This window comes from Nostoc mirabile CHAB5784 (assembly GCF_020829645.1).
Classification (GTDB): domain Bacteria; phylum Cyanobacteriota; class Cyanobacteriia; order Cyanobacteriales; family Nostocaceae; genus Nostoc; species Nostoc mirabile.
On record NZ_JAIVFS010000065.1, the window covers coordinates 1 to 47,765 of the forward strand.

A 47,765-nucleotide genomic window follows, 5' to 3' on the forward strand; every position below is an offset into this window, starting at 1 on the left:
TAAGTAAAGATATTTACTCACTAGCGGATAAAAACACTTATCAGCAACTAAGAGCATGGGCAAAACGCCGTCACCCAATGAAAAATAAACATTGGGTAATTAATCGTTATTGGCTCATTAATAAAGGCGAAGGATGGTTTTTCGGCTTCCAAAAAGAAGAAAAAACCGTAAAACTATTAAAACATTCCGAAACTCCTATCGTGAGACATACGAAAGTAAAAGGGAATCGAACTCCCTATGACGGCGATTTAGTTTATTGGTGTACAAGAATGGGACAACATCCCCAAGCCAATAAAGTAACAGCAACATTACTCAAGCGGCAAAAAGGAAAGTGTACCCACTGCGGAATGTTTTTTAGAGATGAAGATGTAATGGAAGTTGATCACATTATTCCTAAATCCAAAGGAGGAAAAGAAAACAAATACGACAACCTCCAATTACTTCATCGACATTGCCATGATGAAAAAACAGGAATGGATAATTTTCAGCAGGTTTGCTGTCAAGAATTAGAGGAAGAATACTTAAATGATAATCCTTTCTAACTTCTCAAACCGCAAAGTAAACGAGGTACGTATGACAAACGCCAAGTTATTGAGGAGCCGTGTGAGGTTAAAGTCTCATGCACGGTTCTGAAGACGAGTCAGTGGGGTGACTCACTGGCTTAGTTTAACTTTGTTGACTTGCCCACAGAGCCGGAGCGTGTACAGATTCTAGGGATTCATCTACAACGTTTTGGCATTCACCTGGAATCCGAATATCTCGAAGCGATCGCTGCCAACACCGCGAAATTTTCCGGTGCTGAATTGGAAACGCTAGCATCTGAAGCTGCTTTGCTGGCATTCGATGAGGGTAGACCACAACAGGTAACGCTTGCTGACCTCGAAGCTTGTTGTCAAACCATCACCCCGCTTGCGATTCAGGACGCTGCGGCAGTTGAGCGTATGCAATTCTGGGCATCCACCGCACGACGGGCTAGTAGCCCTGTGGTTGCAGCGAAAACTCAGTCTTTGCGTGCTGCTAAGTTTCGGAATATGAACTGATGAGAAAGCGATTGTCTCCTGATTCTATGGGGGCAATCACTCTTTTTTTTAGTAATTGAGAGCAACCAATTAACATAGTTAATAAGGCGAATAAACATGACGACAGACTTAGTTACTTATTACGGGCAGACTCCAACTATTGACCAACTGCTTGATAAATATGGTGTGTATTTAGAGAAGTTGGACAGAGAAACTAAGCTTATGCTCCGAATGGCATTAGCAACTTACATTTTTACGTTAGAAAAAGACAGTTCTACTAAGCATACTGTTGCTGAGGCACTTGAGGATGCATTGTCTAATCTGGGCTTATTAGTTTCATATCCATTGTATAAAAACTTGTTTGAGGATGTCTGCTCTGTTTTAAATGGACTAACAACTCTGGAAGCCGAAACGATACTTGAAGCTTTACAACATCAAATTCGATGGGGCAATGCCCAGAAATTAGCGAATTGATTGGGTAAAAAATATGGAAATCTATTTAGTCTTTGTTGATGCTATCCAGAACAGCAATAAATTCTGGGCGGCCATTGTCGAAGATGGTAATTTAACAGTGCAGTGGGGCAGAGTCGGTTATCAAGCGCAGACTAAAGTTCACACATTAGGCAATCATCAAAGAGCAGTTAGCAAATTCAACAATCTGGTAGCCGAAAAGATGATGAAAGGCTACAGAAGAAGTCAGTCACAAATCGATAGTAATTGTGAAGTTTCTGAAATCAACAGAGCGATTGAATTACTAGAGATTATTCGTCCTTATGTAGAGCAGAGAAATTTTTCAGTTGCTTATATCAATGCCCTAAATCAATATCTTTTGATTGTCCCAACACCTTTGGGTATGCAAATTGAACCATACAGGGTATATCGCTCAGTAGAAGATGTTGATTATCAAATGGGATTACTCAATTCTCTGTTAGCGACTCCTGCACCACAAGTTGCTGCGGTGGCTATTCGTCATGCCCCTGAAGCAACAACAGAAACGGCAGTTGCCAGTCTCAAGACTATCAGTAAGAACTTCTGGCGACATTTGTAAATCAGCTTGGCGGAAAATATTGTGAGAAAATTCCAGAATTCAACAAGGAATAAAGCTATGGCAAAGATAATTGTTAGCTCTTGGGAGTCGGAGGGGTATGGGCACTCTACCCACAGGGAGCAGGAAATAGATTCTCAATACCAAAAAATAAGAGAAATATCTGACCAGCTAGGAATTGATATCCCAGACTTAGATATACATGTTGGATCAGTTAGCACAAGGACAGAGATTGTTGCTGATGAATCTGTATTGGAACATGTAGATCCTATTTATTATTCTGAGGCAGATTGATAATATTCCCCAGTGCAGTATGTGCTGGGGGATATTTCTAACTGACTTTCAGCTTAACCACTTGTTTGTCCTTTTGGTTGTTTCGTATGACATCGCTTAACCATTAGAATTATTTTTTCTGAATATGGAAATTTTATGTAAATTTAACCACCTTGACCCAATATCTTTGTTGGTGATGTAAACTTTAGCAACCAGAGCATCATTAGGAACAATTTTGAGAATTGGTTCGCTGGATGTCACCACAAACCCTGGTGTATGTGCCTTGAGTTCAAATACTGTACCATTAACTGGGGAACTAATTGACTGATATTGAAGATTCATTTGAGTTTGACTCAACTGAGAGTCATTTTCGGCAATCTTCTTATTATTTTCGACTATGGCTTTAGTCAACTGAGAATCAATTTCAGCAATTTTTTTGTTATTATCTGCAATTTGGGTAAGCCAATCTTTACGAGAAATAGCTACAGTTGATTGCAACTTAGCTTGTGCCTGATTAATAGCAGATTGTAAACGCAAGCCTTCTTGTTTAAGTTGGTCAATTTCAGATTGAGCGTTTCTAACTTCCTCTTGTTGCTTGAAATATTGAATCTTAGAAATTGCCCCATCATTCATTAACGGGGTAATATTGTCGAGAATACCTTGGTTCATTATCAAGGTATCTTTCGTAGCAGCCAGCTTAATCTCAGTTTGTTTGAGTTGGCGACTTAATTGGTCAACTTCCAGCTTTGCAGTAGTCACACGCGCATCTAATTCTGAAGAAGTAGATACTAGACGCTCTTTTTGTTCTATAGAAAGTCCACTACTAGAACCTGTACCATCTAGTTGAGCGCGATATAATCGGTTTTCTGCTACTATTGCTGCCCGACTTTTAGTCAGGTCAAGCATTTCATTTGTCACCTTTACATTTGTGGGACTGATTGTAGCCGCACTTTTCATTTGAGATTGATAAAATTGATTTTCTTGAACTAGAGATAAGCGAATTTTTTTGAAAGAATCAAGTTGAGCATTAGCAGTAGTCGGATCAAGACTGAGCAGTTGTTCACCAAGTTTTACCTGCTGTCCATCTTCAACGTAAATTTCTTTAACCACGCCCCCAACAGGAGCCTGTATTTCTTTAGCAGTACCTGTTGGCTCTAACTTACCAGTAGCGGAAACTGCTTCTTCAATTTTGGCAAAGTTTGCCCAGATAATTGTACCAGTTGTAATAGCCATTAGACCCCAAAGGATAGCTCTTGACCATTTGCGAGATTGCCGGAGAATTACAGGCTGGTCAAATTTAGTCAGATAACGTGGAGCAGTATTAGCTGGTTTTGGCTGAATATCAGATGTCTCTGTTGATAACTGTTCCAATTTTTGAACAGAAGTTATTGCTGCCTTTGGAGAACTACCATTGCCATTGTTTAAGTGCTGACCATTCCCATTCTGATTATTACTATTATTAATACTCATAATTATTTAGCTGTTAGCGATTAGCTTTTTATAAATAGTAGTTAGTGATAAGTTTTAGCTATTGTTAGTTCGCAAAATATATTCTTCTCCTCATTCACTCAAACTTGAGTCTCCTGTTGTTGGTACAGGCAGTAATAAAGCCCTGTTAAATCCATGAGTTCTGAATGAGTCCCCTGTTCAGCAATTCGTCCTTGGCTCATCATCAAAATCACATCGGCATTTTGAATTGTTCCTAGCCTGTGGGTAATGAAAAATACTGTCCTTCCCTTAAATACTTGGGCTAAATTCAAGCACACCTGACGTTCAGTAGCATAGTCGAGTGCGCTGGTAGCTTCATCCAGGATCAACAGTGGTGGGTTTTGTAATACAGTCCGAGCGATCGCAATTCGTTGTCTTTGTCCACCAGATAAAGCCGAACCTCTTTCTCCAACACGAGTTTCATAGCCGTTGGGCAGATTCATAATAAAGTCATGGGCGCAAGCAATCTTAGCCGCCTCCACAATTTCTTCTGCTGTGGCATCAGGCATTGTTAGAGCAATATTTTCTTGTACTGTAGTGTCAAATAACAGAGTGTCTTGTAAAACCATGCCAATTTGTTGACGTAGGGAGTAGAGTTCTACCTTATTAATGTCATAGCCATCAATTTTGATCCGACCGGAGTCTAGTTCGTAGAGGCGGGGCAAAAGTTTGGTTAATGTACTTTTACCAGCACCACTTTGACCCACAACTCCAACAAACATACCAGCTTCGATATCAAGGTGAACATTATTAAGTTGCGGATTGGGGCTTTTAGCAAAGCTGAAAGTAACACTTTCATATTGAACTGTGCCAACAATTGCTGGCATCGGGATGTTATTACGCCCAGCAATTTCTGTTTCTTGGGGAGTATCGAGAATATCAGCCAAGCGTTCTAGAGATAAAGCAGTTTCTTGAAAATTCTGCCACAGTTGAATTAATCTTAACAAAGGACTTGTAACATAACCTGCGATAATGCGGAAAGCAATTAACTGTCCTAAAGTCAGTTTTTGCTGCAATACTAAATATGCACCTACCCAAAGTAGAAGTAAGCTCGAAAGTTTATTCAAAAAGTTAGATAAAGAACTAGCAGTATTAGAAGTCAGAACATTTTCAAAGCTAGCACTAATATATTTCCCATAACGAGATTGCCATTGCCAGCGAGAATTCAGTTCAATATTTTGGGCTTTGACTGTTTGAATCCCAGAAACCACTTCAACTAAATACGATTGAGTTTCGGCATTACGTTCGGCTTTAGTTCTAGTTTGGCTGCGAATAATAGGTGCAAATATAAAGGTTAATAAAGCAAAGAGAGGTACTGTTGCTAGTGCTACGATTGTTAGCAGCCAGCTATAAAAAATCATTACTACAATATAAATAACAGAGAAGATAGCATCTAGAACAACAGTCAGGGCAGTACCAGTGAGGAAAGAGCGAATGTTTTCTAATTCATTGATCCGGCTGGATATTTCCCCAACAGGGCGCTTCTCAAAATAACGTAGTGGTAAGCGTAATAGGTGGTCGATTACTTCCGAACCCAAACTTAAATCGATCCGATTGGTGGTATCTACAAACAAGTTAGTACGTAGCCAAGTAATAATTCCCTCGACTACAGCCATTGCTATGAGCAGAAAGCCCAGAACGTTGAGAGTATTAATTCCGTTTTGAATAATAACTTTATCAATAATTACTTGGGTAATTAAGGGATTTGCTAGCCCCAATAGTTGAACGAATAGTGAAGCGATGAAGACTTCAATTAAAACAGTACGATGCTTTTTGATGGCGGGGAGAAACCAGGATAAACCAAATCGCTTTTGAGGAGTTTCTTTAGTGGGTTGCAGCAGAAGTACTTGCCCCTCTTCCCCCCAAGTTTCAGCAAAATCGGCTGGCTTTTTACGGACAATGCCTTGTTCTGGAATGCCAAGAACTAGTTCTTTTTCAGTGGCTTTGTAAAGAATTGCATAACTATCTTGCCAGGGAATCAAAACTGGTGTGGGTAGTTTAGAGATAGCGACGGCAGGAACATTCACCAGTTGTGAGGTTAATCCCATCAATTCTGCCAAAGCACCACATAATTGAATGGAAATGCTGCCTGTACGCTGTTTATTACTAACTAACGCACGGCGCAAGACATCGCGGCGAAACGGCATTTTTAAGTGTTGCGCTAGCATTTGAAAACAAGCAAGAGTTCCATCTACAGGCCCACGACCCGATATGTGCGGGTATTTGATTTGCGATCGCTCAATTTCTTCTAGTTCTTCTGGGCGCTCTGGAGCGAATGGGGCGTTTGCCCAAATTCCAGTATCTGACAATGAGGCGATGTTAACGTCAGATTCAGTCATCGGGAGTGTCGGATCGGTAAAACCAACTAAGCGAACTTCTCCAGTAATGTTAGCTCGATCTGAGCCAAGATTTAGGCAAGATCCCACAGCATAGTTCGACCCTTTACTGCTAACTAACCACAGTAAATTAGGGTCTAATTGCTGAAGTGGTGTTGTGCCTGGAGGCAAGTTAAGGATAGTAGACTGTTTTGTTAAAGCAGTAGCGAGTTCTTTAAGATTGTCTGGAATCTTACCTCGACGTTCTAGTTCTGCACCCAACAGGTCAAAAACTTCAACTAAGCTGCAATAGTTACGAAAGGCGTTGGCAATGATAGGTTCAAGTTCTAGTAAACTTAAGAAATCCGACGCTTTGAGCGTTAGGCAAAGAGTTTCAACAGAGGCGATCGCAGTTTCACACGGTACACCACGCAGCAAACTTGTCCAACCGATGATTGATCCTGGTTTTAGTAGTTGCAGGGTATCAGGGGCAGAAGCACCAGGGGCATATCCCAATAAACGGGCTTGCCCCTGGTAAAGAATGCCTACTCTAGCTGGGAGGGTTTCTCTGACCAAAATTGCTTGCCCCATACGGTAACGTAAAGGTTCAAGTTTTGCTGCAATCCGCTCAACACTGGTTATAGAAAGCTGATTAAATGGGTAGATGCTGGCGAGGAATTCTTGAATTGTGGTGGTGCTTTCTATCATTTTGTTACCAGGGCTGGGGAACTAGGAGTGTGGGAGTGAGCGAGTGTAGGAGGGTGGGAAATTTCACATTCCCTCGCTCCTTCTCTTCCTCCTTCCTCCTCATGTATGGTTAATTGCGCTTTATTCGTTTCTTCAGCTAACCAAGTCTCAAACAGATGATTTAAAAGTGTAGAGCGCATTGCATCATCTAATTGAGCCGGAATCAGCTTTTCGAGTCGCACAATCACAAACCACTCATCCAATTTCATCGGCGGCCATAACTGTCCTGGTTGGGAAATACTAAGTTTCTGTGCTATTGCTGGATGCGGTTGACTTATGGGAACAGGGCCTAACATTCCTCCTGTTTGAGCTTCTTGCCCTTGTGAATACAGCGAGGCACAATCAGCAAATGTCTGTTCTTGGGCTTTGATGCGGAAATAGAGTTCTTGGGCCACCTCTGCATCGTTTGTGCGAATTAGGGAATAAATTACTTTGTCTAGCTGAGACTTACATTGCAAAAAATAAGATTCTAGCTTTGTCCCCCAAGTGGCTTGCTTGAACTTCTCAATCTTCAGTTCTCGCATGGCAACAGCTTCTAGTTGCTCAAGACTCATGCTGTAATGCTTTAAAGCTTTTGCTATAGCTTCTGGTGTTGTCAGCTGATTGTTTTGGCAGTATTGCTCAATAACACACTGTTTTTCGGATGGAGTGAGTTCAAATGGAGCGCTCGCTCTTTCAATCACCAACAAACGGCACAATTGCGGTAGCATTTGGAAACCAGCCAGCAGATGCGGAATTTTTGCTTCGGTAATTATCTGGTTGCCAATTAAGAGGTGAGCCATAGGGTGCAAGTCACAGCCAGGATAGGAGAATGTATTGTTATACTTTCTCCCTTGGATCATGTATCACAGGTTCTATTTATGACAATGATAGGTACACCTATATTGGATAAAAGGATAACTGCTAAATACTTAAATATACTGAGTTGAAGAAGGTAGAAGGCAGTTTAAGAGTGAGGGCAGATCCTATCTCTAGCTATTTACCTTGACTTTTGGGTACACTCACTTCTGTAGTTGAGTAAGTAACGTTACCAGCGCTATCGGTAGCACTATAAGTTAGGGTATAAATACGCCCGTTGCCATTGCCAGAACGTTCTGCCCGCAGGAAAATCCGTCCATCTGAGCGAATTTCAATATCACCAGCAGTATCGCCATCACCCAAACCATTGTCGGGTTCGTTACTGGTTATCGATACTAATTTGACAGTGGGGTTAGCATCGAAATCATCGCTAACTTTGATATTGACCTTGACTTCAACCATCTTATGGTTAGGTGGCCATAGTTGACCAGGTACACTAGTAACAGTCAGTGTAGGCGAAGAATCATCATCAATGATCGTGCCAATTGCTTGGGCGTCAACAATATTGGCGTTGATTGCTTGAGAGAGGTTAATAAAGAAATTCTCGTTTTGTTCGTCCAATCTGTCGCCAATTATCTGTACTGATACTGTTTTAGTAGTTTCTCCAGGGGCGAAGGTAATTATCCCGCTTGTTGCTGTATAGTCACTTCCAGCTATTGCTGTACCGTTGGCTGTGTCATATTTGACGCTAATTGCTTTTTGGGAAGCTGTACTGAGGCTAACAGTAAAATTGAGTATTTGTGTTCCGTTATGTCCTTCTGTAATTGTTCTGTCGCCGATGCTCATAACTGGCGGTGCGTCGTTATCGATGATCGTAGTTACAGCTTGGTTGTTGGTAATAGTTGCGTTACTAGCATTGCTAAGGTTAAGGAAGAAGTTTTCATCAAATTCATCTATGGTGTCACCCAGAACTTGAACGGTAATTGTTTTGCTTGTTTCGCCAGAGGCAAAGGAAAGGATGCCACTCGTTGCGATATAATCCTTACCCGCAGTTGCTGTTCCGTCTGCGGTAGTATAGTCCACTGTGATTGGCTTGCCACTAGCAGCATTCAGGCTAACGGTGTAGGTTACAGCCATCATACCGTTATCTGCCTCGGTAATAGTGCGATCGCCAATTGTTATACTTGCTGGTGCGTCATTGTCCAGAATTGTTCCTGCACCTTGGGCATCACCTATAGTAGCGTTGGTAGCGTTACTCAAGTTGAGGAAGAAGGTTTCATCAAATTCGTCAATGGTGTAGCCAAGTACCTGTACTGAGATAGTTTTGCTGGTTTCCCCTGGTGCAAAGTTGATTGTACCAAGATTAGCAGTATAGTCGCTGCCAGAGATCGCAGTGCCGTCAAGGGTGGCATAATTTACCGCGATTGCTTTAGCGCTGGCTGCCGAAAGGTTAACTGTGAAGGTGACAATGGCAGTACCGTTGTCTCCCTCAGTAATGGTTCTATCATTGATGGTGAATACAGGTGGTGCATCATTGTCAACAATTGTACTTAGAGCTTGGTTCTTGGTAATTGTAGCGTTTGTGGCATCGCTCAAGTTGAGGAAGAAGGTTTCGTCAAATTCATCAATGGTATCGCCCAGAATTTGGACTGTAACAGTTTTGGTGGTTTCACCGGGAGCAAAGTTGATTGTACCGTTGGTGGCGGTGTAGTCACTAAGAGCAGTTGCTGTGCCATCTGCTGTTGCATATTTGACGCTGATGGGTTTGGCGCTAGGTGTGGAGAGGTTAACTGTGTAGGTGATGGTTGCTGTACCGTTGTCTCCCTCAGTGATGCTTCTGTCGCCTATTGTAATGCTTGGCGGTGCATCGTTATCAACGATTGTACTTACAGCTTGGTTCTTGCTAATTGTAGCGTTTGTGGCATCGCTCAAGTTGAGGAAGAAGGTTTCGTCGAATTCATCAATGGTGTCGCCAAGTACCTGGACTGTAACAGTTTTGGTGGTTTCCCCTGGTGCAAAGTTGATTGTACCATTGGTGGCGGTATAGTCATTACCCGCATTTGCTGTGCCATCTGCTGTGGCGTATTTGACGCTGATGGGTTTACCACTGGGTGCGTCGAGGCTGATAGTGTAAATGAGTGCGATCGCGCCGTTATCTGTTTCGGTAATTGTTCTGTCGCCAATCGTTATACTTGGCGGTGCGTCGTTATCAAGGATGGTGGTTACGGCTTGGTTCTTGGTAATTGTGGCGTTTGTGGCATCGCTCAAGTTGAGGAAGAAGGTTTCGTCGAATTCATTGATCGCATCTCCTAAAACTTCTACTGTAATGGTTTTGCTGGTTTCACCGGGAGCAAAGGAAACTATTCCGTTGGTGGCAGTGTAGTCAGTACCCGCAGTTGCCGTACCGTCAGCTGTTGTGTAATTAACGCTAACGGGTTTGCCGCTTGGAGTGTTGAGGTTGATGGTGTAGGTGACGTTGAGTGTACCGTTGTCGCCTTCGATGATGCTTCTGTCGCCTATCGTCAGGGTTGGGGCTGCGTCATCGTCGAGGATGGTGGCTGTGGCTTGGTTGGTAAGAATTGTGGCGTTGGTGGCATCGCTGAGGTTGACGAAGAAGGTTTCATCAAATTCGTCCAGGGTGTCGCCAATTAGTTGGACGGTAATGGTTTTACTGATTTCTCCAGAGGCGAAGCTAATTGTACCGTTGGCGGCTGTGTAATCACTACCTTCGGTTGCTGTACAGTCGGTGGTGGAGTAGTTAGCGGTGATGGTTCTTTGGCTGGCTTCGCTCAAGTTGGCGGTAAAGACAGCGTACTTATTACCGTTGTCACCTTCGATAATTGAGATATCGCTGACGGACATTGTGGGTGGTTTCTTCACCGTCACAGTCATGGTATCGTTGGAGACTGCGCCCGAATTGTCGGTGATGGTGAGGGTGACGGTGTATTCGCCCGGAAGAATGTAGATATGGTTGGGGTTGAGAACGCTTGTTACGGTGTTACCATCACCGAAATTCCACTCGATTGTGTGGGTATCTAATATACCGGGGTCGTGAAATTGTCCGTCGAAGATGACGGGTTCGTTTTGGTACATGGTTTGGTCTGTACCTGCGTTGACAGTGGCAGCGACGTTGTTGACTTTTGTCAGTAGGGTTTGGGATGTAGAAGCGCCGTCAGAGTCGCTGACTGTGAGGGTGACGGTGTAAATTCCATTGTTACCGAAGGTGTGGCTAATATCAAATCCTTGTACGGGGGCAGAACCATCGCCAAAGTTCCAGGTGTAGGTGAGGGTATCGTTCCCAGGGTCGATGGCTGTGGCGGTGAAGTTGGCTGGTGTGCCTTCTGCTACTTCTGTTGTACCTGTGAGTTGAGTGATAGTTGGTACTACGTTGTTGACGATGACAGTTAAGGTGTCGCTGCTTACACCTCCGTCTTTATCAGTAATGGTAAGTTTGGCAGTATAAGTGCCGTTGTTGGCATAAATGTGAGTGGGACTGAGTGTGCCATTTACGGTATCACCGTCGCCGAAATCCCAAGTATAAGTGTGGGTGTCAAGAATGCCGGGGTCGATGAAATTGCCGTTGAAGATAACAGATTGTCCTTCGTTTATGCTTTGGTCTGCGCCTGCATTAGCTTTTGGTGCGGCGTTGTTGACTGTGATTTCTAGAGACTGAAAGCTATTTACTCTTTGGCTATCTACTACGGTAAGGGTGGCGATGTATATGCCGTTGTCGGCGTAGGCGTGGGTGACATTTTGACCTTCTAGTAGCTGGGAACCGTCGCCGAAGTTCCAGAGGTAGGTAAGTTCATCACCTGGGTCAACTGCTGTGGCGGTAAAGTTGGCTGTTGTGCCTTCGGTTGTGGTGGTGTCGCCTGTAATTACCGTAATGACTGGGGCAATATTGTTGACTGTGATGTTGACAGTGGCGGTGTTAGATGTTAAGCCGTCTGTGTCGGTGATGGTGTAGGTGAAGGTGTCTGTGCCGACAAAGGTGGGGTTGGGGGTGTAAGTAACTGTACCATCAAGGTTGAGTGCGATCGCACCGTTGCTAGGATTGGTTTGGATGGTCAGGGTTGAGGGGTTGATGCTGCTGTCTGCATCGCTGTCATTAGCTAGGAGGTTGATTGTGACGGGTTGGGTTTGGTTGGTGGCGGCGGTGTCGTTGTTGGCGACTGGTGCTACAAAATCGTTGTCTAGCAATATTACATTGTCGAAGATGACTTTGGCATCTCTTGCACCGAAGCCTAGTAGGTCGAAGTAGAGGGTGGCGGCGGTTCCTGCTTGAATACCTTTGAGGTCTACTTTGAAGGTAAGTGGTTGGTTGAGGGTAAGGGTACTGTTGGGTGTCGTATTTACTAAGGTGACTTTGTTGCTGGTGTAGTACGTGCCGTCGTTTTGGATGTTGAGTAGGGAGTCGGTTTGGCTGAGTCCTTGGCTGGTGTTGACTAAGGATTGTTTGGTGTTGGCGTTGAGTAATGCTACCTCGAATGCGTCGCCTGGGGCTGTTGGAGTGTTTGCTCCCAAGGTGGTGTTTTTCAGGGTGAACTGGAGGTATTTGGCTCCTTCTGGGATGATGAAGGACTGAGAGAAATTGCTCAGTAAGGGTGAGTCTTCAGTAAGGACTGCTTCTTGATTGAGGATGGTGGCTGCACCACGAGTTGTCCAGCCGTATTCGAGTTTGGTAGTGTCGGTTTCGTTGAAGTTACCGTTGGTGATATCTGCAAGGAGTATTGCGGTTAGCGGTGCTGTTAGTTGTGTTGTACTGCTTGGTGCTAGCGTGGTGTTACGGATAGCATTGAGCATTTGCAGGTTGAGCCATGATGGTAGCTTACGCACCCCTGGAGCTAGGGTGTTATTCATCAGGTCGTAGGGGTGTACCTTGGAGTCAAGGTGGCTACCATCTGGGGTGAGGGTGGCAGTGAAGTTGTTGCCTATGAAGGTTTTTGTACCGTTGATGGTTTGGATGTATTGGTCAAAGCCTGGGTTGCCGTTGATTATACCTAGTAGGTGTCCGGTTTCGTGGAAGATGGTGGTGAGGAGGTCGTATTTACCGAATGCGTCGCCTGTGGTGGCGCGGTAGGCTGTGTCAGTAAGAATGGTGGTGAATTCGCTGTTGTCGAAGGGGGTGGGGTCGATGAACCAGCCTGCGCCGTTAGCGTCGTCGTCGATGAGGATGGTGCCACCGTTGGGGCGACCGAAGGAGTCGAATTTGGTGATTTGGGCTTCGGCTAGTTGTCCGGTGGGGAGGTCGGTGATTTGGAAGTTGATGTTAAAGGTGGGGTCGAAGAGGTTAACTGAGCTATCTTTGTATGTGTTAATTAATGCAAAAGGCGAATTATGAACGGTAAAGAATTGCTGAGACGTTACGCTGCTGGGGAGAAAGATTTTAGCGGGGTCGATCTCAAAGGAGCTAATCTTAGTGGAGTCAGTGTTAATTTTGACGTTGGGGCTTATGACGAACCCTACCGCCAGGGAATTACTTCCAATTTGAGCAGTATTAATCTCAGTGGTGCCGATTTGACTGAGGCTAATTTGAGGGGGGTCAATTTGGAAGGAGCCAACTTGAGCAATGCCAACTTGACCCGTGCTAATTTGAACCAGAGCAATCTCACTAATACCGACCTGAGTGGAGCCAACTTGACCGAAGCCTTTCTGGAGTGTGCCGAGTTGGAGGGTACTAATATGAGAGGGGCTAACTTGTTTCGTGCTGAAATCAGAGTTGGCGATGTATTTAGTCCCGACCTGACTGGAGCTAAGAATGTAGATACCGTCAATTTCACTGGTGGGATTATACATTTGACTTTGGAAGACGGAACTGTTATCGACACCACTGACAACGATTGGTAAATTAGCTGTTTCTTGAGGCTCAACTAATAGAGGAGCTTGCAATGATAAACCAGAAGAATTATTATCCTCTCCTCCATCATCTGGCAAATCAGGAAACAATGGGAAATCGGTGATTGGTCGTAAATTTGACTCTGACAAGTTAGTAATTTTTCTTTCTAAGGCTTTTTCGATTTCATCGGGAAGCTCTGAGAAAAAGTCGAGACCTGTTTCTTCTTCAATCATGTCTATAGAAACTTGCCAAGTCTGCCAATTTCTCCACTCATCTCGATTAATCGAACGGCTAGGATAAAGAGGATGTATTACTTTTTGAGAGGGATTACCAAAGGGAGGATAAAATCTTTCTGGCTCTGCTATGTTTGGAGTCATTACAGCGATAAGTGGTGTATCGACTGTTACATATTCTACTCCTTGACCTGGTTGCAAAGCTAAGACAATTTTCCAAGTCCATTCAGGGATATCAATACCAGCTGCTAACAAATTACTTGGTCTTGTTTTTCTCTCGGTTTCACCTTTTCCATAATTCACAGTAGCTCTACTGGCAACTTCTCCATCCCACTGCTCATCATCAAACTTGTTACCAATTCCTCCTGCAAAGTTGTAAAGTTCATAACCTAATTCAGAAACCATTTTATTAGATTCAAATTTCTCAAGATTAGCCCATGCAGAGGCTCCATCCCTAAAGTAACGATTATTATCTATAGATTGAGGCAAAATATTGGTGAGGATAAAAGTTTCTACGTTATCTTTGATAGAACTAAGTCGGTGAGATGAGGCAATTAAATGTCCTCTATCATATTCAGTACCTACATAAGTATCATGATTTGGTTGATTTTCAAAAGAAGTAGGTAAAGTATAGTCTGTTTTAAATCTTCCATTATATCTGCTAGTAAGACCTAAATCTGCTCTATTTAACTGCCAAGCCACCCAATTAGATATCTTATTATCATTATTGTAAGAAACACTATACTGTGCTTTTTCAATTAAATAATTATCTGCTTGACTTTCGTCGAATCTAGCTTCTTGTCCATTCAAAGTTGGATTACCAAATTTGAGAGATTCGCTTTTAAAGAAAATATTATCTAAATAAACTTCCTTCGTACCACCATCTAACGTAAATTTAAGAGTTGCAATCTTACCGCGTAACTCGTCAGGTATATTTAGATGGAATGTCTCAAAACCCGGTACATCAAAATACGAATATTGACCAGCAGGCACTTCAATATTTCCATCTCTATATTTTGCCCTACCAAGCTGGTTAACTTTATCTTGATGATCCGGATCTTCTGAAGACCGTAAATCTACGCCAAAAAGTTCTTCTACCCCTGCAACACCTTTTTTATTACTAAAAATACTTAAGCGTTGCCATTGCGAACCAGGTTCCTCTCCTTTAATCCAGACATTAAGCTCACCACCTCTGGCATCTGGAACATGAAGATCAAAACGTAATGTTCCCCAATCAGGTACGACAAACCGATTGTGAATGAGTTCTTGATTGGAAGTTAACTCAAGCGCATAATTTTTATAGTTAGGATCATTTTTATCAATGTCCAATAATTGTAAGTAACTTGCAATCAGTGGGGTTCCATCTGGATTATCTTTGGATGGTTTGCTAGCCCATCCAATTACTTTAGGTTGTGATAAAGAGGGAATCTTTGTCCAATTAATTAACGATTCTTGTGATATGTTGTTTTTGTTATCGTAAATAGACCAACCAGGAATGAGTTGACCAACCATGATGTTAGAGATCGCATCAAAATTCCCATTAAACAGGGTCGGAACAGCGTAATCACCGCCCAATCGAGGATCAGCAGTATTATCTAGAGAAACTGAAGTACGATTGCGCTCAAAGTATGCAGTATCTAGTTGCTGTTGACCAAGTTTATCGCTGGTATCTCCATAAGGGCGATAATTAAATCCACCTCCTAATACAGAAGTAAACCAGCCAGTACCGATACCTTCCCATGCAGCATCTTCATCTCCGTGTTTTAAATTTGCTTGTGTATGATTTGGGGTGTACCAAGTTTTTTCGTAATCTTCAATACCACTTGATAGTAAGTCACCCAAACGACGGTAACGATTTGTGCCAAATCCTTGAGTCAAATTAGCTGTTCCAGTGTACCAATTTAATGATGTTTTGTGAGGTGTGAATGTACCATTATTTTGATCAAAACCAGCAAAATCACTCAGATCAGTCTCCCAATCAGACTGAGGTAACGTTGGGAATGGATTTTCTCCAGCATTATTCTGGAAATAAGTATCAGCATAAGTTACATTCTGCCAAGTAGTAATTCTTGGATCGAGGATATTCCGCAATTCTGGATCGAAAGAAGATTGACCATAAACAATAGGATCAATAACAGTGAGCTGTAAATCACGTTTAGAACTATCGCTGCCTCCAGCATTTGGGAAAAAGGTTCCCAAACGTTGTACAATTTCGGAATTGACTACTGCCCCCTGACCGTAACCAATAAAATGCAATGGAGAATTGAGTAGCGAACCTTGAGTGCGATTGAGTTTACCAGAATTGTCATAACCTCCAACGCTTCCACCAAGTTCTTGATCCAGTTTTACAAGTGAAGCAAAGAAACTATCGGCAGCGGCTTCTGCAAAGCCGGAATTATAAAGCTTTGACTGTTCGATATCTCTTGTCCAATCTGCTAAAAGAACTAAAGGTCTACCTTTTGAAGATTCTTTTGGATTATCTGCTTGTTGCTGTTGTTGGTCAAGTTCTGTTGTTGGAAAGAAATAACGTACAGGTTGCCATTCTCCAGTATTTGCAATATACCGAAATACATCCCCACCATTTGCAGCTATTTTTCTAGCGATATTTTCTAAACTAGCACTCGCAAATTCTTGTGCATCTATCTCAATTCCTGGTGTAAGAATTGTAACGCTGCTAAAAGTATCTATTGGAGGTTGGGTAGGCAGTTGCGAAATAGGTACTTTATAAACATCTGTAAATGTTTTTGTGAATGCTTCGGTTCCTTTACGTCCCTTGAATACCATCGCCAAGTAGTAAGTTTGTCCTGCTGTTAACATTCGGTCAGCAGGCAAAGTAAATTCATCATAAGAACGAGTCTCAGTAACTTCTATACCTTGGCTATCTTTCCACGTCCATTTCCCCTTAGACCATTTAGCAGAAATAATACGGTTGGGATTATAATCTTTGCCACTTTTTAAGGGTACAGGAGTCCAATCTTTTGGAATTAACCCTTCATTCTCTGGGAAAGTACTGAGGAAAAATTCAATCTCATCAATCTGAGTTTGTTTTTCCGTTTGTGGATCAGGATTTGGTTCAAGGTTAGGATCTGGGATGATTATAGGACCAGGGTTTGGAAATATTATGGGTTCTCCAAACTGAGGCGGTTTTGGTCTGATTAAAGGCTCAAATCCTGGTCTGACTAAAGGTACTGGTCTAATTAAAGGTACTGGCTCTAATATTAGTGCTTGGGCTGGTTCCCCAAAAATTGTTTCTGCAATTGCTTCAACAAATGGTTTTGCGGATGCGTATGTTTGTTCTAGCGGACTAAATATGGGATCAACTCCAAACTTAAACCGAATTTTCCGAAGCGCTTCTTCTCCTTCAGGAATATATTCAGTTTCCGGCTTAACAGTAATTATTTGAGGGTCTTTAGCATGTGAAGTTGTACCCCAAGAGGCTCCCGCACCAATTGGTCGATTTTTATCTGAACCACCTTGACCAATATTTGTAGCTATTCCCACAAGTGGATTGATATCATCAAGGGGTTTTGACTTTAACTGTTCTCTGTTTTTAGCAGCTTCTACAGTTTTGATAATCTGGTTTACATCATAAACAAAGGTGGCATTAACGCCTGGGTTTGCTACATAAAGGTAGGAATTATCATCCGATAGTGTCAAAGAACTGGTTAACCCCATCGAAATTGGTCGGGTAGCAGCAACAAGTTCAGGTGCTTGACCCGGAGCAATGCGAACAATACCAACATTGCTTCCTGCGCCTTGCCCATCAATACTTTCAATTCCGCTACCGAACTGACGCCCGTTGCGTCCTGCAACAAAAGCATATTCAATTCCAGTCTTTTGGTCGCGTAACATTGTTACAGCAATGGCTTCATTAACATCGAAATAATCAAATACGCTGCCAAGATTCAATTTGGCGGTCACAATTTCAGAAGAGACGCTACCTTTTAAATCTCGTTTAACAGTTAGTTGACCAAATCCTTGTACATCCTGATAACGGTTAGTAAAGAACATTACATCAGGATTTTCTGTTGCAGAGATTCCTGTAACACCAGCCTCCGTCTTCACAGTTTCGATGATTCGATTATATTTTTGAACATTTTGTGAACGGTCGCCGGCATTGATATTGATAACTGTAATCTCACCTTTGTTCGATGTTGTATTTGGACTCGTCGCAAACAGTAAAGTACCGTCACTGTTGATAGCTAGTTGGTAAATACCTTTCGACTCTGGAACTTGGATTGTACCAATGTGTTTATTGTAATTTGATGAATTAGGATTGACATCAAGCACATATATTGCACCCAAATTGCGATCGCCAATGTATGCGTAGTATTTATCAGAACTAAAAACAATTGCAGAAGGGCTAGAACCAGCAGGTAGATAAATTCGGTCGATTTGTGGTGTTTCAGGATTGATATCTAATTCTCGCAAGCCTAAAGCATCCAAAACAGCAACCGAACGATCTCCCTCCAGAGGAACGTAGATTCTATCATCCAAAGCAGCCGAATAGCGCGGTCGCGTTTGTTGACCCAAAGGAATAGTTGCTAACAAGAGATTCTGACTACCAAACTCCGCAACAACGCCTGGGGCGTTCTTCGCATTCATGATTTGGACATTGCCCGATAATGGATTAGTCGCAATAACACGGTCAAACTGACTGAATATTGCTGAAAGCGTCTGGCTTTTGATCTCTTGTGGCGGGCCAATCACAGGATTTACCTGTCGAATAGCAGTGATTCTGAGGTCTTCGCTAACAGGAATATAGTTTGGTAAGCGGAAAGTAAACACTTGCTCACTACTATTATTACTATCGGCAGGTTTGACTTCAGTTTGTCGATATATTTTGCCACCATACTCTAAGTCAAAAACTAACTTATCAGTCGGTTGTTGATTATCCTGATTTGGCTCCGTGTTTCTTGGATATGATTGTAAATTTTGTCCAGTAACTCGTATAAAAGCTCCTTCTTCATCATCAAAATCTACCTCTAATTTTTCGATAGTCGGTATTGAAGACGAAGGGGATTGTGAGGTAGGTCTTTTTACTTGAGCAAGTGGAACTCCTGACTGAGACGACAATTGACCAAGGTTTAAAGCAACACCAGTTTTAGTTCTGTAGGGCAAGCCAATAACTGGAAATGTTACAACATCGACTGTATTAGTAAGCTCTGTCTCTGACTCGAACCTATCTAGGAAAATGAAAGGACTTGCAAGTATTCCGAGACCTCCCCCTATAGTTGCACCCGCAATTAAAGCAGAACCCCCAGCAATTGCAATATATGCACCTCCTACCGCTAAAGCTATACCTGCTATACGAAAATCACTTATCCAATCTGCTGGAATTTGTGCATTAACAACACGATATGAAAACTTCGGTACCATTATCGTGTAAGTTTTGGATTCTACAACTCCGTTCCAAGGTGGTGATTGAGTGCGAATTAGTCCGTCTGCACCAACAATTCCTGATTCTTCTATAAACCAAGCTGGCTGTAGTACACCATTTTCATCAGGTAATTGCCCTTGACTCATAAAAAAGACTTCTTTGCCAACCTCTACTCCAAACGTATTTGGAATTGTTAGTTGTACAGGTACGTTAAGAGAGTCTTTGCCAACATCTAATTTAAATGCCCCAGCAAAGCTATAGTTTTCTTCTAAAGTTGATAGTGGAAGTTGGTTTTTGCTGACGCTCTCAATATTTACTTTGGTCTTCTCACTTAATGCGCCTGGAGCAACCATAACTGTCGCACCACTAATTACATCTCTTACTGCACCACCTTTTTTGCTAATCTCTGCTCCATTCACACCTGGATGCTCAATGCGGACAGGAAGTACATATTCAGCAGCACCATTGATGACTGTAATATTTGCAATACCTTCATCCACTAGGGCGGTAATTAAACCATCGGGAGTAACACTCAAGATATTGTTGGAGTTGCTGACAAAGTAGCGTGTGCCAGAAGTTGCGGTCTTTAAATCTGGTGAATCAATTACTCTATTAATACCTACAAGAATTTTACGTGTTCCATTTTGAACGAGAGTAACCGCTTTCGGATACACATTTAGCCCGTTAGTTTCAGCCAGTGCCAGATTAAACTCAACTTGATTTGTAGGCGTACCCAGTTTTCCTACTCTCAGCGCCGTCACAGCAGAGATCCCATTCCGCGAAGCACTCAGCACCGACACCCCATCACTGAACCCCGTTACCCTACCCGCAGACACCACCGCCACCGCCGCATTATCCGACGCCAACTGCAAGTAGTCATAAGGGAGAATCACATCTTGTTGGTCAGCAAAATCCCCAACCACCACCAACTCAGTACTTCCACCCACATCCAACCGCAGCCCGCGCCGTGCAAAATCAAGATTCACCAACGCTGCATTACTGACATTCACCGTCACTGTTGCAGGTGCAGAACTACTAAACCCATCATCAGCAACAACATCAAAACTCGCCATTCCCGAATAACCAGCAGTCGGCACAAACAAAGCAGAATGACCATCAGGAGTAAACTTCACCGCCCCATTCACCGGATTAATAATCCGGTAGAAAATTGCATCCCCTTCCGGGTCAGTAGCTAATTTATCCAGTGCAACGCTAGTTGATAAATCAGAATGAGTCAGCACAGATGTAGAAGTGACAACAGGCGCACGATTGGCGGTAAACCCATAATTACTACCTAAAATCTGCACATCAGTAGCATTGATGACACCATCTCTGTTGAAGTCATAGCTAGCATTATAATTGCCAGAAGCGATCGCCCCCTCTAATAATCCATTATCAACGCCATCAACCAACCCATCACGGTTAACATCACCAGCTATGAAGAGAGAGAGGGAGTGAGGGAGTGAGGGAGTGGGGGAGGTATTGGTGAGTGAGATTAAGTTTAAGCCAGCACGATTAACTGCAAATAATGCGTAACTACCACTAGCATCTTGGTGCGTGGCAACAGGAGTTAAACCAAGCAGTGTAGGTAATGCCATATTACCCTGTAACTCAACACCAAGCAGCACAGTGCCTGTAGCAGTAGACCGGAGTTCGGAATCTCTAAGACTGAAAGTAAAGCGATCGCTCTCACCCAGACTATCATTAATCGTCTTACCAGTAAATTGAGCCGCACTACCCAAATCAGCCAACACAGGCGATACTTGCGGTGTTGTAGAATAGGCGATCGCTTCTCCTGCTGTCCCAGGTGTTCCCGTTGCTAAAGTGAGAAGAGGAGCGAGTCCATGAGGGAGTGAGTCCGTGAGGGAATAGCCATAACGGCTAGATTGACCAGATACGAGATTACGGGTTGATACCAAGTTACCTTGAGTGTCATAGCTGTAAATTACCAAACTACCATTTGGTGCAGTAATCTGGGTTAATCTTCCTTTCTCATCCTTAACAAAACGCACTGTCTCCCCAGTGGAACTAGTAATGCCACTATCGCTGTAAACTAACCGCGTACCATTTGTAGCAACCTGCTCAACAACGCCTTTCTTGCTACTGAGATGGTAAACATTACCATCGTTCGCAGTCAATTTATACTCGTAGCCATCAAACCTACCACTTGCGGGATTGTAAGCAAATCCAGTCTTCATATCGTAGAAGCTACTACCCGACTGGATAAGCTTGCTATCAACTGATTCGAGGGTATAGCTAACACCACTATCAGCGACCCATACAGGGGTGTAGTATGTAGCACCAGGGATAGTTGTCTTAGTGGGAGCAAACGTAAATCCAACCCGTTCCCCATTCGGTGCAGTCAGGTACAATCGCGTACCAGTGCGTAGTGGATTATATACGCCCAATTCTTTCCTACCAGTTGGCTGTATGTTGGTTTGGATATTGGTATCAATGTTTGCCAAACTCCAACCATTGCCGAATGTACCAGCTTCACCTGCATTCAATGAATTGTAACTGCGTACCAAGTTGAGAGTCACACCAGCAATTGTTGTTGTGAGGTCAGTTTCCTTGCGTACGTAAGCACTCGGTTTAGTTGTACCTGACACCTCAATTACAGACTCTTTTGTGCTGATACGTCCACTAATATCAGTTGCCTTCAACCGCACCTGGTAGAAACCATTTTCATATCTACCAGGGTCAAATGCCGCCAAATTACCATTGATTGACTGGTTCCCACTCGCAATAGTCGTAAAGCGATCGCTTCCAAATTCCGCAATCTCTAACACCCACTCATCCAAATTGGTATCAGCAATTAGCCCACTAAAGCTGGTAATATTAGTCACTTTACCACCATCGAAACCAGCCGCAAAGCTAACTACAGGTGCAGCATTATCATTAACGTCCCGTATCTTAATGACAGTGCTAGTTCTACCAATATAGCCATCCGCATCGGTAGCAATTGCTTCTACCACCACGCGACCGGGGGCAGTAGGTGTAAACTCAAACCTACCGAAGGTATCAAGCGTTACTAGCTGTCCTGCCACCGTTGCCATCAGCGAGGTAATTGCAGCTAGTCCAGCAGTATTCGTTTGAACAATTACCTTTTGTCCAGGTACAGCAGGGAAACTGGGTGTCAAATCAAGCGTCACAGTTGGAGGTACGGATGCGAGGGCAACTCGAACAAGTGCAGTTGCAGCAGTAGTTGTTTCCCCATCCGAGACATTGAACGTGACGCTATAATTACCAACCTGTCCTGGACTTGGTTGCCAACTAAACTGTCCCGTTGCAGCATCGAGAATTGCACCTTCAGGTAGATTGACAGCACTATATTTAAGCGTGGTATACTTGTCAAAATCGGTTCCTGCAAGCTTAAATTCCAACTTACCGCCCAATGTGATCGCTCTATCAGATACAGTCAGCGATGGTGCGCGGTTGACATTGGCAATACGAACCACCACATCAAGTAATGCCGTTGCTCCAAGTGGGTCTTTAGCTTGGAACTTGAGAATATGTTCCCCAGGTTGGTCGTAATTAGGCTTCCAAGCAAATTCACCCGTTGTAGTGTTTAAAATTGCACCTGATGGCAGCGTTTCCACAGAAGTATATTCGACCCCAGCACGGTCAGCATCATCCGCAACCAGCTTGAATGTAACCCTATCGTTTTCTTGTCCGTACTGGACTGCAAGTGGTGTAAATATAGGTACTTGGTTGGTATTGTTGACCGTTAATGCAAGTGACTTAGTTACCGACTTATTACCATCAGATGCGATAATCTCAATGCTGTCGTAAATACCAGCTTGCGAGTAATCGGGTGTCCATGTCAGCAAACCAGTCCTAGTATCAAGAACACCACCAGTCGGGAGATTGCGTGCAGTGTACCTAATTGCATCTCCATCGCTATCGGTTGCAGCAAGCTGTAACGAGAGAGTTTCTCCTTCCTTAATAGTGCGATTACCAAGCGTTCCTAAAACTGGAACATTATTGCTAGTACGGATATTTATCTTGAAGGTTTCAGTATCGTCAAGCACTGCCCCTTTGCCGTTATTACCACTATCAACAACCTTGACTTCAATATTGTAAATACCAATATTCGCTACTGTTGGTGTCCACTTAAACAGGGATTGTCCGTATATTGCTGTTGGGGTCAGCGTTGCTTGAACATTTGCTGGCAATCCCGTAACTATGTAATTGAGAGGATCTTGGTCGCGATCGCTGGTATTGACGATAAATTCTAAGCTTTCTCCAACAACTGCAACCTTGTCGCCAATGTAACTAATTAAAGGTGCGCTGTTCGGTGCAATAATATTGACATTAAATGTCAAATCGCTACTAAGGGCAGTTGTTCCATCGGTGCGAACTTCGGTTGCAACCAGCTTGAAGGAATAATTGTTACCAAATGCGTCTGAACCCGGTTCAACACGCAGCGTCCAAGTACCATCAAAATTGTTCCGCAACGGTTTAATAAAGCTGGGAATTCCCTCACCCGCATTCCTTTCAAGTTCGAGATTTAGCTGCAAATTATCGCTTTCAAGGTCAGTCACCTTAAAGGTTATTTCCTTAATCTCACCACGATTAACATTTACATTTGCAAATGCTTGTTTATTAACAACAAAAGTACCATCTGGGTTAAATGTAGTGATGGTTGTTGTTTGTGGGCTGGGTATGTTGCTGCCCGCGATCGCAACATTATCAAATAATGGTGCCCGATTAGTATTACGAATCGTAATTGGCACAGTAATACTTGTCACCTTATTTGTTCCTGTACCATTACCATCATCGGTAGCAGTAAAGTTGACATTATATATACCTGCACTCGTATAATCGGGTGTCCAGGTAAACATTGCAGTGTCAAAGTCAAAGCTTGCACCCGTCGGTAGTCCAGATACAGTGTAAATTACAGATGCATCGCTACCTTCAAGGATTGTCAATTCACCCTTAGCATTACGTTCCTGAGGTACAAATCCTGGGTTATCTGGGTCAAAAGCAAACGCACGGAACCTGACACTTTCACCCTCAATAGCTTCCCAACTCGTCAATCCCTCAAATACGGGTGCAGCATTAACATTTAATACCGTTATTTTGGTAGTTTGAGTTGTTATCGATTCACCATCGGTAACATTAAAGGGTATCTGAAACTCACCAGCTTGGAAGTAGGCAGGTGTCCATTCAAACAACCCTGTGGTTGGGTCAAGAGTCGCACCACCAGGGAGGAGATTGCTGAAGTAACTTAATGCTGTACCATCAGCATCAGTTGCTTTTAACTGAATGCGTACTGTATCACCTTCACGAACAATCTTATCAGCAGAACGGGTTAATGTTGGTGCTTGATTTGACTGGGCAACGAGAATATTTACAGTTTGCGTTACTCTTTCCTTGCCATCATTAACAACAAACTGGATATTCTCGTAGGTTCCAGCTTGATTGTAATTCGGTGTCCATGTGAGAATACCCGTGCTGGGATCAAATACTGAACCACCAGGTAAATTATCTGTCCAATATGTCAGTTTATCTTTATCTACATCCGTGGCACCAACTTTAATTTGTAGCGTCTTACCTTCCGCACCACGAATAGTTGTACCTGTAGTATTGGTACTAATTGTTCCACCTGAAACAGCAGGACTTGTAAATACAGGTTTGTTATTTGCACCTAATACGTTGATCGTAAAGGATTGTGTAGTATAACCACCGCGTAAATCATAGGTGTAAAGTACAACATTTTCTGTCTTAGCTGTACCAGCAACAGGAGTCCAACTAATCAACCCATTATTATCAACAGTCATGGACGTTGGTGCATCGTACAGCAAGTACCCCAATACACTACCATCTGGGTCATTCGCCGCAACTTGGTAATTATACTTTTGTCCAACAGTAGCAGTTGTTACCGCAGTTGAACTAATTACAGGTGCTATATTCGGATATGGCATTGCATAGATATCGGGTGTAAATTCAACCCTTAATGCATCCGGATTATTAACAGTAATGGTATGAGTTTTAGTTGATTGACCCCGTTTGAGACGACCATCGGGTAAACTATCCTTCAAATCAAGCAGATACGCACCATTATTTGCTTTTCCAACTGTATCATTCGGTACTCCCGTAAACGTTGCACTTGGGTCAAGCAACAACATTACAGGTAGCAACAAGTCTTGGTCAGCTTTACTCGTAATAGTGACATCGTAAGATATCGTATTGTTTGCGCGATCGCTCCTAGCATTACTAAAGTTAAAATCAACCAAGTTGGAGAAATTCGAGATAGTGGTAAATTTCTCACTGAAAGCTGTTTCTAACTCGACACCGGCACTACTCTTAATATTTTGCAGCACCCTGAATTCGTAGTTACCCGCATCAAAGCTATTGAATCCAAGCAATGCTGACTTTCTTGCTGCGTCGTATTGTACCGATACAGGATTAATGATATTGCTATTGACACCAACTAACTGGTAATTATTCGGATTCAGCACAGATGCAAGGTCACTGATTTTACCCGCAAACATATCGGAATCAAACGTGACGTTGATAGTATTTAGCGGTAAAGCGATAATCGCATCTTTAACTGGGTTCGTTGCTGCAATCTTCGGTGCAACAATTGGACTGAGAACATCGATTTGACTCGAATGGCTAATTAAAATTCGACCATCGTTAGTAACTTCAATATTTTCACCCCAAGTTGCACCTGTTTTACCAGTTGCCACCTTAACGTGTTGCATGGTAGCTAAATCCACCATCAACACATCACCCTTGTTGGTAGAAACAAAAGCTAAACCCGCCAAACGTGAATTTGCCGCACCAAATGCTAGAGAATCAATTGGGTCGGATGAAGATAGCATTTGTTGGGCGCGACCTTTAGTATCAAATCGTGCTATTATTCCACGGTCGGGCCACGATGTACCCCACAAGCTACCATCCGGGGCAAATGCTAAACTATCAACCCGTAAGTCACTGTAATGGGTAAATGTTTCCGTGACGGGGTTGAATATCTCGATACCGTTACCCGAAGAAACGTAGATTAATCCCGTGGTAGAATTTATTGCGATCGCACTGGTAATACTTTCCCCATATTGCTTGACAATAGAACCAGTTTGTGGGTTGAGTTGCAGTAGAGAACCACCACCCGTAGTTGCCCAAATACTACCATTTCGGTCAACTGCCATGTCGTAAACGGGTTGCGATAAGGTGATAAGTCCTGTTGTCGCAGTTCCACCGAGGGAATTGAAGCGATAAATTGAACCGCGATTTGCACCACCACTAGCTAATACCGTACCATCTGGTAGGATTGCGATCGCCATTGCCCCAATAAACCCATTACTCTTCGGAATACCCGTTGCAAACGCACTCGCAGTAAATGGTCGCAATACTTGTTCAAATTCAGGTTTTCTGATTGTTGGTAGTACCGCAGGGGTGTTATTCTCAGCTTTTGCTAAGAGGAATAATTGGTTAGTTGAAATTAACTGCGTTGGTGGTGCAGGGGGCAATATTTGCTGGGTAGTTTGCCCAATTGTGGGAATAGTACCCAAATTCACACTAAATCCATCGTTGGGTGCAGTAATTCCGAGTGGTGGTGTTTGTTTATTGCCTGCATTGTCGGTTGCAAGGACGAGGAATTCGTATTTTGAAGTCGCATTACCGCTAAATATTGCTTCTGAATCTTTGGTTTGCGATTTCCAAACTTTGAAGTCACCACCATTTTCGGCAACATATATAGTTACATGCTTAACTCCTGAACCATTAGTTTCATCGGTCGCATTCCATTTCACTTTATAATCAGTGCTACCACTAACTGTCGCAAGTGGTGTTAATTGCGAATTGCGAATTGCGAATTGCGAATTGGAACCAAGTGGTGTTGCAGTAATTGTTGCAGTTGGTGCTGAACCATCGATTTTACTTACAGTTTCGTTTGTATCGATGGGGGAAGTCGTGTTGAAGATAACTTTGGCGGTGCTAGTTATTTCTGTTGAGGTAGTTCTATTATTTAATGGTGCAATTGTGTAGCTAACAAATCCGGCACCTATGGCATTGGCATCATTAGGAAGTAAAATACCAACATTCGGGTTTTTAATTACATCCCCTGTTTCTGGGTCGATTGCTTCGAGTAACCAAGATGCGGTTTTAGTTGGTAAATCAATTCCTGCACTAACTCGTAATATATATCCTTTAGTTGCTACAAAATCAAAGTCTCCTTGAAATGAACTTCTTCCACCAGGGATATTAACTTGGATATCTCCTAACTTAATCCCACCAAGTTGGAAACTACGTTCGTCTAAATCTTCATCTAATTTGGTGACAAGTTGGGCTTTTGCGACAGCAGTTGGTGCTGTTGCAGCGTTTTCAAACCTGATTGTGTAAGGAAGGTCGTATCCTTGGGGGATAATATTATCGTTACCGTAACCAATTGGTCCGGTTAGCGAAACAAGGTTACTTGTGCTGCTGGGTGTTGTAAATGCACTGCCAAAGTTAGGTGCTGGTACTGGTATACCCTGCGGTAACTCTACTCTGGCTTCTTTGAATGGTACATATATATTGAATGCTTGCGAGTGCGTTTTGTGCGATAATCCTTTATCAAATTGTTTTAAATCGGGAATTGCATCATCACCAATCTTGCTTGCGTCGTGACCGTACCACTTGCGGACATTTTCAAAGAAGTTGACGAGATTGGCAGTTGATTTTATTTCTTGACCCGCAGGACCAACTAGTAAACCAGTGGAAAGCGTTGCTATTAAACTGATGATTTGCTGACTTTCTCGAATTGGTGGTGCATTATTCTCACTCCGCAATAATCCTGTTTGTTCCAATGCTGCAAGGAATGCGTTTGTCCAGGTGTCGCTATTTGCTGCAAGGTTAATTAATGCACTCGTTGCAGTTGTATCTTTAAAGATAGCTTGTCGTAATTTTAATGCTTCGCGTGTTTGTTCGGCAACAAATTCTGTACGAGTCATCGCAGTTGCTGTTGCAACTATATTAAATTTGAAGGCAATGCTATCAGCACTTAATGCCTCTAGCAAGTCGGGTTCGCGTTGCAGCAATTCTTGGAATCCAGGATAAGTTTGAACGTTAAAGTTCATTCCTGTAAATCCAGCATTGGGTAAGTCTATTACATAACCTGGTGCAAGAATTTGTCCGTTTAAGTTGACATCCGATACAATTTCTGCCCAAGGTACATCGTCGAGTTTACCATTGGGGTTATTATCGGGTGTACCGCGTAAGTTTGAAGTGAATTTGACGAATGGTAATTCTAGAATTGGGTTATCACCAAGTTCGGGAATACCAAAACTAAAGTGGACGTAGGGAGTATCTATATTAGTGAGACTTTCTACCGATACTCGATATGTACCAGTTTCTCCAGGTGCGAGGATATTGGGTCCACCCAATCCTACCGTGACATCGGTTTCGATTGCACGTTCGACTAAATAACGATAAGGTAAAGTTGCTTCGATTGGAGACGTGTTACCAACAGTAGTTTTACTAACCTTAACATCGTACAATCCATGCGGTGCGTTGGTGAGGTCGAATACTGCTTTAATTGTAGTGCTATCAATTAGCTTGATGTTAGATGCGAGGAATTCACCAATACCAGGACGAATTAGTTTGACGGTTGTGTTTGCATCGAATTCTGCACCTGTAATGGTAGTGGTAACATAACGACTATCACCACCTCTATCTGTGGCAATGTCGGTGATGCCAAATGGTAATTTTTCTGCTTTGATAATTAGGGGTGCATCATTACCTTCAATTCCACGCACTAATATATAGTATTTACCTGGTCTAGTATTGGAAATAGTCGCACTTTGGTCGGAACCAATTACACCAAATGAAGCACTAGTGTAATCTGTAGTTGTAGGTGCTTTACCAAAACCGATATAAATTTCGTTTCCTGTTCCTTCGCTACCATCAGTTGTGATGCGGATTGTTCTCCCTTCTTCGGTAATATCGAGTTCAAACAATCGGGATTGCTGTTTGCGTAGGGTTGTAGTTTGAGGAATATTAAGTTTTATTTCTGATGCGTTAACTTTGAAAGTATTTGCACTCGCTTTACGATTATTGGTTTCTCCACCATCAACTCCTTCATAGACCGAGTTGTAAACATCGCTGCGAACAATGATGCGGTAGTCACCTGGTGTTACACCTGGTAGGAAAATATTGTCGTTTGCGTTTAATTCGAGTGAGTAAGTATTGCTGCTATCGGTAACATTATTACCCGCAAGACTTCCTTTAAAGGTTTTACGTCTAAGTAAGCGATCGCTTATATCCCATTTCTCGTCTAGACTTAGATATACTGCATCATCCCATTCTCCAGTGATGCTGTTAGCACTGTTGTTCTTAACCGTCCACTTGATGTTGTTGACTGTTTCTCCCACCTGACTATTACTTGGAACGGTAATAGTATTAGTTAGGGTATCTACTTCTAAGTCTACTGGAACTGGTTGCCTAATAATTAAGGGTTTATCGCTGTTTTTACTATTATTACCTTCCAAGCTACCTTCATATACTATTCCACGCGGGTTTCTTTGTTGTGGGTCGATGACAACAAAAACGTAATATGAACCATCGAGGTCGATAGGTAAATCAAAGGTTTGTTTGTTGGTGTAACTTGAATTTGCATTCAACCCATCTGTATGAGATATATAACCAAGATAACGGTCAGCAATTAAATCAAGTTTTTGGTCACGAGAGATGTATACTAGATCGTTCCAATTACCTTGACGTGGTGGTGTTGTTCCAGCACTAACGTTCGTGACGGTGTATTCAACGTTGAGTTTTTGTCCTGCAACTCCACTTTCGTCGTGTTTGAGGAAAGTTACCTGCAAGTCCGGTGATATCGTTGGGTCAATAGTTAAGGAAACAAAGTCTTGGTTATTACCTTCAAAATCGAATTCTCTAACACGGGTAATATTTGGACCTAAAAATTCAAACCCCAGATTATTGGTTGATGGGAAATATGCATAATTCGAGTCAGTGAATACTATGACTTTGTAATTACCCGATAAATTATCTGGCAGCACGAATTGTTGACGTTGCGTGTAGGATTCGTCTTTCTTCAATTCAGTAGTTCGTTTGTATTCACCAAGGAAAATATCTTGAGAGTCTAAACTATTATCTCCCAATGAGAGATAAACGCGGTCAATCCAATTATTTTCGCGTGTATCCCGCTTGCCAATGTTGGTGACTTTCCAACTTACGTTGATTGTTTCCCCAGATTTGGGATTAGTACCCGTTTGTGGAGTTTCGACAAGTATGTTACTAATTTCTAAATCAGGCTCGCGGAATATTACCGGAATTGTTGCTGATTTATAATTGTTTGAGGTGTTTTCGTAAGCAGAAGTTTTATATCCAACTTGCGTCCAATAGTTATCACCCCCACTTGTTGGTACACCACCACTAAGTTTTGGGTCAACAATACTCTTATTGGTAAAGACGTGGATATAATAGTTATCTTTAATTCCTGCTGGTAATGTTACAATTTGTTTTTGAGTATAGGATTGACCAGTACTTAATCCACCGATCGGCAGGTTTTGTGCAAATAATCCTAACCAGGTTTTTTCCCTGCTTGTTTCAAAGTCTTTATCGTTAGTAATCCAAACTTCATCGTACCAGTAACGAGTATCCGACCAAACAGCACCACCATCATTTCTCACTGTCCATTCTATATTAGTAGGGTCGCCAGAATAATTTGGGGTTAAAGTCTTGATATCGGTGACAATAAAATCAGCAGGTGTGCTAGTTACATCCGTTGAAGCATTTAAAGTATTGTTGTTGCTGTAAGAACCTTCCCAAATCTCGGAATTAGCGTTGGTTTTAACGATGACATATTTGCCCTCGACACCTGGGGAAAGTACTGTTTCTAATTCTCCTGTATAACTACCTCCAAATTGTTGTAGTTGTATGCTGCTTGGAACGCTACCCAGATTCCATAGTACTTTTGCATCTTTCAGTGTTGGTGCATCCGCGATATATACTACATCGCTCCAGCTACCCGTATTGATAGCGACATTACCCTTATTTTCGACTTTCCAAGTTACTTTGAATGGTTGACCACCAGTAGCAAGTAAGGTTGGATTTATTAATGTAACTTGTAAATCGGGTGCTGAAGGTAACAATACTTCGATGCGATTACTACTAGAATAGTTGTTGCTGTCGAGTTGATTGGGGTCATTTGGGTTAGCATTGATATCTTGCGTATCTTCGTAAACGTTATCTCCTGCATCCGACCAAACGGTAACGTACCACTGTCCAGCTTCCATAACAGTCGGTAAGGTAACTTCTACTTCGTTTTCATAGAATTTTGTACCGTTGTAGTCGTTTACGGTTTGTAGTGTTCCAGTATGGGTAACATTTTTGAGTTGAATGTCTTGTGAAGCACCATCAATACTAAAGGGTGAAGGACGAGTTTTACCACGAGTTAACCAAATTGAATCAGTCCAAGTGGTGCGTGTTGTTTCTCCAATCCCTTCGTTGCTAACTTTATATTTGACTTTGATTGTTGAACCTGCGAATGCTTGTAATGGTACAACGACATTACTTGTAACTAAGTCAGCAGGAGGAAGTGATGTGATTAATATTTCTGCGACTTTGATATTATTGTCATCTTGAGGATATTCATTAATGCTGTTGCCAGCATCGGTACGGACAATAATGTACGCTTTTTCCCTAAAGTCTCTAGGAATATTGAAATTAGCTACGTCATGACTGTATTGAGCTTGTCCTGGTAAAGCGCTATCGTTATTAAAGCTGCCGATTAAGATATCGCTGCCGTCAATCGTACCATCTAACGATAGGTAAACGTTATCAACCCATTTACCTTTCGCTTCAACTGGTGAGAAGTTGATAATTTCAAAACTTACCGATGCTGTTCCACCAGCACTAACCGAAGTTGTCGGTACATTTAATGCATTGACACGCAAATCGGGACGGGTGGGGAGACTAACTGTGATATTAGAAGTCGATTTGAGCGTGTTATTACTTAATGCGGTCGATTCTTCGTATACGCCGCAATTACCTTTATTGTCAACAATAATATTAGTTTCAACAACAACTTCATAAGTCCCTGACGTATATTGTCCCAAGATAAATTGTTCGGTGCTAGTGTAGAATTTACCAGCAGTTAGACCATTCCTTTGCTCGAAAGTACCAAGAGGAGTTATTTCCCCACTTGTAATATTCCGCAAGTAAACATAGTCAGACCACTTACCACCAGCATCCCCAGTGTTAGGTGCATTAGAGTTAAATACTTGCCAAGTTACATCAATCTTACTACCAGCTTGAGCAGTCGGTACGGTACTGACACGACTAACGTATAAATCAGGTGCTGTACCGGGTTCAATTGTTATGGGTGCCGATATTTTAGTATTGTTGTCAGTGTAGATAAATTCGTAGGGATTGTTGTTACTACCTGTGGTGACAACAAAGCAATAAATACCCGCTTCTAAGTCGTAGGGAATGAAAACATCACGACTGCGGGTATATGTATTTCGATCTTTTTGGTTTGAGAGGACACCGATGCGGTCAAAATAGTCGGGAGAACCGATAAGTTGCAGCGTACCGTCTGATTTAAGACGTGCTAGTTGTACGGTATCATTCCAAGAAGCGCTGTCGGTAGTTGCGATACCGTTATTTGCAACTTCCCAATTTATCTTGAAGAATCTACCTGTTAATGTCGAAGCTGCTTCTAGTTCGACTTTGGTGACTGTTAAATCAGCATAGGATTTGCGTGCAACTAAAAAGTCGTTGGGTGCAAATGCGGTATTATTAGCTTCGAGTCCGTTTTCAAAGACCGAGTAAATGATTTGGTTATTGGTATTGCGGACTGGAGCATCGGTTGTAACAAATAATTTATACTTACCTTCTAAGTTAGGAGTCAGTTGAATTGTTTCAGATTTGTTGTAGGATGAATCCTTTGCTAGATTGCTTGAGCGTAAAAATGTTCCAAGTAGTATGTCGTCAGCGTTACCAACAATCCCATCAACACTAGCAATAACGCGGTCGTACCATTTGCTGGCAAACCCAGTACCTGTACCAATGTTAGTGACAGTCCAATCAACTTTGATAGCTGCTGGTAAGCTAACTTGGTCAAGAAAGATTATTGGTTGAACTATTGTTACTTCAGATACCGCTAAATCTGCATATTCGCCAAGTTTAACTTCAAATTGTCCGGGGGTTGCATTGCGGTTGTTACTCTCTGCGTTACCTTGAACATTGATTTCAGCTATTTGAGATATGCCTGCATCAGTGGCAACGAAGATATATTTGCGACCTTGAGATTCTATGGGTAGGGAAAGATTGTAAGTTTCCTCGTAGCTAGCATAAGCTGCTAACTGACGGAAGCGTTTGATTTGGTAGGTGGGTTGAGCATTAAGGTCAAATATATCTGTATCTAATACGTAAACGTAGTCTGTCCACTCACCATCTACAGAAACATCACCTACGTTTGTTACAGACCAATTTAAAGGGATGGTGGTGCCAGATGTGACTATTGGTTGCGGTAGGGTGATTGTTGACACTAAGTCTACCGTACCTACTTTCACTACTTGATCCCAGAGAAAGCGGTTGTTGTTTTCTTTGATGCCTTCTACTACCGTATCCTCAGTATCAGAAACGACCAAAATCTGGTAATTGCCAGAAGGGATACTGTCACGCAGGGTAATTTTTCTTTGTGGTACAATAATTACAGATTTACCTGCCAATGGAGCAGTGTGAGTATAAGTATCAATTAAAACTGCACCCGCCGGAAGAGTATTTACGTTATTGCTCCCGGTTGTATCAACGGGAACGAGGTATACTTTATCGGTCCAACTTGATTTTGTGTCAGTGTTATTGCTGTTGAAAGTTGTCCAGCTAACATCAATGGTTCCACCGCGTCTTACCTGTTGTTGCGGTACTGTAACGTCAGTGACTATTAAGTCGGGAAGTTCTGAATAAGTGAGGTTGATTGCTTGGCTAGCGCTAGCATTGTTTTTTTCGTCAGATTCGATAATATATCCGCTGGCATCTGTTTCAACGAGAATGTAGTAATCGCCTCCTACTAAATCGGAGCGCAAAGGTAGAGTTAGTTGGTATTTACGTTGAGGTGAGGTGCCTTGGGAGAGGATGGTTTCAGATGTGGAAGAAATAAAACTAAGTTCAATGTCGCCTTTTCCTGGTTCAAATTTGAGGTCATTGCTTCGAGATAACCAGATAAACTCGTTGATTCTTCCTGATGCAGTAGATGTGTTGACACCTTTGTTGGTGGTATACCAAGTGACTTCTATGGGTTGACCGAAGTTGGCGGTCGTAGTTTGAACTAAGAGATTACTAATTGCGAGGTCAGGTGCAGTGACTGTAATTTCTTGCCAACCAAAGTTGTTGATTTCGTTAGTCTCTTCCTGTTGTTGGTCAGCGTCTGTTACAAATAGTAGATACTTTGTCCCAGTACCCAAATAGTATGGGATGGTGATATCTAGGTCTTGGGTGTAACTTCCAGGTCGTTCAAGGTTAAAACTTTTTGTACCTATTAAGACAGCACTAGTGTCGTAAGTAGGTTTATCGTGGATATAAATTTTGTCTGTCCACGAAGTTCTATTATTTGCACTTCCTTGTTTAGTTACGCTCCAGGTAGTTTTGATAGTTTGACCCAAATTAACAGTAGTAGAGGAAACACTTGAATTAGTCAGAGCAAAATCAAGGGTTCCAGGAGCCGTCTCAAGAGTATACTTTCCTTTTGCATCCCCAGAAAGACTAGTTACTCGCACTAGATAGTTGATGCCAGCTTGGGGTGTAAATCTTAGTTCTGAATTTTTTCCAAAATCATTACTACTAAGCTCTACATAACTACCATTCCCAGTGCTTGTATTTATTATTTCTAGCCGGGTGTCAAAATCGGTAGAGGAAAGCTTTAAAGTAATCGGTTGAGTAGTATCAAATTCTGTTAGTCGATAGTAATCTGTGAAGTGCTTTTTGTATCCTGACGACGGGTAATCATAATTATATCGAACATCATAAAAATCATCTTGACTTAGTTCTCCAGTAACTTTACCACCTATTGCAGCGACTTCATCTAGTTTTGACGCTTTCAGATTGTATTGTCCAAGCTTATTGTAAGAAGAATAGTCGCTGGTAACCACTAATCTGTAGTCAATACTAGCACGAGGAGTAAATAATAAAGAGGAAGAAGAATTACCGTTTACTAGATATCCATAACTACTAATTACTTTATCCCAAGGATTTTTTACATCGACAATTTGTAACCTCGAATTAAAATCTGGAGATGTTAATTGAAATAATACAGGTTCATCAACTGTCAAATTATCTAGTTTTAGTTGATATGCATCTTCAAATTTATTGTAATATCCGTCATAAAAATCTTGATTGATTAGGGTTCCATTAATTGCATTTGTTGTGGCTTCAACAGTTGTTGAAGCCACAGATAAATTAGGTATTTTTTTAGTAGTTATCGTATAATTCCCTAATCTATTCGAGTAGTAACTACTAACTCGCAGTAGATAATTAGTATCAGGTTTAGGAGTAAAAAATACTGGTGATACTTCGTAGCCATAGCCATAGCCGCCAAAAGATTCAAATAAAACTTTTTGATTATTTGCATCAATTATTTGCAGGAAGGGATCATAAAAATCTGGGGAAGATACCTCAATGCCAATTCCTTCGCCTACTAAACCAGCTAAATCTGTTAATTGATAATCGTCTACAAAACGGTAATTATAATAAAAATCGTCTTGACTCAACTTATCAGAAGCTGAATCGCCTACTCCAGAAATTGTCGGTAAACTTGAAAAAGCAGTAGCTTTGAGTATATAGTCTCCTGTCTGATATGGAGATTCAGTGGTAATCCGTACAATATATTTTATACTTGATTGAGGCGTGAAAGTGACATAATAATAATAGTTATTATTATTATTATTGGATTGCGGATAATTACTTTGAGATATAATTTCTTGAGTATCGGCATTAATAACTTGCAAGCGAGGATTAGAGTTTACGGAAGATAGTTGAAGTTTTACAGATTGACCAACTTTAAAATCAGTTAGTCGGTAATCATCGTTATAACTACCTAAGTTATTTGGATTATCTGCATCGGCTTTACTTAATGTACCGGGAATGCTACCCGACGTAGCAGAAATTGTGGGTAGGTCTGAATAAGACTCAGCAAGATATCCAAGAGTAGCATTAAGGGTATATGTTCCTTGTCCACCAACGTAATAACTGGTTATCCGAACGATATAGTTAATACCAGACTCCGGAATAAAAGTTAGTTGGTTATCAGAAATATCGTTTGAATAACCGGTAAAATAACCAGATTTAATAACTTTTTGGCTATCTGCATCCACTAATTCTAATTTGATACTATCTCCAGAGTAAGATAGCTTTAACCTTACTGGTTCACCGACTGAAAAATTAGTTAGTCGGTAATCATCCAAATAACTACCTAAGTTATTTGGATTATCTGCATCGGATTCACTTAATGTACTGGCAATGCTACCCGACGTAGCAGAAATTGTGGGTAAGTTTGAATAAGACTCAGCAAAATATCCAAGGCTAGCATTAAGCATATATGTTCCTTGTTCACCAGCATAACCACTGGTTGTCCGAACGATATAGTTAATACCAGACTCTGGAATAAAAGTTAGTTGTTTTCTGTAATAGTCACTATATTTAATAATTTGTTGGGTATCTGCATTCACCAATTCTAAAATCATGTTACCAGAAGAAGGTAGCTTTAATCTTACTGGTTGACCAACTGTAAAATCAGTTAGTTGGTAATCATCGCTGTAATAACCCAAGCGATTTGGATTATCTGCGTCGGTTTCACTTAATGTACCAGAAATGCTACCAGAGGCAGCAGAAACTTTAGGTAAGTCTGAATAAGGAGTATCGGACAAATACCCAAGACTAGATTTGAGGGTATAGGCTCCTTGTTCGCCGTAGTCTGAACTAGTTACCCGCACGATATAGTTAACGTCAGACTCAGGGATAAAAGCCAGTTGGTAATTATATTTATTATTAGAATAAGAACCATAATAACTAGATTGAATAACCTTCTGGGTATTTGCATCCAGCAATTGTAATGAGATTCGATAATTAGTAGAAGATAGGCTAAGTCTTACAGGTTGACCAACTATAAAATCATTCGCAAGTCGGTAATCATCTCTGTAAGCTCCCCACCAATAATTATCAGTTGCATCACCCTGACTTAAAGAATCATTAACTAAAGCATTGGTAGCAGAAATTTCTGGTAATTCAAGAGAAGCATACTCTGTGCTTCCTAATCCTAAAGCAAAGTGTAAGTCATTCAGTATTGGTATCCTTCTTGTCCCCACTGGCAAAGCGGGACTCATCAAGTGATTTGGCTGTATGCTGGTTTCTACGTGTTCAATCCCCAGTACGTGCCCAAATTCGTGAGTAAGTATCGTGAGTAAGTCTACACGTCCATAAGCTAAATCGCCGGATGCCGCTTGTAATTCGCTTGTGGAAACAATATTACTGAATTCAACATCGTCGTTGAGAGTAGAATCAATAAACCATCCCTCACCCGTTGCATTAGTATCAATTATGACGGTATAGCCGTCGGTTAGACCTAGTTTGTAACCGGGTAAATCTTCAATTACCAGTTTTACATTGTTGAGAATACCTATATCAAATTCACCTACTCCCAACTTAGACCAACGGGCAATGGCTTCCGTGCGGAAGATTTCTAATATTTCTTGTGTAAGTTGGTTTGATGTTATATCGCTTCTTTCACTACTATCTGTAATATTTGTTTCTTTTTCCTGACCCAGTGATGCGGAAGTCGATAGTAAATCAATATTTAAAGTGTTAATCGAATTAGAGAAGAGTGTATCGTCCTTAATATCACCAACTAATGGGGCATCAATAATACCACCTGTTATTGGGTCTACTGAGGCTTTTCCATTGATTGCTTTTTCTATCAGCAGAGAATTATTTATAGACTTATCAGTAATTATGCCATTATCACTACCACCGACGCTTGTTGTGCCAGGTAGCTTGTCAGTACTTGGGGCGCCAATTGGCGATGAGTTAGGGAAGGTCGAGAATGGGTCGGGGTTTGGTGCTAGGGGGTCTGCAAATCCGCTATTGTTTGATGACCCGTTGTTATCTGCAAGTAAATCGTTATTATGTAATCCAAACTCGTTATTGCTTGCCATCTTGATCTCAAGTGTGTGTTTGTACTAATGTTTTTTAAAATAGTTTAAAATCAAATATTAAGGATAGAGATGGCGAAGCTGTCATGAAGTGCAATCCTTACCGTTTAGTTTAAAAACCTAGCACTACCATAGACATTTGTCTTTGAAAAACGCGATTTCTTGGGATATTCTCAATCAACGCTCTTGCTGCGATTGCATGAAATACACTCAGGTGATCGCCCACAAAATGTAATTGCAAATTAAGAATGCATCGAATTGCGAATTGTTTTAATCCTTAATCCTCTTTTGTCAAATTTCAATAGGTTTTTAAACTAAACCGTCTAGGGGAGCAATTCATGACCAAGCCCCATTGGGGCTATTTGCAGGTTCAGATGTGGGGTGTGGGGAAAGAAGTAGCCCAACAACCTTCTTCGTCACTTGAACCATCTTTCAAGATGATTGCATTGATCGGAGTTTCAAAGCTACGGTCAATGCCGTATCCCCGAACCTACAACCCTACCCCCTTCTTTTTGACAACTTTGCCAGTTCTACCCCTAGATAGAAGCACTCATAGCAAATACATTGGAAACTACAGTTTTCTCTTCACTAGTTTTACCCAAAAACTTCTTGCTAATAATTTCTTGGTAAGCTGATAAGTCTGCTTGCCAATTATCAATGCCTTGATGCACGTTATTCTTGCGTTCAACTGGAGTTTCACTTGTGACTTCGTAGCTAAAACTGCCACTAAACAACACAATTGGCGTGGTTGTTTCGTCTGGGTTCCGCAGGGAAGCTTCATTTACACTCAGGTAAAATGGCCCGCGCTCCAAGGTATAAGCTAAGTTCAGTGTTGCTCTGACTGGTGCAGTCCCCGCTTCTTGCCATGCACCCGCAGATAATAGTGTTTCTGTTATAAATAAACGGGCTGCATCTTGCTCTTTTTCAAAAGCAACGTAGCCTCTTGGATTAATTCCTACAGCTTCATACTCGACGTTGGGTAAGGCTTCAACATATTTTTTAGCAATAGCAGCCACGGCGATTTCTTCTACTGCTTTGTTTTCAATCGCTTCTATGAACATGACTCGTGTTGGTTCAGCTATTATAACGATGCCGTTGGTGAAGGCGACTTGGGATACGCTTTGGGTATATATCGGTTGACGAGCCAATTCCCATTCGGTCGGAACGATGCCACTATATTTGAGGAAATCTGGATTCAGGATAGTGGGTTTGTGATTTTTCGCGGCAATGATAATCCCGAACTCTTGAGTAATTAAGGTTTGGCTCATGATGTTTTCCTAATAACGGTTTATTTCAAGTTATAAGTGCTTGTGTGGGCGGTGGTCTTGCTCTTTAGCGGAACTTGTTTGTGTCATTATCTGTTCCTTGGTGTTGGCGGATTTGATATAGGGGAGAAAAAATCAGAACGACCTCCGACATTTCAGACCTTACATCCGCCTTTGTTTTAGGAGTTTCCGTAGGGTAGGAGGAATCAGACGTAGTAGCTTCAACCTTAGACACATAACCCACTACTGGACACGGTTAGTGTCGTAACACTTATATTTTTATACACGTTTTGGAAAATTTACACCTGCGAGATTCTACGCAAATATGTTCAAATCTACTTTTAGTTAATAACTGTATTGATTATATTATTTTCATGAATTATCTTATAGAAATTGAATTCTGTTTACATTAAAAAAGAACCAAGGTCATCTTTATTTGGTATCAGAGCCTCGACTCTATGGAAAATTCAATTTCTCTGATCATGACCGTCTACAATCGGGAGCGTTACCTTGCTTCTGCAATTCAAAGTGTCTTAACTCAGACTCACCCGGATTTGGAACTGCTGATTTGGGATGATGGCTCCACTGACCGTTCTGTTGAAATCGCTCGCTCTGCGGCTCAAAATGACCCACGGGTGCGTGTAGTAGCGGCATCACACCAGGGGCGAGCGCGTTCTCTACTTGCTGCCATCAATGAAACGGCGTTTCCCTATTTCGCATGGGTGGACAGCGATGATTTGTTAGCACCAACTGCCTTAGAAGAAACAGCATCTGTATTGGATGCACGTCCCGAAGTTGGGCTAGTGTACACCGATTATCAAGTAATTAACGAGAACGATCAACTTTTGGGATATGGGCAACGCTGTCGTATTCCCTACTCTAAAGAGCGATTGTTAGTTGACTTCATGATATTTCACTTCCGACTGCTGCGCCGAGAAGTTTACGAGAAAGTGGGTGGCATCAATGAGCAATTTGAACTTGCTCAAGATTATGACTTGTGTCTGCGACTTTCTGAAGTCACAGAGGTTGAACACTTGATAAAACCTCTCTACTATTATCGCTATCATTCACAGAGTGTGTCCCAACAAGAACGAGTTGAGCAAATTTTGGCAGCGCGGGATGCCATTAACCTTGCTCTACAGCGTCGCAAGATGAGCGATCTTTATGAACTTGATGTCCAAATTGTCGGACAGTACCGTTTGCGTTCAAAGCTATTGTAGAATTCCTCTCCATCTCTACCCAATAGGAGCTATCAGAACTGATGCCTTGCTCCACCTACGGTGTAATTCTAGGCAACCACTTTTTTTCTAGATTTTACGTTGCATTTTATTGCCTTTGGATAAGAATTCATCCAATTCACCAACGGCAAGGAAATACTTGTAGAGACAGTATGGCGTTGCTCCCGTTGGGAGTGGGAACGAGTGCTGCAATAATATGCCGGCAGTTGAAGTGCATTCCCGCAAAGGCTTGCCGTAGGCATCGCTACTCCTCCCAATCAACCAACACCCCATCCACAATAACAACCCCCCACTGGGGGAACTTAGCCAGTAGCTTTTTAATCACAATCTGCTTTCGCCGGATCGTCATCCCAACACTCCTGCAAGAAGTCAAACCCCGGATTCTGCCCTGAATTCGCCGCAACTTTGAGTTTCTGCATACGCTCCGGTCGTACATTTGACCTTGCAACAATCGCTTCATGTGACCACTTTTCAGTGATAGGCGTGGCGGAAGTTTCACCCTCATCAACTGGTTTGACTTCTACACCCGAAACTGAATTTTCAACTAAGAACAAAGTGGGATTACCTGCTTCTACCTGCCCCTGAGTTTGATTAGCGATGGCTACGCCCGCCGCAGGCATCGCAGAATTTAAAGATTTTTCATTTTGAGCGACGGACACGGCGGAACAAATACCTTCATAGCAGTCCCTCTGTTCAACACTGCAATCTTGGTTTTCAGCCAACAACAAAGCGGAATTACTCTGTGCAGCATCCACAAGCGCCAGCGTTGTGGAGTCCATTGCCGTAGGCAAGCCAACTTCATTCTCTGACACGCCCTCGACAGCTATTGAGTCCGCGATTTTCTGACAACACGCGCACATCTTGTAAATAAGTTTGGGCAATTAGACGCGATCGCTCCGGGTCGCCAGATAATAGGGCAATGCTGGGAGGCGATGAACCTAAATCGTCTAGTCCAAAGCCAATGTGATAAAAGCGTTGATTTAGCATTTAATTTTGGATTTTAGCAGTAATTCTCATTTTGAAAAAAATCAGAGAAAATTCTGTTATTTAAATAGATAACTTGTGTCGAAGCATCATTTTTTGACAGATAATTATCATCCAACGTTGGAGGTAGACAGGTTTGAAGAAATTTGTCCATGAAAAATTGATTTCAACTGATAAATCCAGATGAAATTCTCAACAATTTTTTAGTTTTTTAATAAATAACTTTCTCCTCCTCGTTTAAGATATTGACATTTTTCAACTAGAATTTACTCTTTTTAATGGATCATGTTCTGTGAGGATGAATGAGAATAAATGCGACCAATCTTTAAACCATAAATATTTTAATAAGGTACGAATATCCTTAAAGAAATTAGTTCGAGTTACTAATATTTCACGAACTTTTTGATAAATATAATTAACTAAATCTAAAACAGTATGAAATAAAAAAGCTAGCAAATTTAAAGACAATAATAACTCGCATAAATGATTTTCACCATGACCAAAGTTATGCTCTAAATTATAACCGTGATTTTTAAGAACATTATTCCCCTCATTTTCAACTTTCCATCTGCTGCGCCCAGCTTTGACAATTTCCTCAACATTATTCTCAGTGATTTTATGATTAGTTACCCAATTATTTTGGTAGATAATTTTCTGTGTTTTTTCATTAATAACAGTCACTTCGCACCAATTAACTTCAAGACTTGAGTCTTCATCTTTTAAAGGAACTCTTGAAGCATAACGATAGCGATAAATTAGATTTTTTCGCCCATCCCATTGTTTCTTTTCAATGGTTGTAATTTCTCCACTTTTTTCTAAGAATTTTAGCCAATCATATAAAGTCTTGTGTGACGTTTCTAGACAAACAAAAAGAAAATTATAACCTTGTTTTAGTGCTAATTTACAAACAGGTTCGTGAGAATATAAGTCGTCTCCTAAAATAGTTACAGGATAACCATACTTATTTTGATGATTTTTATTTAACCATCTTTTAACAGCCGCATTTTCACAGTCTTGTTTTTGATGTCCATCTTGTTTTTTAATGAATTCTGGTGAGAGATTAATTACTTGTTTTTGATTAGGAGAAACTATAATAGGTGTGACACAGCCATGAAAATAAGTTGTAGTTCCATTTCGATGATTACGACAATTACAATGAGGGCAATTAATTTTCTTAGATGAAAAATATTCTGTGCCATCTAACGCCACTAAAATTTCTCCATCTAAATAAAGAAACTTTGATAAAATTCCCTTTTTTTCTAACCATTCATAGACTTCTTGAAAAGCCATAAAGATAGTAGCTGCTGGCACCGGATCTAACAAATTTCTTATTTGATTATCACAAGGGATTTTCTCAATTGAAAATAAACTTTCTGCATTATCTTTTCCCTTATTGCTTTTCATTAATCGTTGATGGTCTAAAAAAGACGCTGACTGCGTAAAAAAGATGGAAAATGCTGCCATCACTGCGTCTTCTACCTGATATTTCGTATTATTTCCAGGTTTCCTTTCATCAGGTAAATCATGTAATGATGACCGTAAAAATTGTATTAATTCAGGAATTTCTAGGGACCCTGCCAAATGATCCATGTTTGAGTAATTTGACGCACTGTCGGATTTTTAACTCACCGATTTTACATCATCTGACAACAATTATACATTTTTATTTTCCTTGAATTCCCTATTCTAAAAACCGAATGATGGACTGGATTTCCCCTTTTCGTTGTCAGCCAATTCTCGTTAATGAACTCAGTATTTATATTTAATCAATCGGTCAAATTGTTTTTTAGCGATCGCTTCACTCGCCACAAGCATCGCCTCTCCCGGAAAACTAGTTTTTTTGTACTATATTTTGATTTTCAAAATGGGGGTCAATACTCTATTTATTTCAAAATGAGAATTGCTGGGATTTTAGATTTTGGTTTATCTTACTACTTAGCTTACTTACGAACCGTCTTTACCTTTCCGTGTTCCCTCCTCGCTTGTTATTAGCAGGTCGGTGCCATACGAAAAAAGAAAAATACATAGATCAGCCTGTTCATTTTTTTATGCTACATATATAATACAAAATATATCACTACTCAGTTGGTGACTGTTTGCCGCTTGAACAAAAGGAAATTTTATGATTCCCCGAACACGCATCCGAAATATTGGTATCTCTGCCCACATCGACTCTGGTAAAACTACGCTGTCAGAGCGAATTCTCTTCTACACGGGCAGAATCCACGCTATTGAGGAAGTGCGGGGAGGCGGTAAGGGTGCAACGATGGATTTTATGCCAGAGGAAAAGCTGCATGGTATAACTATCACTTCTGCTGCTACCACCTGCCAGTGGCACGATACTCAAATCAACCTGATTGATACACCTGGACACGTAGATTTCACGATAGAAGTGGAACGCGCCCTGCGGGTATTGGATGGGGCGGTGATGGTACTGTGTGCTGTGGCGGGTGTGCAGTCCCAGTCCATTACGGTGGATCGGCAAATGAAGCGCTACCGTGTGCCGCGTTTGGCGTTCATTAACAAAATGGATCGGACGGGAGCAGATCCATTTCGTGTAGTACAGGGAATACGCGATCGCTTGCAACTAAATGCAATATTGCTCCAGTACCCGATCGGCAGTGAAGACCAATTCCAGGGAGTGATTGACCTGGTAGAAATGACTGCTGACTACTTTGAAGGTGAAAATGGGGAAAACTGGCTGAAAAAGCCAATTCCCGAATCACTTATAGATGAAGCACAACAGGCACGGGAAAAGTTGCTAGATACTTTGTCGCTGTTCTCAGAACCGATGACCGAGATGCTACTGGCGGGTGAGGAAATTCCTAAAGAATTAATTTGGGAAACCATCCGACAGGCAACCTTGAGCCTAGAATTCACGCCTGTACTGCTGGGTTCGGCATTCAAAAATAAAGGAGTGCAAAACTTATTAGATGCAGTTACGCTTTATCTACCATCTCCGATAGATAGAGAAGTGGTCAAAACCGCAGAGTCGGTTAGTGTCTACCCTAACCCCGATGCTTCCTTGGTGGCATTGGCATTTAAACTCACTGTTGAATCCTTTGGGCAGTTGACCTATACCCGGATTTACTCTGGGACGCTCAAACCCGGTGATACCGTCTACAACTCACGGACTGAACAGCGAGTGCAAATCGGTCGCTTGGTGAGAATGCACGCCAATAAGCGAGAAGAGGTAAAAGTTGCCGTTGCTGGGGATATTGTGGCTCTGTTGGGTGTGGATTGTGCTTCTGGTGATACATTCTGTTCTGGAGAACCACTGGTATCTCTAGAGAAGATGTTTGTGCCGGAACCAGTGATTACGCTAGCGATTACGCCCAAAAAGCAGGAAGATAGTGATCGCCTTTCCAAAGCACTGAATCGCTTTCAAAGGGAAGACCCCACCTTCCGGTTGAGTATCGACCCCGAATTAGGATCAACTCTAATTTCTGGAATGGGCGAACTCCACTTGGAAATCTACCTAGAACGCATCCAACGGGAATATAATGCCGAGGTCTACGTTGGTACTCCCGCCGTGGCGTACCGAGAAACCATTAGACAACAAGCAACCTTTGACTACCGATTTAAGAAACAGTCAGGCGGCCCTGGTCAGTACGCCCATATTACTGGGTGGATTGAACCCACAGATGAACCGTTTATCTTTGAGAATCGGGTAGTTGGGGGTGCAATTCCCAAAGAATATATCCCTGCGTGTGAGAAAGGTTTCCGTGAGGCGATGCAATCAGGGCAGTTGGAAGGCTATCCCGTAACTGGCGTGAAAGTCGTTTTGGATGGTGGTTCCTATCACCCAATTGACTCTTCAGAATTGGCCTTCCGGTCAGCGTCCCATCAGGCAATTGAAGGTGCAATCGCCAAAGCAAAACCCTACATCCTCGAACCCATCATGCTTGTAGAGGTGGAAACACCCAACGAGTTCATGGGAAGGGTTCAGGGTGACTTATCCTCCCGTCGAGGTTTGTTGTTGGGTTCTGAGACAATGCAGGGATACACGGTGATTCGAGCCGAAGTACCGCTAGCGCGAATGTTTGGGTATTCTACAGAATTGCGATCGCTTACTTCTGGTATGGCTACTTTTTCAATGGAGTTTGCCTGCTATCGTCAGTCCTGAACCTATTAGACATCTCCGAAAAAGAATTGTTTTGACGTAGCAGTGCTATGTCTCTACAAGGGTTCTGGGTAACACATATTTAATTTCTGGAGATGTCTATTTGTGAAAATTCGTGGTGTCCAGATCCCCGACTTCATAAAACTTGTCGGGGATCTAACTTTTCGCAAATGATTTAGGATTGCTAGAGTCGAAATTAGTGATCGCCTTTGCTTGGGTTTAAATCATCTCTACCATTTAGAGAATCAATACTATCTAGTTCATTTGGCGATATAAGTGTCCGCCACAATACTGGATCAAGCGTGTGTTGCTTAATCGCTTACTCTGTCTAGTTTTTAGACTTTTTATTACGTCGAACTCAGGTTTTATAAAGTTCTCAAACTACCGCTCACCCTACTCTCCCCACTCAATCAACTCCCCATCAACAACCGCAACCCCCCACTGCGGAAACTTCGCCAGCAATTTCTTGATCACAATCTGCAAAGCGGGGTCATCATCACAGCATTGTTGGAGGAAGTCAAAACCAGGATTTTCCCCAACCAGAGAAGCCATCTTCAGTTTCTCCATTCGCAATAGTCTAACTTTGGATCTAATGGCAATATCTTCGGTGGTAAACAACGCCTCACTAGATTTTTGCACCTGATAATTGACCACAGATATATTCCACAGCTTCTCAAACTTGCTGATTGTTGCCCTCATGCTGGCATAATACTTGCTGTCTAGCAAATATTGAATTACCCACAATGGAGGGCATTCTCCAACGTTTGCTCTATCCAACCATTCAAATATCTCACTTTGATTTAATGACACGGGCGCGGCGGAACAAGTGCCTTCATGAGAGACTATTATTGCCAATAACTCTATTGAAAGTCTGAACACTATAAATCTGTAAAATGGTAAAGAATTTAAAGTTATTGGCGAGGAGACAAATTAATGAATATGCTTAATTTATGGGCTGAGATTATCCCTGAGAGTTCTGCGGGAGGGTTTAGGATAGGACAACATCTTTCGTCAATCCCCGATCTTAGGGAACCTATTCTGGTGGTCAATCTCCAAGAAGAAAGAGAGAAGAGAGAAAAAGGATTGAAATCAATTAATATCAATGAAGCTTTATCTAATTCGGATGGCTGGATTTGTCAAAAAATCTCCTCAGATTCTCAGAAGTTAGATGGACATAAAGTTTTCTATTATAAAGACAGGATTGTACTTCTTGAATTCAATTCAGATGATATTCTATTCGAGATTTTTGTGTTTGAGGGCTATAAAGGAAAATTTTTAGACAAATTTGAAATTGGCACTAGACTTTCGGATTTAAGAGAGCATTTTGAACTTGACTATGATAATGGGGATGAATTAAATTATCCTTCTGAATCATCTTCAGTTAAAGGGATTGGCTTCTATGGTGCAGAAGAATCTTTAGAAGATAATCTCGAACAAAAAATCATGGGTTTTTGCGTACATAACTGGAGTTTACAGGTATAGAAAGCAAGGTAGAGATGCTAGAATCACAAGATGTATGAAGAAAGCACTGACAAGCGACCACTAATCATTCCACTTCATCAGCACCCCATCCACGATCGCAATCCCCCACTGCGGAAACTTCACCAGCAACTTCTTGATCACAATCTGCAAAGCCGGATCATCATCCCAACACTCTTGCAAGTACTCCAACCCTGGATTCTGCCCCAAATTCGCCGCAACTTTCAGTTTCTGCATACGCTCTGGTCGCATATTTGACCTTGCAACAATCTGACTTTTCCCGTTAAGTCTTGAAAGGCTTACTGATAAAGGATTTAACAAACAGCACAGCATATACGGTAGAGTAATTGAAATCGGGTGCTAAAGGTAACAAGCAATGCTGGACTGGTGGGAG

At 41.8% G+C, this 47,765-nt stretch carries 17 protein-coding genes and 3 pseudogenes; 9 read left to right on the forward strand and 11 right to left on the reverse strand.

Annotated features, from left to right (window positions below):
* The 5 genes and pseudogenes from LC653_RS29655 to LC653_RS29675 all read left to right on the forward strand — a co-directional run.
* Positions 1-542 (forward strand): HNH endonuclease (locus LC653_RS29655; protein ID WP_229498226.1); only part of this gene is annotated, 542 nt, incomplete at its 5' end.
* A 129-nt stretch (positions 543-671) separates the two neighbouring features.
* A pseudogene (locus tag LC653_RS29660) lies at positions 672-1,040 on the forward strand (AAA family ATPase); the annotation flags it as partial.
* A gap of 96 nt (positions 1,041-1,136) precedes the next feature.
* Positions 1,137-1,493 carry a hypothetical protein gene (locus LC653_RS29665; RefSeq protein WP_229498227.1) on the forward strand — a complete coding sequence of 119 codons (357 nt, stop codon included), beginning with the start codon at positions 1,137-1,139 and terminating at the stop codon, positions 1,491-1,493.
* Between the two features lie 13 nt (positions 1,494-1,506).
* Positions 1,507-2,067, forward strand: a complete 561-nt coding sequence (locus LC653_RS29670; RefSeq protein ID WP_229498228.1) for a WGR domain-containing protein — start codon at positions 1,507-1,509, stop codon at positions 2,065-2,067.
* Between the two features lie 57 nt (positions 2,068-2,124).
* Complete coding sequence (locus LC653_RS29675; protein WP_229498229.1) at positions 2,125-2,358, forward strand: hypothetical protein; 234 nt, start codon at positions 2,125-2,127, stop codon at positions 2,356-2,358.
* Positions 2,359-2,454: 96 nt separating this feature from the next.
* Here the strand turns inward: LC653_RS29675 and LC653_RS29680 are convergent, their stop codons facing one another.
* The 4 genes from LC653_RS29680 to LC653_RS47535 all read right to left on the reverse strand — a co-directional run bounded on the left by LC653_RS29680 (position 2,455) and on the right by LC653_RS47535 (position 12,545).
* Complete coding sequence (locus tag LC653_RS29680) at positions 2,455-3,807, reverse strand: HlyD family secretion protein (protein WP_229498230.1); 1,353 nt, start codon at positions 3,805-3,807, stop codon at positions 2,455-2,457.
* Positions 3,808-3,905: 98 nt separating this feature from the next.
* Complete coding sequence (locus LC653_RS29685; protein WP_229498231.1) at positions 3,906-6,848, reverse strand: peptidase domain-containing ABC transporter; 2,943 nt, start codon at positions 6,846-6,848, stop codon at positions 3,906-3,908.
* A complete protein-coding gene (locus tag LC653_RS29690; RefSeq protein ID WP_229498232.1) occupies positions 6,845-7,669 on the reverse strand; it encodes a peptidylprolyl isomerase in 825 nt (274 codons plus the stop codon). The genes LC653_RS29685 and LC653_RS29690 overlap by 4 nt, the downstream gene beginning before the upstream one ends.
* 193 nt (positions 7,670-7,862) lie before the next feature.
* Positions 7,863-12,545 carry a Calx-beta domain-containing protein gene (locus LC653_RS47535; RefSeq protein WP_372478243.1) on the reverse strand — a complete coding sequence of 1,561 codons (4,683 nt, stop codon included), beginning with the start codon at positions 12,543-12,545 and terminating at the stop codon, positions 7,863-7,865.
* A 477-nt stretch (positions 12,546-13,022) separates the two neighbouring features.
* Between LC653_RS47535 and LC653_RS47540 the strand changes: the two genes are divergently transcribed.
* Positions 13,023-13,532, forward strand: a complete 510-nt coding sequence (locus LC653_RS47540) for a pentapeptide repeat-containing protein (RefSeq protein ID WP_372478244.1) — start codon at positions 13,023-13,025, stop codon at positions 13,530-13,532.
* A 186-nt stretch (positions 13,533-13,718) separates the two neighbouring features.
* On the opposite strand, the pseudogene LC653_RS29695 reads toward LC653_RS47540, so the two are convergent.
* Together LC653_RS29695 and LC653_RS29700 are read right to left on the reverse strand one after the other, a co-directional pair.
* Positions 13,719-38,285 (reverse strand): annotated as a pseudogene (locus LC653_RS29695) (putative Ig domain-containing protein); the annotation flags it as partial.
* Between the two features lie 533 nt (positions 38,286-38,818).
* Positions 38,819-39,550 (reverse strand): hypothetical protein, encoded by a 732-nt coding sequence (locus LC653_RS29700; protein WP_229498234.1) that lies wholly within the window; start codon positions 39,548-39,550, stop codon positions 38,819-38,821.
* 455 nt (positions 39,551-40,005) lie between these two features.
* Here LC653_RS29700 and LC653_RS29705 point away from each other — a divergent pair, with 455 nt between their 5' ends.
* Positions 40,006-40,767: a glycosyltransferase gene (locus tag LC653_RS29705; protein ID WP_229498235.1), complete on the forward strand. Its 762-nt coding sequence runs from the start codon at positions 40,006-40,008 to the stop codon at positions 40,765-40,767.
* A 335-nt stretch (positions 40,768-41,102) separates the two neighbouring features.
* Here the strand turns inward: LC653_RS29705 and LC653_RS29710 are convergent, their stop codons facing one another.
* The 3 genes and pseudogenes from LC653_RS29710 to LC653_RS29720 all read right to left on the reverse strand — a co-directional run bounded on the left by LC653_RS29710 (position 41,103) and on the right by LC653_RS29720 (position 43,359).
* Complete coding sequence (locus tag LC653_RS29710) at positions 41,103-41,597, reverse strand: hypothetical protein (RefSeq protein WP_229498236.1); 495 nt, start codon at positions 41,595-41,597, stop codon at positions 41,103-41,105.
* Positions 41,584-41,772, reverse strand: a complete 189-nt coding sequence (locus tag LC653_RS29715; RefSeq protein ID WP_308189163.1) for a nucleoside phosphorylase-I family protein — start codon at positions 41,770-41,772, stop codon at positions 41,584-41,586. Before LC653_RS29715 ends, LC653_RS29710 begins: the two co-directional genes overlap by 14 nt.
* Before the next feature lie 338 nt (positions 41,773-42,110).
* Positions 42,111-43,359: pseudogene (locus tag LC653_RS29720) on the reverse strand (ISNCY family transposase).
* Positions 43,360-43,891: 532 nt separating this feature from the next.
* Here LC653_RS29720 and fusA point away from each other — a divergent pair.
* Positions 43,892-45,895 carry an elongation factor G gene (gene fusA / locus LC653_RS29725; protein WP_229498237.1) on the forward strand — a complete coding sequence of 668 codons (2,004 nt, stop codon included), beginning with the start codon at positions 43,892-43,894 and terminating at the stop codon, positions 45,893-45,895.
* Positions 45,896-46,285: 390 nt separating this feature from the next.
* Here fusA and LC653_RS29730 read toward each other — a convergent pair whose 3' ends face one another.
* The gene (locus LC653_RS29730) at positions 46,286-46,747 is read right to left on the reverse strand and encodes a hypothetical protein (protein WP_229498238.1); all 462 of its coding nucleotides are present in this window, start codon (positions 46,745-46,747) and stop codon (positions 46,286-46,288) included.
* A 78-nt stretch (positions 46,748-46,825) separates the two neighbouring features.
* Here LC653_RS29730 and LC653_RS29735 point away from each other — a divergent pair, with 78 nt between their 5' ends.
* Positions 46,826-47,374 (forward strand): hypothetical protein, encoded by a 549-nt coding sequence (locus LC653_RS29735; RefSeq protein WP_229498239.1) that lies wholly within the window; start codon positions 46,826-46,828, stop codon positions 47,372-47,374.
* A gap of 60 nt (positions 47,375-47,434) precedes the next feature.
* Here LC653_RS29735 and LC653_RS29740 read toward each other — a convergent pair whose 3' ends face one another.
* Positions 47,435-47,623 (reverse strand): hypothetical protein, encoded by a 189-nt coding sequence (locus LC653_RS29740; protein WP_229498240.1) that lies wholly within the window; start codon positions 47,621-47,623, stop codon positions 47,435-47,437.
* Positions 47,624-47,765 lie beyond the last annotated feature (142 nt).

Excerpts from the sequence above, each read along its gene's own strand:
- LC653_RS29740 (WP_229498240.1), bottom strand. The coding sequence starts at position 47,623 with ATGCGACCAGAGCGTATGCAGAAACTGAAAGTTGCGGCGAATTTGGGG.
- LC653_RS47540 (WP_372478244.1), top strand. The coding sequence starts at position 13,023 with ATGAACGGTAAAGAATTGCTGAGACGTTACGCTGCTGGGGAGAAAGAT.
- LC653_RS47535 (WP_372478243.1), bottom strand. The coding sequence starts at position 12,545 with ATGAATAACACCCTAGCTCCAGGGGTGCGTAAGCTACCATCATGGCTC.
- LC653_RS29665 (WP_229498227.1), top strand. The coding sequence starts at position 1,137 with ATGACGACAGACTTAGTTACTTATTACGGGCAGACTCCAACTATTGAC.
- LC653_RS29690 (WP_229498232.1), bottom strand. The coding sequence starts at position 7,669 with ATGGCTCACCTCTTAATTGGCAACCAGATAATTACCGAAGCAAAAATT.
- LC653_RS29700 (WP_229498234.1), bottom strand. The coding sequence starts at position 39,550 with ATGAGCCAAACCTTAATTACTCAAGAGTTCGGGATTATCATTGCCGCG.
- LC653_RS29670 (WP_229498228.1), top strand. The coding sequence starts at position 1,507 with ATGGAAATCTATTTAGTCTTTGTTGATGCTATCCAGAACAGCAATAAA.
- LC653_RS29675 (WP_229498229.1), top strand. The coding sequence starts at position 2,125 with ATGGCAAAGATAATTGTTAGCTCTTGGGAGTCGGAGGGGTATGGGCAC.
- LC653_RS29680 (WP_229498230.1), bottom strand. The coding sequence starts at position 3,807 with ATGAGTATTAATAATAGTAATAATCAGAATGGGAATGGTCAGCACTTA.
- LC653_RS29735 (WP_229498239.1), top strand. The coding sequence starts at position 46,826 with ATGAATATGCTTAATTTATGGGCTGAGATTATCCCTGAGAGTTCTGCG.
- LC653_RS29715 (WP_308189163.1), bottom strand. The coding sequence starts at position 41,772 with ATGCTAAATCAACGCTTTTATCACATTGGCTTTGGACTAGACGATTTA.
- LC653_RS29685 (WP_229498231.1), bottom strand. The coding sequence starts at position 6,848 with ATGATAGAAAGCACCACCACAATTCAAGAATTCCTCGCCAGCATCTAC.
- fusA (WP_229498237.1), top strand. The coding sequence starts at position 43,892 with ATGATTCCCCGAACACGCATCCGAAATATTGGTATCTCTGCCCACATC.
- LC653_RS29705 (WP_229498235.1), top strand. The coding sequence starts at position 40,006 with ATGGAAAATTCAATTTCTCTGATCATGACCGTCTACAATCGGGAGCGT.